The 57,671-nt window shown below is 61.1% G+C and carries 48 protein-coding genes and 4 pseudogenes (2 of these 52 cut by a window edge); 14 read left to right on the top strand and 38 right to left on the bottom strand.

What is annotated here, in order from left to right; translation table 11 throughout:
- The 3 genes in view from DEQ67_RS16540 to DEQ67_RS16530 are tightly spaced (at most 12 nt apart) and all read right to left on the bottom strand, a layout consistent with a single transcriptional unit that may run on beyond the window.
- A protein-coding gene (locus tag DEQ67_RS16540; protein WP_115891642.1) for an SAVED domain-containing protein crosses the window boundary here: on the bottom strand, positions 1-616 show its 5' portion. It extends 599 nt beyond the left edge of the window; 616 of the gene's 1,215 nt are visible here — the first part of the coding sequence; it begins with the start codon at positions 614-616; its stop codon lies beyond the left edge, outside the window.
- On the bottom strand, positions 609-2,957 hold the full coding sequence (locus tag DEQ67_RS16535; RefSeq protein ID WP_115891643.1) for a ThiF family adenylyltransferase: 2,349 nt from the start codon (positions 2,955-2,957) through the stop codon (positions 609-611). Before DEQ67_RS16535 ends, DEQ67_RS16540 begins: the two co-directional genes overlap by 8 nt.
- 12 nt (positions 2,958-2,969) lie before the next feature.
- Complete coding sequence (locus DEQ67_RS16530) at positions 2,970-4,088, bottom strand: SMODS domain-containing nucleotidyltransferase (protein WP_115891644.1); 1,119 nt, start codon at positions 4,086-4,088, stop codon at positions 2,970-2,972.
- Between the two features lie 513 nt (positions 4,089-4,601).
- Between DEQ67_RS16530 and DEQ67_RS16525 the strand changes: the two genes are divergently transcribed.
- Together DEQ67_RS16525 and DEQ67_RS16520 are read left to right on the top strand one after the other, a co-directional pair.
- A complete protein-coding gene (locus tag DEQ67_RS16525) occupies positions 4,602-5,294 on the top strand; it encodes a nucleotidyltransferase domain-containing protein (RefSeq protein ID WP_115891645.1) in 693 nt (230 codons plus the stop codon).
- Positions 5,287-5,808, top strand: coding sequence for a DNA-binding protein (locus tag DEQ67_RS16520; RefSeq protein ID WP_115805996.1), 522 nt, complete (start codon positions 5,287-5,289; stop codon positions 5,806-5,808). Before DEQ67_RS16525 ends, DEQ67_RS16520 begins: the two co-directional genes overlap by 8 nt.
- 144 nt (positions 5,809-5,952) lie before the next feature.
- On the opposite strand, the pseudogene DEQ67_RS16515 reads toward DEQ67_RS16520, so the two are convergent.
- Positions 5,953-6,384, bottom strand: a pseudogene (locus DEQ67_RS16515) (nucleotidyltransferase domain-containing protein).
- A 208-nt stretch (positions 6,385-6,592) separates the two neighbouring features.
- Here DEQ67_RS16515 and DEQ67_RS16510 point away from each other — a divergent pair.
- Positions 6,593-7,951 (top strand): restriction endonuclease, encoded by a 1,359-nt coding sequence (locus DEQ67_RS16510; RefSeq protein ID WP_115862134.1) that lies wholly within the window; start codon positions 6,593-6,595, stop codon positions 7,949-7,951.
- 105 nt (positions 7,952-8,056) lie between these two features.
- On the opposite strand, the gene DEQ67_RS16505 is transcribed toward DEQ67_RS16510, so the two are convergent.
- Complete coding sequence (locus tag DEQ67_RS16505) at positions 8,057-8,503, bottom strand: hypothetical protein (RefSeq protein WP_115891646.1); 447 nt, start codon at positions 8,501-8,503, stop codon at positions 8,057-8,059.
- Complete coding sequence (locus DEQ67_RS16500) at positions 8,500-9,075, bottom strand: DUF7342 family protein (RefSeq protein ID WP_115803509.1); 576 nt, start codon at positions 9,073-9,075, stop codon at positions 8,500-8,502. The genes DEQ67_RS16505 and DEQ67_RS16500 overlap by 4 nt, the downstream gene beginning before the upstream one ends.
- Before the next feature lie 929 nt (positions 9,076-10,004).
- On the opposite strand from DEQ67_RS16500, the gene DEQ67_RS16495 reads away from it, so the two are divergent.
- Both DEQ67_RS16495 and DEQ67_RS16490 read left to right on the top strand, forming a co-directional pair.
- Complete coding sequence (locus DEQ67_RS16495) at positions 10,005-10,880, top strand: ParA family protein (RefSeq protein ID WP_004967663.1); 876 nt, start codon at positions 10,005-10,007, stop codon at positions 10,878-10,880.
- Positions 10,877-11,287: a hypothetical protein gene (locus tag DEQ67_RS16490; protein ID WP_115883608.1), complete on the top strand. Its 411-nt coding sequence runs from the start codon at positions 10,877-10,879 to the stop codon at positions 11,285-11,287. Before DEQ67_RS16495 ends, DEQ67_RS16490 begins: the two co-directional genes overlap by 4 nt.
- Positions 11,288-11,768: 481 nt before the next feature.
- Here the strand turns inward: DEQ67_RS16490 and DEQ67_RS16485 are convergent.
- The 3 genes and pseudogenes from DEQ67_RS16485 to DEQ67_RS16475 form a co-directional block, all read right to left on the bottom strand.
- Positions 11,769-12,109, bottom strand: a pseudogene (locus DEQ67_RS16485) (transposase); the annotation flags it as partial.
- A 522-nt stretch (positions 12,110-12,631) separates the two neighbouring features.
- Complete coding sequence (locus tag DEQ67_RS16480; RefSeq protein WP_115803508.1) at positions 12,632-13,165, bottom strand: Lrp/AsnC family transcriptional regulator; 534 nt, start codon at positions 13,163-13,165, stop codon at positions 12,632-12,634.
- Between the two features lie 48 nt (positions 13,166-13,213).
- On the bottom strand, positions 13,214-14,551 hold the full coding sequence (locus DEQ67_RS16475; RefSeq protein WP_115891647.1) for an aspartate aminotransferase family protein: 1,338 nt from the start codon (positions 14,549-14,551) through the stop codon (positions 13,214-13,216).
- Between the two features lie 171 nt (positions 14,552-14,722).
- On the opposite strand from DEQ67_RS16475, the gene DEQ67_RS16470 reads away from it, so the two are divergent.
- Entirely contained in the window at positions 14,723-16,192 is a 1,470-nt protein-coding gene (locus DEQ67_RS16470) for a CoA-acylating methylmalonate-semialdehyde dehydrogenase (RefSeq protein ID WP_115803506.1), read from the top strand.
- An 89-nt stretch (positions 16,193-16,281) separates the two neighbouring features.
- Here the strand turns inward: DEQ67_RS16470 and DEQ67_RS16465 are convergent, their stop codons facing one another.
- Together DEQ67_RS16465 and DEQ67_RS16460 are read right to left on the bottom strand one after the other, a co-directional pair.
- Positions 16,282-18,054 carry a TCP-1/cpn60 chaperonin family protein gene (locus DEQ67_RS16465; RefSeq protein ID WP_115891648.1) on the bottom strand — a complete coding sequence of 591 codons (1,773 nt, stop codon included), beginning with the start codon at positions 18,052-18,054 and terminating at the stop codon, positions 16,282-16,284.
- Positions 18,055-18,105: 51 nt separating this feature from the next.
- Positions 18,106-19,485, bottom strand: a complete 1,380-nt coding sequence (locus DEQ67_RS16460) for a dihydroorotase (protein ID WP_115803504.1) — start codon at positions 19,483-19,485, stop codon at positions 18,106-18,108.
- Positions 19,486-19,817: 332 nt separating this feature from the next.
- On the opposite strand from DEQ67_RS16460, the gene DEQ67_RS16455 reads away from it, so the two are divergent.
- Positions 19,818-20,792 (top strand): asparaginase, encoded by a 975-nt coding sequence (locus tag DEQ67_RS16455; RefSeq protein ID WP_115803503.1) that lies wholly within the window; start codon positions 19,818-19,820, stop codon positions 20,790-20,792.
- A 107-nt stretch (positions 20,793-20,899) separates the two neighbouring features.
- On the opposite strand, the gene DEQ67_RS16450 is transcribed toward DEQ67_RS16455, so the two are convergent.
- The 3 genes from DEQ67_RS16450 to DEQ67_RS16440 all read right to left on the bottom strand — a co-directional run bounded on the left by DEQ67_RS16450 (position 20,900) and on the right by DEQ67_RS16440 (position 24,260).
- Positions 20,900-21,799, bottom strand: coding sequence for a polysaccharide deacetylase family protein (locus DEQ67_RS16450; RefSeq protein WP_049914847.1), 900 nt, complete (start codon positions 21,797-21,799; stop codon positions 20,900-20,902).
- Between the two features lie 97 nt (positions 21,800-21,896).
- Complete coding sequence (locus DEQ67_RS16445; protein ID WP_115803501.1) at positions 21,897-22,793, bottom strand: ABC transporter permease; 897 nt, start codon at positions 22,791-22,793, stop codon at positions 21,897-21,899.
- A 57-nt stretch (positions 22,794-22,850) separates the two neighbouring features.
- On the bottom strand, positions 22,851-24,260 hold the full coding sequence (locus DEQ67_RS16440) for an extracellular solute-binding protein (RefSeq protein WP_115803500.1): 1,410 nt from the start codon (positions 24,258-24,260) through the stop codon (positions 22,851-22,853).
- A gap of 184 nt (positions 24,261-24,444) precedes the next feature.
- Here DEQ67_RS16440 and DEQ67_RS16435 point away from each other — a divergent pair, with 184 nt between their 5' ends.
- Positions 24,445-25,209 (top strand): SDR family NAD(P)-dependent oxidoreductase, encoded by a 765-nt coding sequence (locus tag DEQ67_RS16435; protein ID WP_115803499.1) that lies wholly within the window; start codon positions 24,445-24,447, stop codon positions 25,207-25,209.
- Between the two features lie 69 nt (positions 25,210-25,278).
- Here DEQ67_RS16435 and DEQ67_RS16430 read toward each other — a convergent pair whose 3' ends face one another.
- From DEQ67_RS16430 to DEQ67_RS16405, 6 genes are all read right to left on the bottom strand, one after another.
- Positions 25,279-26,130: an ABC transporter permease gene (locus tag DEQ67_RS16430; RefSeq protein WP_004043213.1), complete on the bottom strand. Its 852-nt coding sequence runs from the start codon at positions 26,128-26,130 to the stop codon at positions 25,279-25,281.
- Positions 26,131-26,190: 60 nt separating this feature from the next.
- Positions 26,191-26,946 (bottom strand): SDR family NAD(P)-dependent oxidoreductase, encoded by a 756-nt coding sequence (locus DEQ67_RS16425; RefSeq protein WP_115803498.1) that lies wholly within the window; start codon positions 26,944-26,946, stop codon positions 26,191-26,193.
- Positions 26,947-27,043: 97 nt separating this feature from the next.
- Positions 27,044-28,093 carry an LLM class flavin-dependent oxidoreductase gene (locus DEQ67_RS16420; protein WP_115803497.1) on the bottom strand — a complete coding sequence of 350 codons (1,050 nt, stop codon included), beginning with the start codon at positions 28,091-28,093 and terminating at the stop codon, positions 27,044-27,046.
- A 2-nt stretch (positions 28,094-28,095) separates the two neighbouring features.
- Positions 28,096-29,328 carry a Zn-dependent hydrolase gene (locus tag DEQ67_RS16415; protein ID WP_115891649.1) on the bottom strand — a complete coding sequence of 411 codons (1,233 nt, stop codon included), beginning with the start codon at positions 29,326-29,328 and terminating at the stop codon, positions 28,096-28,098.
- 161 nt (positions 29,329-29,489) lie between these two features.
- Positions 29,490-30,656, bottom strand: a complete 1,167-nt coding sequence (locus DEQ67_RS16410; RefSeq protein ID WP_004043209.1) for an ABC transporter ATP-binding protein — start codon at positions 30,654-30,656, stop codon at positions 29,490-29,492.
- A gap of 1 nt (position 30,657) precedes the next feature.
- Entirely contained in the window at positions 30,658-31,680 is a 1,023-nt protein-coding gene (locus DEQ67_RS16405; protein ID WP_424020184.1) for an ABC transporter ATP-binding protein, read from the bottom strand.
- A 598-nt stretch (positions 31,681-32,278) separates the two neighbouring features.
- Between DEQ67_RS16405 and DEQ67_RS16400 the strand changes: the two genes are divergently transcribed.
- Complete coding sequence (locus tag DEQ67_RS16400) at positions 32,279-33,631, top strand: APC family permease (RefSeq protein ID WP_115803495.1); 1,353 nt, start codon at positions 32,279-32,281, stop codon at positions 33,629-33,631.
- A 745-nt stretch (positions 33,632-34,376) separates the two neighbouring features.
- Here DEQ67_RS16400 and DEQ67_RS16395 read toward each other — a convergent pair.
- Both DEQ67_RS16395 and DEQ67_RS16390 read right to left on the bottom strand, forming a co-directional pair.
- Entirely contained in the window at positions 34,377-35,363 is a 987-nt protein-coding gene (locus DEQ67_RS16395) for a hypothetical protein (RefSeq protein ID WP_233509329.1), read from the bottom strand.
- 71 nt (positions 35,364-35,434) lie between these two features.
- Positions 35,435-35,566, bottom strand: a pseudogene (locus DEQ67_RS16390) (sugar kinase); the annotation flags it as partial.
- A gap of 138 nt (positions 35,567-35,704) precedes the next feature.
- Between DEQ67_RS16390 and DEQ67_RS16385 the strand changes: the two are divergent.
- Entirely contained in the window at positions 35,705-36,352 is a 648-nt protein-coding gene (locus tag DEQ67_RS16385) for a bifunctional 4-hydroxy-2-oxoglutarate aldolase/2-dehydro-3-deoxy-phosphogluconate aldolase (protein WP_115803493.1), read from the top strand.
- A 200-nt stretch (positions 36,353-36,552) separates the two neighbouring features.
- On the opposite strand, the gene DEQ67_RS16380 is transcribed toward DEQ67_RS16385, so the two are convergent.
- The 9 genes from DEQ67_RS16380 to DEQ67_RS16340 form a co-directional block, all read right to left on the bottom strand.
- Positions 36,553-36,927: a RidA family protein gene (locus DEQ67_RS16380; protein WP_004043204.1), complete on the bottom strand. Its 375-nt coding sequence runs from the start codon at positions 36,925-36,927 to the stop codon at positions 36,553-36,555.
- 11 nt (positions 36,928-36,938) lie between these two features.
- Complete coding sequence (locus DEQ67_RS16375) at positions 36,939-37,781, bottom strand: SDR family NAD(P)-dependent oxidoreductase (RefSeq protein WP_115803492.1); 843 nt, start codon at positions 37,779-37,781, stop codon at positions 36,939-36,941.
- 51 nt (positions 37,782-37,832) lie between these two features.
- Entirely contained in the window at positions 37,833-38,999 is a 1,167-nt protein-coding gene (locus DEQ67_RS16370) for a mandelate racemase/muconate lactonizing enzyme family protein (RefSeq protein WP_004043202.1), read from the bottom strand.
- A 41-nt stretch (positions 39,000-39,040) separates the two neighbouring features.
- Positions 39,041-40,189 (bottom strand): hypothetical protein, encoded by a 1,149-nt coding sequence (locus tag DEQ67_RS16365; protein WP_115803491.1) that lies wholly within the window; start codon positions 40,187-40,189, stop codon positions 39,041-39,043.
- Between the two features lie 44 nt (positions 40,190-40,233).
- A complete protein-coding gene (locus DEQ67_RS16360) occupies positions 40,234-41,079 on the bottom strand; it encodes a carbohydrate ABC transporter permease (protein WP_013035053.1) in 846 nt (281 codons plus the stop codon).
- A complete protein-coding gene (locus DEQ67_RS16355; protein ID WP_115803490.1) occupies positions 41,076-42,014 on the bottom strand; it encodes a carbohydrate ABC transporter permease in 939 nt (312 codons plus the stop codon). The genes DEQ67_RS16360 and DEQ67_RS16355 overlap by 4 nt, the downstream gene beginning before the upstream one ends.
- Before the next feature lie 9 nt (positions 42,015-42,023).
- On the bottom strand, positions 42,024-43,295 hold the full coding sequence (locus DEQ67_RS16350; RefSeq protein WP_115891650.1) for an ABC transporter substrate-binding protein: 1,272 nt from the start codon (positions 43,293-43,295) through the stop codon (positions 42,024-42,026).
- A 154-nt stretch (positions 43,296-43,449) separates the two neighbouring features.
- Positions 43,450-44,250 (bottom strand): creatininase family protein, encoded by an 801-nt coding sequence (locus tag DEQ67_RS16345; RefSeq protein ID WP_013035219.1) that lies wholly within the window; start codon positions 44,248-44,250, stop codon positions 43,450-43,452.
- 1 nt (position 44,251) lies between these two features.
- The gene (locus DEQ67_RS16340) at positions 44,252-45,349 is read right to left on the bottom strand and encodes an ABC transporter ATP-binding protein (RefSeq protein ID WP_013035128.1); all 1,098 of its coding nucleotides are present in this window, start codon (positions 45,347-45,349) and stop codon (positions 44,252-44,254) included.
- Positions 45,350-45,854: 505 nt separating this feature from the next.
- Here DEQ67_RS16340 and DEQ67_RS16335 point away from each other — a divergent pair.
- Together DEQ67_RS16335 and DEQ67_RS16330 are read left to right on the top strand one after the other, a co-directional pair.
- Entirely contained in the window at positions 45,855-46,637 is a 783-nt protein-coding gene (locus DEQ67_RS16335; protein ID WP_004043195.1) for an IclR family transcriptional regulator, read from the top strand.
- Between the two features lie 717 nt (positions 46,638-47,354).
- Entirely contained in the window at positions 47,355-47,672 is a 318-nt protein-coding gene (locus DEQ67_RS16330; RefSeq protein ID WP_115803488.1) for an RPA12/RPB9/RPC11 RNA polymerase family protein, read from the top strand.
- Between the two features lie 200 nt (positions 47,673-47,872).
- On the opposite strand, the gene sfsA is transcribed toward DEQ67_RS16330, so the two are convergent.
- Entirely contained in the window at positions 47,873-48,586 is a 714-nt protein-coding gene (gene sfsA / locus DEQ67_RS16325) for a DNA/RNA nuclease SfsA (protein ID WP_115803487.1), read from the bottom strand.
- Between the two features lie 98 nt (positions 48,587-48,684).
- A pseudogene (locus DEQ67_RS16320) lies at positions 48,685-49,262 on the bottom strand (ribonuclease H).
- Positions 49,263-49,799: 537 nt separating this feature from the next.
- Between DEQ67_RS16320 and DEQ67_RS16315 the strand changes: the two are divergent.
- Both DEQ67_RS16315 and DEQ67_RS16310 read left to right on the top strand, forming a co-directional pair.
- Positions 49,800-51,392, top strand: coding sequence for an FGGY-family carbohydrate kinase (locus DEQ67_RS16315; protein ID WP_115803486.1), 1,593 nt, complete (start codon positions 49,800-49,802; stop codon positions 51,390-51,392).
- Positions 51,385-52,464, top strand: coding sequence for a hypothetical protein (locus tag DEQ67_RS16310; protein WP_115803485.1), 1,080 nt, complete (start codon positions 51,385-51,387; stop codon positions 52,462-52,464). The genes DEQ67_RS16315 and DEQ67_RS16310 overlap by 8 nt, the downstream gene beginning before the upstream one ends.
- A 134-nt stretch (positions 52,465-52,598) precedes the next feature.
- Here DEQ67_RS16310 and DEQ67_RS16305 read toward each other — a convergent pair whose 3' ends face one another.
- From DEQ67_RS16305 to glpB, 5 genes are all read right to left on the bottom strand, one after another.
- A complete protein-coding gene (locus DEQ67_RS16305) occupies positions 52,599-53,402 on the bottom strand; it encodes an inositol monophosphatase family protein (RefSeq protein ID WP_115803484.1) in 804 nt (267 codons plus the stop codon).
- A gap of 137 nt (positions 53,403-53,539) precedes the next feature.
- Positions 53,540-54,253: a ThuA domain-containing protein gene (locus DEQ67_RS16300; protein ID WP_115803483.1), complete on the bottom strand. Its 714-nt coding sequence runs from the start codon at positions 54,251-54,253 to the stop codon at positions 53,540-53,542.
- Positions 54,254-54,493: 240 nt separating this feature from the next.
- Positions 54,494-54,937, bottom strand: coding sequence for a GlcG/HbpS family heme-binding protein (locus DEQ67_RS16295; protein ID WP_013035085.1), 444 nt, complete (start codon positions 54,935-54,937; stop codon positions 54,494-54,496).
- A gap of 67 nt (positions 54,938-55,004) precedes the next feature.
- On the bottom strand, positions 55,005-56,441 hold the full coding sequence (locus tag DEQ67_RS16290) for an anaerobic glycerol-3-phosphate dehydrogenase subunit C (protein WP_115803482.1): 1,437 nt from the start codon (positions 56,439-56,441) through the stop codon (positions 55,005-55,007).
- Positions 56,442-56,503: 62 nt separating this feature from the next.
- On the bottom strand, positions 56,504-57,671 hold the 3' portion of the coding sequence (gene glpB, locus DEQ67_RS16285; RefSeq protein ID WP_004043185.1) for a glycerol-3-phosphate dehydrogenase subunit GlpB. 191 nt of this gene lie beyond the right edge of the window; only the last 1,168 of its 1,359 coding nucleotides appear in the window; the start codon falls outside the window, past its right edge — the gene reads right to left on this strand; it ends in the stop codon at positions 56,504-56,506.

Here is a 57,671-nt window from a genome sequence, read left to right as displayed (position 1 = left end):
TCCTGTGATTCCACGTTTTTTCTCCTGGAAGACGATTGTCTTCGAAGTGGTTGGATAGGTCGGCGTGAAACCATAGTTCGTCGGTCGGATTTGGCGACTGGTACGAATTAATCGAACATCGGATAGTGTCCGAATCGTTTCCGCTGTTTACAAGAGCATCTAGCCGTCTCTGAATCACCTCATCTACAACTCGATTGTAATTTGGTGAGTCCTCCTCACTCAGTTCGAGAGCGTGAAAGAACCACTCGGAGAAGTCGTTGACAGTATCAATATTACTTAGAATTTCGTTTGCCTTGCCAGCGGAAAGACCAGGGCATCGGAGTACAAAGGTGAAGAACGTGTCTTTGTTTGTGTAACGAGAATGTATTTGGGGGATTTCTACGTTTAGGATTGTTGGCGAATCGAGGATATCTTCGCTGAGTAAGAGTATTGCGCCAGAGATCTCTTCGCTCTGCAATACAGATTCGATTTGACTCTCTAACGGGCCTGGTCCGACTTTTCGTTCATCTCGCCACACTGGAACGCCATGTTCTCTTAGACGACGGTCTAATTCGACTGCCAGATTTTTTTGCTCGTGGTTATACGAGAGAAATACCTCTCCAGTGGGGTTAGTCATGGGTAGAGTCACCTGGGCTGTACCTGACAGAATTTGCAGAGCTATTTAAGTCTAAGTCATCGGTTCGAGGCTCTTTGATTAGTGTGAGTTCCTCAAAACTGTCGTTCCGGTGGAAAATGTATGGCTTGATGTTGAATCCGGTTTGCTTGTTACCGCCGATAACGATGAGGAACGGATGGGGGCACTCGTAGGATTCGTTGTCCGCGATTGATTGCATCTCTTGTTTGTCTTCGTGGCTCAGGTTCGGTGCCGTGTTTGGGTGGGTGTGCCATTCGCCAAGATAGTATAGCCCGTATCGTTCTTGTGATTCTTTCAGAGCTTCATCGACTTTTTCGGTGCCTCTGAGAAACGTTCTCGGCGTCTGGATGGAATCTGGTGGTGGGTCGGACGCGCGAATGATCTGCCCGCTCGATTCATCGGTGTATCTCCCTGTTAAGATGCCGCCAGTTTCGTCTGGTGCATCCCTTTCAAAGTACTCAACCATTTCGTTGAGACAAACTCGTGGAAGTTCGAGTATCTGCCCGCCTTCGGACTTCCATTGAATCGAATCTGGAAACGGTTCATCACGGCGTTTAACAGAGGTTGAGCCTTGACTACGTGATGCTTCCATGACGGTGAAGGAGGAGTGACCTTTCGCCAGCCCAGTAGACTCTTCAATTAGGTTCGGCACGATGCCTCCCCACGTAGTAATCGTATTCATTGTGATTACGGAAGCGGGGTGCCAGCAACCGACGCGTTCTGGGATGAGATCCTCATCGGGATGGTGTTCGGACAAGTCTTGGAGAGTCCAAGGACCGATTTGGGCTTCGAAATCCTGAAAGTTGAAAGACTGGGTGAAGATGGAGTACGTGTAGAGGCGTTTTCCTTGTGGGCCAAGTGCTGTGGTGATGACCAGTTTGGCAGAGTCCCACCGTTCCTGGGCAAGAGCATACAACACTTGGTCGTTCCCGGTACAATCAAGAATGATGTCCGGGTCGGGCACTGCTTCTTGATCAATCTCGGACAGTGGATACCGTGAGGTTACGTCGTGTATCGTAGCATGTGGCGAGAGGTCACGTAACCGATTCGCTACTGCCGTTGCCTTGTACTGGTTAAGCGCGTTGAGGGAGAGCGTGTGGCGGGCAAGATTTCCAATCTCGAATTTCTCCCCGTCAACGATGGTGAGATTCGTACAGCCATCTCGAAGTAGGTTTTCGGCGACTGTACTACCGAGTGCGCCCGCACCGATGAGCATAATATTACTTTCTCGGACCCTTCCATCGAGTTTTCCCCGGCGCAATAGTTGGTCCTGCGCCCAGTTATCCGACTCTAGCCATCTGATTGATTCAGATTTGAAAGACATCTGGGCGAGGCGCACACGGTTACTAGTAAGATCCCGAAGTCCACTGAAGCCGGACGTGTCTGGAATGTCGTCTATTTTGATTGCTTGCCAATGGATATACGCGTTGTCGCTCCCGATGGATTCCGGTATTGGGAATCCAAGGAGAAAATATGAAAACGTTGCATGTGGGTATGCTTCACGCGTTTCCCCAAGGACTTCGAATACGTTTTCTTCAACATCACTCAGCAGGTCATCCAGCTCTCCCCAATCCTCTGGGACCTCCCACGGTGGTTTGATCGGCGGTTCTTCAAGAAGCAACCACACACCAGGAATCACTTCGTCTGTTTCTACCGAATCTCCCCACTCTGGTGTGTAGACAGAGTCTCCTTCTACATCTAAGTAATCAACAACGACCCGACCGGGTGTCTCGTTTAGTATTGACAGGGCCGCAAATCCGTACGTTTCTGTTTGTTCTGACCACGTTTGAAATGATGATTTCGTTTCGTTGTACGCGAGTTGTGGTTGATTGGCTGATTGTGAGAAAGCAGGAAGTTCGTACGGTTCCCCGTCTTGTCTAAGTTCACCGGTAGAGGCGAGTTCCAACCATCTAACTGCACGAAGGAGATACCACCGTAATCGTTCCTGCGCGTCGAATGGTTCTTCGAACCCGCCAGTTCGACCGATGGAGTTTGTATATCGGTCAACACAGATGTTCCCGTTTCGCCACGGGCGGTCGACGTTCCCCGATGTGTTCAGTGTTTGATGTGGGTGTGTTTGCGTAATCCCATTTTCTTTGGCGGGATAAATCCCGATATTGCCGCCCGGGTAGGACTCATCAATACGGACGTACCAGTCTGTTTCCTCGGGTATGCTTGACTGCGTATTGATATTCTCTGGGGTGAGCCGGATTTTCACTGTCCATCTCGAATCCCCGTCCCGCTGATTCAACTCTTCCAAGATTTGGAGTTCGGGGATGTCTTCTATCTCATCGACAGCTTCGGTAATGGCGTTTGGTGGCATACTGAAGTTGAATTACCCGAACCGTTGTGAAGAAACGTTAGCTGTGTTATTCGGGGGGGTGAATGTGGCCGTACTCTCGTCGTCCGTATCATCATCGTCACTGTCACCGATTAACGGGAACTCTTCACCGAACATCTCTCGCCAATACAGAGCCGATTGTTCCTTGTCTTCTTCCTCATAAGCTCGTTGAGCCACCTCAGAAGCGTCTGTCACTCGACCGTAAAATGCGGCGAAATCTCTCCCCTCAAGACGGGCGAGTACGTTGTTCTCAGGGATACCGTGTTGTCCAAGTACCGGCGTATCCTCGTGCTCGGCATTTGATTCGTACTTTTCGATGAAGACGTCGAATGCACGCACCACGCCTTCTGCGACGCTTGAAATGTAGTCCGGACAGCACTCTCCGATAAGCCGCTCTAACGGGTAGCTTTTCGGCCGTTCGGGAAAGTCAACCTGCGTCCGTCGCCACCACTTGAGGGCCTTGACGACATTGATGTAGTGACCGTTGGTTCGGTCGTTCTTGTTTTGCGTCCAGTCCAGTGTTGCAAGGGGATGGGTTTGATCCCAAGAGTCCAGTTCTCGATCAGGGATGTCTAACGGTTCATCTTGCCAATTTTTCTCGGCACCCTCAAACGTGTTATCTATTGATTTGGCGATGATTCCCATGTCTTGCTGATCAGCAATATTGGCGATGTTCGCTTTCCCAATAGAACCAGGCGCAGACAATTCGTTTATCACCGCTTCACTCGGTGCAGCAGTGAGAACGAGATCCATCTCGACTTTGTTCAGTTCGATTTTGTAGGACCGTTGATTTGGTTCCCACTGGCCTGGATAGTACCGATTAAGAAACGGCTCACAGAGCTCCATTGCATCGCTGGCCGTATATTCAGATTTCGGCAGGTTTGTCACGAAGACTATATCGACGTCAGATTTCTCGTCACCGATTGGCTTGACTGCTGTTCGACGAGCGTAGCTGCCTTGGAGGAAATCAGAGACGTGAATTTCGGATAGGTCACCATCGTTTGAGAGTCGCTCACGGAGTTGTTCGTGGCCGTCAACGTAATCACTTATTTGTTTGTCAGTCGGTCGAATGTTTGAGAGGAATTCCTCAAACTTCGACGGTAACTCAGTCATTGGTTATCCTTTCTTGCCAACCATTATGAATCCGATGTGGCCTCGGTGAAAGTGAAACAAGAAGTGGATTACAGATGAATAGTAGGGCACAGTTCGGACTGATGGTGGTGACAGTTACCATCTAGAGACAGCAAAGCGTTCCAAAAGCGATTCAGGTCCATCACTGATTTTCGGTCTTACCTTCATTGGGGTTGGATTCCTGATTGGTTCGCAATATGGTAGCAGTGAGGCGATTCTATGTTCCCTAGTTGGATTTCCAATCCTGAGTATACCCAAGAACAAATAACCACTATCCAAATCCGAAGGGAGTCTTGAATCGGAATGAGGGCGGGGACGTCAAGCTGAAAGGTAGTCCTCTGATCGTGGAACAGCCTCGAATTAGTTGCAAAAAAATATACTAGCACTTTTCCACCTAAGCGAGGCTACCCGGACAAGTTCAACTAAGCATACTACTTGAACAGATACCCTATTTTTATATAAAGTATAAGTAAGTAGACGAGCTTACTCTTTAGTATGCAAAGTAGCACGAATACTCCCCATAGAGAGGGGACAAGTATATCACTCGATATTCCAGCACAAGACGCGAATTTATTCAAAAGCCAAGCAGTCCACGAAGTGCTTCTATTTTTATCTCGTTATCACTCTGACTCGTTTTCTATCACTGAATTAGCTGACGCTGTAGATTACTCCCAGCCAAGTATTTCCAAGGCGGTGGACGTATTGACTGCAAACAACCTTGTAATCGACCGCCGTGAAGGGAACACGCGGCTTGTACACGTCAACCGAGCCCGGTTGTCACGACCGGACGACTTGTTTCTTCAGATCCCCCAATCAGAATTCCAGCCACCTGTCCGCACTGCAACCAACGAATTAGTCGAGAATCTCGACGGTGTCATTGGCATCCTCCTCTACGGGAGTGTCGCACGAGGAAACGCAGACCGGCTAAGTGATATTGACCTATGGGTACTCGTTGAGGAAGATCGAATGGCGAACCAGCGAACGGCAAACCGTGTACGACAGGATCTCGAAGAGCGGCAATTCGAAACAGGCCGGTACGCATACGATATCGACGTCGAGTCCTTGCCTGCGATTCCGAACTATACTGAGGAACTGCGAGAGGTACTTCGTGGTGGGCTTGTTGTCTACGACTCCGAGAAGTTTGAAACAGTCCGAAAGATGGTCTTCCACGGTGAGCTCGATGAGTGAAAGATCCGATCCACGAGCCATAACCGACGCACTCAACGCGGCAACTGACGCGTTCAACGAGGAGGGGTTTGGTGTCCCAGCACGCGAAGACGGGATCGACCCGGACGACGATTGGAAAACACAGCTCACGAAGGCCTGCCGATTGCTTGCAGCTGTTGATCAAATCGCTGATCAAGGGTTCTACACTGCGACGATTGAGTTGTGTTTCGGTGCAACCGAACGGTCTATCGAAGCGTTTGCATTAGCCGAAGGAACGAGCGAGCTCAATGACTTCCACGACCATACCACCTGCTACGATCGTGCATCTGATCTAGGGCTTCTGTCTCGGGACACAACACGCGACCTTCGGCACTTGTACGATACTAATCGAACTGACAGTTACTACGGCGGACGTCGCCCAACGCAGCGACAAGCAGAAGCGATGCAACAACTTGCCAAGAGTGTCCACAAACACGTCACCAACCAGATAAGAGTAGGCGGCGTTTGCACGTGCGAGACCGGAACTAATCCATAAGAGATAGTCGTTCGACGAGAGAGATGCATCGAAACCTAAGGTTCGAGGCCGTTCTGAATTCAAGTCGCATCACGACTTCACCACGTGCCTCATATTCGATGCAGTAGTTAATACAGGTACATCCAAATTGAGACAGCTCGCTCGTCAGTCACGGAGTCCCTCCTCCGCAATGCGATCGATTACCGCGCGCCGCTGACGCCGAAGGTCGTCCCGCTGTTCGGCGAACTGTGCTTCAGTCTCTGTCTTGAACTGTTCGAATGCCTGCTCATCACCGCAGACGAACGAACCGCTGACTGCATCGTGTGCAACAGCTAGTGGGAGCGTCTCAATATCCGAGACATCAACGAACGGCGCATCCTCCCACTGAAGATCACCCGATAAGAAACACTACTTCTCAAATCGGTCACGAGCAGAAAGACTGTCCGCAAACTTGACTGCGATGTCGAGATCAGACGCCATCGTCGCCCCGCCCGTAATCTGTGAGCCGAGTGTGACCACGAATTTAATATCCGAGTCAGAACGGACTGCCTCTCTGAGGGCAGAAAGCGCCTCTGAACGTCCATCGCTCGGTTCCATGTCTAAATCCATGGTGTATCGTCACAATAGAATTCCGTCGGACTGAGACAAGTTATGGAGTGTGTCACAGAAAGACACCTGGCTTGAACTCTGTCGAGGGTGGAGTAGACGGCTCACCGCTTACACATTGACGGGCGTTACAGCACCTAGTGACAGGGAGGCAATTAATTAATAGTTACAGTACGTCTGGTTGTCAAGTGAAATTCTCATGCCACTCTTAGACGATTTCTCCGGATTCGAATTTGAAGACCTGATGGAGGATGTTTTTCGGAATCTCGGGTACGAAAACGTCCATCAGGCACGCAAAACCGCCGACGAAGGACGAGATATCCTCATGGAGGAGGTCGTCGACGGGACACGCCGTGGAGTTGTCGTCGAGTGCAAACACACAGGCTCTGTCGGACGGCCTGTCGTCCAGAAACTCCACTCAGCCATCGCGACGTACGACTACGACGGCCCAAAGCGTGGTATCGTCGTCACGACAGGGCAATTTTCTGCACCCGCCGAAGAGTACGCTACTCGCCTTAGACAGAACGGCGATCCATATCCGATTGAGCTCATCGACGGAACCGACCTGAGAGATATCGCCGATGAAGTCGGCTTGGATCTCTACAACGGCCGCATCGAGATTCTCTGTAACGAAACGCTCCGGCCATTCGACCCTGCAAGCGGTGTTTACGCACCAGTACGTGAAGCAGCCCGTGACATCCAAAACCTCGACGCAGACGCACTCCCAGAACCACACAAGCTCGTTGACTTCCAGCCGTATCTCACCATTAGTGCACGAACAGACGCTGTCTTCGAAACCTCAGTCGGTGTCATCCACCGTGTCAACGAATCAAACCGCTTCGTCGTCCATGCGATACGAGGAGAACCCAGCATCGCAGACAGCCAGCTTGCAGACCTCATCGCGAACAACAGCCAGCAAGCAGTCGAACTCGATTCCGACCGCTTCAGCACGATGTTCGACGACATCGACGTCACTCGCTACGGGCAGACAGAAACCGACTACAAAGAGTGGGCAGTCTCTCGTCTCCAGCAACATCACACGACGACTGTCAGCTACACAGGTGGCAACAATGTCACCTACGAGAAGACGTGTAAACCGAAGCAGTCAGACATCTCTATCCAGGCGATTTCACCGCTCTACGTCCCACGGGTTCGACAGACACTGCAACTCCAGCAGTACACCTATCCGTACTCGTACTACGCTGCGGGGCCCTCCCGAGTCGCGATCGAAGATGGAATCCATCGCTGCGTCCACTGTGAGAAAGAAACAGCGAAATCGTACACGTACTGTGCAAATTGTGGGAGCATCAACTGTGACTCGCACATCAAAACAGAACGGCTCGAGGGGACACCAGTATGTACAGGCTGTGCAGTTACCGAGCGATTTGTGCTGAAAACGAAGTACTTCTACGACGAATCAAACCTCGAAGAGTTCCGCTCAGAGTACGAACAGATGGCCCTCCACGAGAAAGCAATGGAGAATACACCACTCGTCGGTGGCCTTCTCATCAGTATCGTACTCTTACTTGGGTTCATTCTCACGTCCGGGGTCGTCTAGTACTTTGGAGGTGCCTCACCCGACGAAAGTGATTGCTATTTTGAGAGTACGATGACCTCGATGAAGCGTACAACAGGCAGTAAAGTGAACACCATAGCGGGTGGGTCAGCCTTCCCAGAATGCACGCTGACGAGCCTCAATCTCGACAAGAGCCATTGAGAGGACGTCACGCCAATCGCTGGGATGCGGTGAATCATCTCCAGGTGTCGGTGCATCTGGACCGGGATGGATGTGGTCGCGAGCGTTATGATCCGACGGGTGGCGGTCCCATCGATGATCGAACGTTCCTTGCTCGTAGTCTTCGTGGTAATGGAGCGAGAAGTCACCGTTCTCGAACCAGACAATCTCTACCCGGGCACTGTGAACACTCGATAGGTAAAACTGTGTATCGTACACACAGACCAACCGGTCAGGGGCGAATTCAGGTTGGTCGACTATCTGCGTGAACCGCTCGTCGGAAGCAAATCGATCTCGGATGACGTCCAAGCGGTCGAAATCAATTGGAGCACCAGAAACTGAATGCGACCCACTACTCTCATCTTGTCCTGTCATACCGCCGTTTGCTGATCAGCAGCGTCGCCCGGCTCGGTTGCTAGTGCCCGTTCGAGGAGCTCAACCCGACGGCGAGCCGTCTTCCACGCAGACACAGCCTCCCAAACGTCCTCTATCGATTGGTCAGTAGCTGATGCGTGCTTTGAGAGAGAGACCGCTTCTGGCGACGCGACATCGAATTTCTCGGCCAACTCCTCGGCTCTCGCTGCCTCCGTTTTCAAGAACTCAAGCAACTCCGCTGACGAATACTCATCTTGGAGCATCTGGACCCGCCGCCAGTTCAAGTATGATTGGTTGCGTACATACGTGGCCGGCGACTCGGTAACCTGCTTCACGATACCCATCTGTTCGAACCACTCGAGGTACTCTCTCGCGGCGTCGACGCCGTGGCCTGCGAGGTCAGCAACTTCGCTGGCGGTCGCTGGTTTGCTGAGCCCAAGCACAGCGTCAAAAAAATCGTCTCGCGTCCGCTCTCCACGGACAAGTTCCTCTGGCGAGGTCAGGGCGTCGAAATCTGGCGCGTTAGTTCGCTCCTCGGCATCAGCCTGGAGTTCAGAGCGCGGTTCTTCCATACTCACACCACGTGAGTAACAGGAATAAATCTTGCTAGCACGGATTATTCCGACATGATTCGAGGGGCTACATTAACCAACAGATCGGCTATATACGCCCAATTGTTGGTTAACATAGTTGTCGATGTCTCATATCTGGTGTAGTGCTTTATTACAAGTACATCGAAAATGAGACATCTGGACGTTTAGATTGAGTAGCGTTAGTTCGCCACTCTGAACAGGATCTCGTCGCAGGAAGTAGGTTTGGGCCACGAACCATTTGGCACATTCAACGCGACGACTGACGTGTTCACCGAGGTCGAGATTGAAGACCCTCCCCCCGTCATCGATGTGTAAATCGAACATCTCCTGCAGCTCTCAACTGGAACTCTCCCAGACATATCGCACCCCTCACCATCGATGTGTGAAAGTCGATTCCTGCAACAAAGAGCAGGGGTCACTCTGGTCGAACGACGTCATCACACGAGTAGCATTCCGCGAACACGCCGGTTGTATCATCTGCTTCTTCAAACTCAATCAGCAATTGATGCGGCGCAAGCTCGTCACCACAGTCAGGACACCGACCAAGTATCGTTGAATCAGTTGTCATGGGGGAGTTGTGGAGACGTGTGTGACACAGATTGTCTCCAGTAGTAGCTACGTGGTGTCACAGCAAAGAGGTTTGTCCAAGCGGAGTACCCACCACATACATTCATGAATTGTGTTCATTAACCTTGTTCACTAAATCAGATTTCCCCGTAGACCGCTGTAATCATGGATGAGTATAGTCTCACCCAGCCATGGCGTTCATTGTGTTTGTTCATCAGATGTATTCAGCTTGTTTGTTCATTGTGTACATTCATTGCTGAACATAACGAATGGATATCTCTGTTGAACACAATGAGTGCATGCACAGAAGATTCAAGGTGATGGTTCATCATGAACACAGTATGCTCACATATTCGACCTACAGCGAGGCAGGCGGGGTCGGGAAGACGACCACCGCAGCAAACCTGGCGGTTGCGCACGCTCGGGCAGGGTTGAAACCGCTCGTCGTTCCACTTGACCCACAAGACGGCGATCTTTCACGTCTCTTCGGGGTTGACGACCAGCGGACGGATTCAGTCGATAACATTGTCCGGCATATGATTCGACGCCCCAACGGCGACTTTGAGGATCTCATTCGGACTGTCGAAGGTGTCGACATCGTTCCGGAGCATAATATGCTCTCAGATTTAGCCGATTTTCTCCAGCGAGAGAAAGACCAGGCGGAAGCCATGGGCGAAGCATTCGGGATGCACGCACAGTTACTCCGTGTACTCCGCGAGGCCGGCGTCCCGGAGGAGTACGATGTACTGATCTGTGACCCGCCAGCAACTGAAGGGCCACACCTCTACAACGCGATTCACGCGACGCGGTCGCTTGTCATCCCCGTCGAACCAAGCGCAAAGGGCCGTGCAGCAGTTGAGGGGCTTGAAGCCCTCGTCGCCGGGTTTGAAGACCAACTCGAGATTGACGTTGGTGTGCTCGCCGCCGTCCCAACCGGATTCAAAAACACACGTGACCAACGGCAGGTACTAGCTGAAATCGACTATCCGATCCCAGAGATCATCAGCGAGCGTGCCTCCCTGATGGAGGGGTGCTGGATGGAGCAATGTTCGGCGTTCAAATACGTCCGTGAACATCGTGATCGTCGCCGTGACTACGAAATTGAAACGCTTGCTCAGTTCGACCGCATCGCGAGACATCTCGAAGAACAGGTTGGTATCGAAGCGCCAAACCCCCCGGAACCGGGTGACGTCGATCACGAGGTGGTGACGGTATGACTGGCATGAAGAAAGGAGCTGGTGAAGATCCGTTTGCAGATGACTCGTCGACTGACTCGACGACCGATACAGAGACTCAGACGAAGGAAACAGAGCCTGAACAGGCCGAAGAAACGAATTCGAAACAGGCCGAGGGCGAAGACACCCAAGAGTCTCGCCAGCAGATCCAGATTCCATACAAATTCCGCCGTGATGGCGTCCAAGACGGTCGTGACCGCGTCCCGCTGTTCTTACAGAAGGAGACAAAAGTCGCAGAGCGAGACGCCCTCCGGGAGTTCGAAGACCGGTTCGAAGAAAACGTCTCACTCACCGACCTCCGTGAAGCGCTCATGAAGGTCGGCCTGCAGCACCTCGATGAAACAGAAGAGTGCCTCGAAGAGTGGGGCTACGGGATGACGTTCGACTAGCCAAGAAACGGCGCTTACAGCAGTATAGGTGCGAAAATCGACAGTTGGCAGTCGGTCACGGTCCGAAACTTGGACTCCGCTGGGTGGTTTGTTGACCAAGAGAACGAGCGTCGCTTCCCTGATATCTCATTCTAAGGACCGAGGAGTTCGGAGGTAGCGTAATAATAGCGTATTTCTTACATTCTCAATTACCTCATTGTCCCGCAGAGACAACGAGGATTAGCGATATATCGACCCGCTGCCGAAATTACTCAATGAATCATATATCGCTATACCAAATTTATTGGTCGGGATGGCCACTGTTTCGGAGGATGGCCAGCTTTCAGTTTTATTCAATGATGTATTAGTCAGAATTATCTATCCTGATCGACCTCTTCGGTCGATTATCGAATCGAACTCTGCAAATGTCGGATTTCCGTCCGAAACTCCTGCCTCGAGATAGTGTTTCCACTCACGAAGGGCGAACCGAATTGGGAGCTGCTTAGTCTGCTGGGATCAGTGCAGAAGAAACCCATTCCACACATTCACCAGCTGTCAGGACAGGCGCATAGTCCATATCGCCGCTACTCCTGCTTTCAGGAGAAAGTCGGTAAGCCGCCAGATATTGTGCAGTAACGCTGCGAACACGAAGTAGAAGAGCCTGACGCGGTAGTCTTTCGAGGAGGTTTTCGCTAAGAAGTCGTACTTGATCGACTTGTACGCGTTTTCGATTTGCCATCGGCGGCTGTATCGCTGACAGTACGCCTCGGCCTCGGCTGGCCCAATCCTGAGGTTCGTTGCAAACACTGCTGTTCCGTCTCCTTTCGTCGAGGGGACGTACAGGGGTAACGCGGATACCGGCCATGGAAACACTTATTCTTTTAGTGATGATTGGGTGAGACGATGGCCGATGGCTTCCGAGATCTACTTAATTCGCTCCACGAACGCGGATATAGTACGATTTCCCGGGACGAGGGTTACGATAAGGAGGCTAGTGGAGTAGTTCCACTTAATCAAGAGGACTGCCGTGAGAAACCCTCTGGTTGGCGTCGATTTCTTCCTCAGATATACGATGCTGGGGACATCGACCTTGTGCCGAGTGATATTCGGTACATCGTTGAAGCTCATGGATTCCGAGTTGAACCAGTTGGCCGCGACGCAGATTCATTGACAGTACTGATACAACCGGATCTCGATCAGTAAGCACGCGCTATTGAGCGGCTGATTCTTCCTTACGATGCTACAAATAACTCACACATCAAAATCATTCTCCGAGATTGTGGTCCGGTCCGCCGAGGTTGTGGGTCTTCCTGCGACTGTCGTGTTTTTTCTCGATGGCGGCCGCCAGCACCTGCTCGCCGGCCGTCAGCCGTCGGCGTCGCTCGACGGGTTGAGGACGGCGGCGCGGGCCTCCTCGCTGAGGTTCGAGACGTATCTGCGGTCGTTTTCGAACTCCTGCATCACGAACTTCGAGGAGGTCTCATTCACGCCATCGATAGCCACCATCCGGTCGATGAGCGCGTTCAGTTGTTCTCGGGATTGGACGCGACTGATGACGACGAAGTCGATGTCGCCCATCGTGTAGTACACCTGTTCGACGCCGACGAGGGCGTCGAGTTCCGCGCCGATTTCGTCGGAGTAACCCGTCTCGTGGGTGACGGAGACGTCGGTGATGGCGACCATCTCCAACCCGAGCGACCGCGGGTCCACGTCGGCCGTGACGCCGCGGATCACACCACTTTCTTTCAGCTTGTTGATCCGGTAGTGGACGGCCGATTTCGAGATGTCGAGTTCAACCGCCAGCGTCTCCAAACTCACGTCGAAGTCGGCTTCGACGCGCTCGAGGATGGCGAGGTCCGTCTCATCCAAATCCGCGACCGACCGGAGTCCGTTGGTCATACCGACGGCTATGCGCCGTCGGGAAAAAGCCGTGTCGGTCCGTCGGGGCTAGTCCATCGCCGCGTCGGACACCGCCAGCCCGGCATCAAGCGCGTCGATGGCGGTGTCGACTTCGTCTTTCGTGATGGTGAGCGGGGGCGCGATGATGAGCGTGTTTATCATGTTCGCGACGTACGCCCCGTTTTCCTTCGCGGTTGCGGCCACCTCGTCGACGACGGTGCTCCCCGAACTAATCTTGTCCGAGCGTGTACCGAAGGGGACGCGCTCGTCGGCGCGGCGCGACAGCTCGATGCCGCGGAACAGACCGACGCCGCGCGTCTCGCCGACGCTGGGATGGTCCGCCGCGAGCTCCTCGATGCGCTCGCCGACGTACCCGCCCATCTCGTTGGCGCGGTCGATGAGGTTCTCTTTTTGGTAGGTCTCGATGGTTGCAAGGCCGGCGGCGACGGCGGCCGGGTGGCCGGAGTACGTGTGACCGTGACAGAACATGTTCTCCTCGAAGTGCTCGGCGATTTCGGACGTGACGATGGTCGCCCCGAGCGGTTGGTACGCGCCGGTCAGCCCCTTCGCCATCGTCATGATGTCGGGTTCGACGTCGAACACGTCGCAGCCGAACCACTCGCCGGTCCGTCCGAACCCGGACATCACCTCGTCGCAAATGAGCAGCGCCCCGTGGTCGTGGGCGATTTCCTTCAGCCGCGGCAGGTACTCGTCCGGGGGGACGAGTATGCCGTTCGACCCGACGATTGGCTCAACCAGAATCGCCGCGACGGTGTCGCCTTCGAGTTCGAGCATCTCGTCGATGTACTCGACACTCTCCATCGGGTCAAGCGTCGAGCCGTAGGCGTACGGGTCGGGCGCTTTGATAGTCCCTGGAATCCCCGGTTCGGCGGGCAGCCGGCGGGGGTCGCCGGTGACGCTTATCGACCCGTACGTCGCGCCGTGGTACGAACGATAGCGCGAGACGATTTTCTGTTTCCCCGTGTAGAACCGGGCGATTTTGATTGCCGCCTCCACCGCTTCGGTTCCACTCGTGGAGAAGAACGTCTTCGAGAGATCCCCGGGTGTCACCTCCGCGAGCTTCTTTCCGAGCTTCGCCCGCGCATCGGTCGTGTAGCCCGGCGAGACGTACGCCGCCTTCCGCATCTGTTCTTCGACCGCGTCGATGACCGCGTCCGCGGAGTGACCGAGGTTCGAGCACATCAACTGGCTCGAAAAGTCGACGTACTGGCCACCGTCCGCAGTGGTGAACTGCGCTCCGTCGGCGTCAACGACCTGCGTCGGCGATACGTCCTTCTGGAACGACCACGTCCCGAACACGTGCTCTTTGTCGACCCGCTCCGTCTCGTTCAGTTCGGACCCGCCGCTTGGTTCTCGCTCCGGCATCGTTGTTGAACGACTACTACCCTGCTATTGATTAATCTTTGCACTAGATGCTTATTTCTAGAACAGCGTTCGAGACTCTTTGAAATTCAATGGACAAATTCTTTCTTTAGAGCTATATTTCGAAAATCGTAGGAAAGACTTAATTGGGAGCGAACTGCAGTCGAACGTACCATGCGAGAAGACGCTTCAGCGGGAGGCGAAGTACAGAACTACGTCGACGGGGAATGGCGTCCGGCGTCCGGCGACGACGGGCGGGACGTGGTCGACCCGGCGACGAGAGACACCGTCGCGTCGGTCACCTACAGCACCGCGGCGGACATCGACGACGCGGTGAGCGCGGGGAAGGCGGCGTTCGAGACGTGGCGGTCGACGCCCGTCGAAGAGCGCATCCAACCCCTGTTCGAGCTGAAGCGACTGCTCGAAGCGAACCAAGACGACATCGCCGAGGCGCTCGTCCGCGAGCACGGCAAGACGTTCGACGAGGCCAAAGGCGAACTGCGCCGAGGCATCGAGAACGTCGAGGTCGCCTGCGGCATCCCGTCGATGATGCAGGCGGGCCACCTTCCGAACGCCGCGCCCGGCATCGACGAAACGGCGGTCAGAAAGCCGCTCGGGGTGTTCGCGGCGGTCACGCCGTTTAACTTCCCGGGGATGATTCCGCTGTGGTTCCTGCCGTACGCGGTCGCCACCGGCAACGCGTTCGTGCTCAAGCCGAGCGAGAAGACGCCCGTGACCGCCCGGCTCATCTTCGAACTCGTCGACGAGGCCGGCTTCCCGGACGGCGTCGTCCAACTCGTCAACGGGGGCGCCGACACGGTGAACGCGCTCGTCGAACACGACGGCGTTGAGGGCATCTCCTTCGTCGGGAGCACGCCCGTCGCCAAGCACGTCTACAAGACGGCCGCCGCGCACGGCAAGCGCGTGCAGGCGCAGGGCGGCGCGAAAAATCATATCGTCGTCGCCGCCTCCGCGAACCTCGACTTCGCGGCCGAACAGACCATCGGATCCGCGTTCGCCAACACGGGCCAGCGCTGCCTCGCCAACCCCGTCGCGGTCGTCGAGGACGCGATTTACGACGAGTTCGCAGAGCGCGTCGTCGACATCGCGGCGGGGATGACGTTGGACAACGGTCTCTCCGAGGACGTCGACATGGGGCCGCTCATCTCCGGGGCGGCCCGCGACCGCGTCAAGGAGTACGTCGAAACCGGGGTCGAAGAGGGGGCGACGCTCCTGTACGACGGCCGCGACGCCGACGTGCCCGCCGAGGGGAGCTTCCTCGGGCCGACCGTCTTCGGCGACGTGTCGCCCGACGACACGATTGCTCGCGAGGAGATTTTCGGGCCGGTGTTGGCGCTCGTCCGCGCCGACGACTTCGACCACGCCGTCGAGGTCGTCAACCAAAGCGAGTTCGGCAACGCGTCCAGCCTGTTCACCGACCGCGGGGCCGACGCCAAGCGGTTCCGACACGAGGTGGAGGCGGGCAACCTCGCGGTGAACGCGGGCACCGCCGCGCCGATGGCGTTCTTCCACTTCGGCGGCTGGAAGGACTCCTTCTTCGGCGACCTCCACGCGCAGGGCGACGACGCGATTCGCTTCTACACCGATGAGGCCGTCTACATCGAGCGCTGGCCGGACGCCTGACGCGACCCGAATCGAACGGAACACGGTTGCTTCTTTTTCGAGGTCGGCAGCGACCACCCGTCGGCACCCACACGTCGACGCGCCGCGTCTCAGATATCCCAGCGCGTCCCGTCGGTGTGTTCGAGGTAGTCAGCGTGTTTTTCGGCCTCTTCGTCGTAGATTGCCTCGCCCGGTCCCGCCGGCTCCTCGGTGAAGTCGGCGTCCACGGCGTCGTCGACTCTGAGCACGAGATTCGCCACCTCCGAGGCGCGCAGCACGACCCGGCGCTTCGTCGCCGCGGCGTCGAAGACGCCGCACTCGGCGGCGTTTCCGACCTCGCCGTCCGGAAGGACGAACCCCGCGGCGTCGTCGCCCGCGGCGTGTGCCGCCTTCAGGTCGGCCAGCAGTTCGACGTGGTCTTCGCCCGCGTTGCGGACGAGCGTCGCCACGACGGCTTCGAGGGCGTCGGCGAACGCCGTCATCGCCAGTTGCGCCCGCGACGGCTCCGCGCGCGCGGCCTCGCGGACGGCGGCGGCCATGCGGAGTTCGATTGCGCCGCCGCCGGGGATGACACCACCCCGGTTCCCGCCGCGGCCGCGGGCCGCGCCGACGGCCGCGGCGGCCTTCCGCACTTCGCTCGTCGCCTGCGCCGCGATTTGATCGGTCACACCGCGGAGGAGCACCGTCACCGAGTCGGGGTTCTCACAGCCCTCGAAGACGGTCATAAACCGGTTTTTCCGGCGGTGCCGGCGCGGTTCGCGCATCACTTCCTCGACGACGCCGGCGTGTCCGAGGTCGCCCGCGGAGACATCGGTCGGGTTGGTCACGACGCTTGCGCCCGTCGCCCGCGCCACCTGTTCGAGATGGAGCCGGTTCACTCGCCTGATGCCGACGATGCCGCGGTCGGCGAGGAGTCGCTGGTACTCGTCGTTGATGCCGAGGCGGGTGACGACGACGTCGACCCCGAGGTCGTCGATGCGGTCGACCACCCGCTCGCGCCGCTCCGTGTACACGTCTTCCATCGCCGCGGCGTCGTCGGGCGACGAGAGGTCAAGAGAGGCGCCCTCGGTCCACAGCTCTGGGTCCGACAGCGACCGCTTGAATCCGCCCAGCGCGAGCACGGTCGCGTCCTCGACGCGGACAGGCATCTCCTCCGAGACGCGGTGGTTCACGTCGAGCACCGCGCCGTCGACGAGCCGGGAGTCACTCATCGACCCCTTGCTCACGCACCGCACCGCAAGCGTCGCCTCGGTCGGGAAGCCGACGGCGTCGACGGCGTCGACGACGCCCTCGGCCAACCCGCCGACGACGCCGCCCACGTCGTTTCCGGTCATCGCGGTCCGCGCAATCGCGAGGTCCGTCGCTCGCCGGCCGTCGTGCGGCGTCGTCGCCGCGTCAAGTTCCGCGAGGGCGGCGTCCATCGCCCGGTGGTAACCGGCTCGGAGGTCGTACGGGTGGACACCTCGGTCGAACAGCTCGACCGCCTCGTCGAGCAGCTCCGACATGAGCACCACCGTCGCGGTGACGCCGTCGGGGATGTCCGCGCCCTCGACGGCCGTCTCGCCCGGCCGCTCCGGGCCGATAACCCGCGTCACGACCGGCGCGATGGGATGCGTGGTCGGAAGCGACTCCAGCAGGCTCGCCCCGTCGCTCGTGACGGTGATGTCGTCGGCTGTCATCTCGTTGGCCGCGTGGGGAACCTCGTTTTCGTCCGGCCCGTGGCTTCTGAGCGCGTTGACAATCATCTTGTCGCGCGACGCCGGCCCCAGCGCGGAGGCCAGCACGTCGGCGAAGGCGTTCACCGCGACCACGTTCGCGTGTGGAAACAGCGGTGCGCCGTCGCTGTCGGTCGGCACCGCTGGCTCCTGTGCTGCGTTACTCATTCACACGTCGAATGAGACCAGACGGTGAAAAGCCTGTCCCTCCCGGCGGTCTCAGGCGTCCCAGTCCGGCAGTTCCCGGTTGATGTACTCGCCGTGGCCCGGCTCGGAGACGATTTCGCCGTCGTCAGCGATGAGTTCGCCGCGGACGAACGTCTTTTTCACGCGACCGGTGACCTCTCGGCCCTCGTAGATGGAGAAGTCGGCGTTCGAGGCGTTGTCCTCGGCAGTAATCGTGTACGTCTCCTCGGGGTCGAACAGAATCACGTCCGCGTCCGTGCCAGGGTCCAGAGTGCCTTTGTCCGACATCCCGAAGATGCGCGCGGGGTTCCGGCTCATCACGCGGACGAGGAACGGGTACGAGAAGTCGCGCTCGTTGACCGCCTCGTCGTGGAACACCGGCACGGACACCTGAAGGGCGTTCGCGCCGAACGTCGAGTCCCACCAGTTGTCTACCTCCTTGGACTCGCGTTTGTAGCCGCAGTGGTCCGTCGAAACCACGTCGAGCGTGCCGTCGGCGAGATGTTCGAACATCGCCTCTACGTCATCCTGTTTGCGGATTGGCGGCGCTATCATGGGAAGGTTACCCTGCGTCTCGAACACGTCGTCGGTGAGCGTCGTGTAGTGGGTGCAGGTCTCTGCGCGGACCGCCGAGCCGTCGTCGCGGAACTGCGACAGCACCTCCGCGGACTTGCGGCAGGAGGTGTGGATGCCGTAGTACTTCGCCCCCGTCTCTTGGGCCATCCGCACGGCATCCTCGGCGGCCATCGCCTCGGCGTAGTCCGGCCGCGACTGCGGGTAATCGGTCGGGTCGCCGCGACCCTCCGCTTTGAACCGCGCTGTGAGCGCGTCGATGAGCGAGGCGTCCTCGGTGTGGTAGACGCCGACGGCGTCGATGTCGGCTATCTCCTCCATCACGGTGTGCATGAACCCGTTCGAGAGGCCGTGTTCGTAGGTGGTGAACATCTTGAACGAGGAGACCCCTGCGTCGACGGCGTCTGCGAGCTCCGACAGCACCGCCGGGTCCTCGCGGGTGATAGCCCCGTGGAAGGCGTAGTCGACGTGGGCGTTCGCGGCCTTCTCGCGCTTGCGCTCGATACCCTCTAACAGCGTCCCGCCTTCCTCGAAGATGGACAACTCGCCCGTCCACGCCTGCCAGGCGAAGTCGACGTAGGAGGTGACGCCCCCGAGGGCCGCCGCCGCCGACGCCGTCTCGTGGGTGTCTATCGAGAACATGTCGTCGATGTGGACGTGCGGGTCAATCATGCCGGGCATCACGAGCAGTCCCTCGGCGTCAATCGTCTCCGTCGCGTCCGGCATCGACGACGCGTCGCCGACGGCGACGATTTCCTCGCCGTCTATCGCTACGTCGGCGTCGAACGTGTCCGTCGCGGTGACGACCGTACCACCAGTAATCAGTGTGTCGACTGGCATACCATCGATAATTCCGGCCCGATAGTAAAAAGGTTCACCCGATCGCCGCTGAACCGAGTCGTTCGTCAGATTCGTTTCGTCCGTCACCAGGCGGTGCAACCGGAGTCACCGCCCTCCAAATTACAGAGCTATAATCGTAATAGTTCCATTGATTCTTAATATTGTTTGGCAGACTGCTGCATTGTTCCCTCGACCGACACGTTCGCCGTTGAGGTGTGTCGGCGGTCGTCGGCGGGTCAACGTCGCCGGCCGTGGTCGCGGGGTCTCACCGGGCCGCCGCTCGCGTTTGCGTGGACGAAAGAGCTAATCCGCGGAGCCCCAACAGCACTCATATGCCTCCACAGGTCACGGTTCTCAGCACCGGCGGCACTATCGCAAGCACCGACGGCGAAGGCGGCGCGACGCCGAGCAAGCGCGGCGCGGCGCTCGTTGACGCCGTTCCCGAACTCGGTGAGTACGCCGAAGTCGAGGTACGGGACGTGGCGCTCCGTCCGAGCTTCGACATGGACTTCGAGACGGTCGCGGCGACCGCTCACGCGGCGCGCGACGCCGCCGTGGACGGTGCCGACGGTGTCGTCGTCACCCACGGAACGGACACGATGGAAGAGTCCGCGTACTACCTTGACCTCGCGTTGGACCTCGACGTGCCGGTGGTGTTCACCGGCGCGCAGCGCCGCCCGAACGAGGTAAGCGCCGACGGCCCGAGCAACCTCCTCACGGCCGTCCGCGCGGCCGTCGACGAGTCGTTCACGGGGCGCGGCGGCGTCTACGTCGCTTTCGACGAGCAACTCCACGCCGCCCGCGACGCGACCAAGATACACACCAGCGACCTCGATGCGTTCGCCTCGCCGGACGCGTCCCCAGTCGCTCGGTTCACCCGCGAGGGTACGCGCCTTCTCCGCGAACCCGGGAGTCGGTCCGCGTCGGTGGACGCCATCGAGTCTTCGAAAGACGTGGCCGTCGTCCAGAGCTACATCGGGGCCGACGACCGACAGCTCCGGTCCGTCGTCGAGGCGGAGGCCGACGGCGTCGTCCTCGAAGGGACCGGATTGGGGAATGCGACGAACGCGCTGGGCGAGGCCGCCGGCTCGCTGGCCGAAGACGGCTACCCCGTCGTCGTCACGACGCGGTGTCAGGGCGGGGCGGTCGCGCCGGTGTACGGGTCACCCGGTGGCGGAGAGACGCTCCGTGACCGCCGCGTCATCGACGGGTCGGACCTCCCGGCACACAAGGCGCGCATCAAGCTCATGCTCGTGTTGGAATCGGTCGGCGACGACTTGGCGGCTATCCGCGCAGCGTTCGAGTAACCGGCCGGCCGCGGACGCTCGCGGCGCTGGTTCGTCGCGGTCGAAACGTCGAAAAAGTCGGTTCGGAGACGGTCGTCGCACTGACGGTCCGGTCGCTGACAGTCTGGTCAGACGTAGCCGCTTTCGCTCTCGTAGACGCTCGGGTCGTCTTTGTACTTCCGGGCGACCGCTTCGAGCGTCTTGAACTCGGCGTTCTCGTGGCTCTTCACGTACTGAATGAAGTCTTCGAGGAACGGAATCATGTGTGGCAGGCCGTGCAGGTCGGGGTGGATGGTGAACGTGTAGACGCCCGCCCCGCGGCGGTTGTACAGGTACTCGAACTGCTTTTTGTAGTACTGCTCGTACATCATGTTCGGGTCCTTGTACCCCGAGTGGTAGAGGGGCTGTTTGATGAACAGCATCGGCGGAATGTCGTCACGATACCAGCTAATAGGTATCTCCACCACGTCGGTCTCAGCGCCGTACTCGTACGGCGACATCCACGTCTCGGCGTCCTGTTCGTACTGAATCTTCGTCCAGCTGTCGCCTTTCCGCATGTAGCCCGGCTCGAACTCTCGTTCCATCAGGCTGCTGTCGTACAGGAAGCCGTGTTTCTCGACCAGTTCCGGCGTGTTCTCGCTGAACTCCCACCAGCTCGCGCGGTGACCCACCGGCGGGTCGCCCGTCACATCCTCAATGAGCTCGATAGATTTCTCGATGATGGCATCTTCCTGTTCCCGCGAGAGGTCCGTCGGGTTCTCGTGTGAGTACCCGTGGACTCCGATTTCGTGGCCGCCCGCGGCGACCGCCTCCACCTCGTCGCGGAACGTCTCGATGGTGTGGCCGGGAATGTACCACGTCGTGTCGATACCCTCGTCTTCGAACAGCTGGACCATTCTCGGAATTCCCTCGTTGCCCGCCGAGAGGCCCCGAGAGAGGTCCGCCGGCGAGTCGGCCCCGCCGTACGACCCGAGCCAGCCAGCTACACAGTCGGCGTCTACACCGATAGCTACGTCAATGTCTCCCATGCTAAGCATTAGTACGCTTTCGCGGAGAGAATATAACTGAGCGCGTTGTCGCAAAAATAGCCGGTAGTCGGGCGCTACGCCGGCGGCCATGCCATCCTCACCCTTGCGTAATCTCGCTGATGTCGACGATGCGCGTCATCGCGTAGACGACGACGAAGATAACGAGTAGGAGCACGATAGAGAGCGCGGCCGCGTTGGGGTAGTTCAGCCCGTTGTTCACCGCGAGATAGATGAGTGTGGTGATGGTCGACTCGCCGCCCGAGAGGAACTGCGGGACCATGAAGTCGCCGATAGAGAGGACGAACACGAAGATGGCACCGATGGTCACCCCGGGCAGGCTCAATGGGAGCGTGATGTGTCTGAACGTCGCCACCGGCCCGCCGCGGAGCGTCTCGGAGGCGTCGAGCAGGTCTTCGTCTATCTGCGACAGCGAGACAAAGATGGGCGCGGCCATGAACACCACGTACGCGGCGACGTATCCCACCATCTGCGAGAATGGGGAGAATAACAGCCAACTGAGCGGCTCCTCGACGACGCCGACCCAGAGGAGCAGTCTGTTGATGACGCCCGTCCGTCCGAGAATTGGGTTCCACCCGATGGTGCGGATGAGCGCCGATGTCCAGAAGGGGATAACGAGGAACAAAAGCAGTAGCGTGCCGCCGCTCTCGCTCGTGTAAAACCGCAGGTAGTACGCGATGGGGTAGCCGAACAGCAGACACAGCGCCGTCACGCCAACGCCGACGACGAGCGTCCTGACGAACGTGGAGTAGACTGTCTGGTCGAACACGGACTCCCAGGCGGTCAGCGAGAACTCCCAGACGACACTGAAGCTCTCGTAGGTGAGGAAGCTGTACACGGCGATAATCGCAAGCGGCGCGAGCAGGAACGCGGAGAACCAAAGCACCGTCGGTGTCACGAGCGCCTGCACTTCGCCGAACCGAAGCCGCTCGCCGAGGCTCGGCGTGGTCGTGTCTTCGGACGTTTCTAATGCCATGTGTTGGCAAGTCACGAGGACGGTACAAATAAATTTCGCACCGCGGTGGGCGTCGGTTCAGGCGCTGGTAAAGTCCGACCACCGCGAGAGCATATACTCGGAGTTGTCGGGCCAGATTTGGAAGAAGCCGATGCGGTCGATGCGCTCCTCGATTGGGCCGGAGTCGCGGGCAATGCCGTCGCTGGCGGAGTCGCCTTCCTCCATCGACCACTCGTACTCCATGGGGTCGAACAGCGCCTCGGACTCGAACTGCGTCTCCGAGATGGGGGTGTAGGTGCTCTCGCCCTCGTAGGCCCAGTCGTAGTACTCCGGACCCATCCCCTCGCCGGACTCGTCAGAACCGGTTCGGACGAGTTCCTGGTTCGGGTAGTGCGGGACCGAGTATCCCCAGTTCTGGATGTATCCCGGGAACCACGCGCCGTAGTGGACATCGTTGATGAGCGAGTACACCTCGTTGAGGTTGTTCCGGTCGCGCGCGCCGGGACGTAACGGCGCGATGCCACCGTACCAGTAGCGGTAGCCCTGCACGCCCTCGGACATCGTGGCGTAGGTACACGGCGTGCCGCTCCGGCGGACGTCCATCGCCGCCGGCTGCCAGAGGTCGCCGAGGATGGCCTCTTCGGACGCCATCAGGTTCACTGAGGTTCCGTAGGCGGTCCACGTCGAGCGGAACTGTCCCGCCTGCTTCTCGCTGACGAGGAAGTCGACCGCCTGGTCCATCTGCTCTTCGGTCGGGTTGTTGAGCTGGCCGATGTCGGCGTCTATCATGTCGTTGTCCAGGAGATGCATCAGCGTCTCCGGAATCGCAATAGACGACACCGCGCCCATCGCCACCTGCCCCGAGTACTGGTCGTCGAACAGCGCCGACCACGTGCTCACGTCGTCCACCTGCGTCGGGTTGTAGCCGATGGCATCGAAGTTGTACACGTGCGGCGGCAGCAGCATCTCGGTCTGCTCGTCGTCGGCCCACAGCAGGTCGAGCACCGTCTCGGTCTGTTCTCCCAGGTGGCTCAGCCGTTCGGTGGGGTTGGTAAACAGGTCCGACACCAGGTCGGGGTTCCAGTTGTCGAGTTCGTCGACCGGGACGGGAATACTCGCGTCATTGTCCTGGACGATAGCGCCCGCGCCGGGCGAGTCCGACGAGACCATGTCCATGTTCGCCTGCCCGCCGCTGAGCACCTGCTGTTGGGTCGTCGGGATGTCGGCCGTGGTGACGTTAACCGAGATATCGGTCATCTCGGTGAACTTGTCAGCCTGTCCGTCGCGAACCGCCCACGCGGGACCGATCCACTCCAGCGGCCGAGACCCGTCGGTGGTTCCGCCGCCGGAACTGCTCGACGTCGTGTCACCTTCACCGGAGCCGCTCGTCGTCCCCGATCCGCCGTCGCCGCCGTTCCCGGCGCATCCGGCGAGGGCGGCCCCGGCGGCCGCTCCGCTCGCAAACTTTACAAAGTTTCGCCTATTCATGCTATCAGGCATGGAATAGGAGTCTATAACGACACTACTTAGTCTTTTGCGTCTTTTTCGGATATTTGTGTGACCGATTGGGTTTCACCCGCCCGCCCGACGGAGCGGACCGAAACGGACGTTTCGCTCCCGTGGTTGCTCCCCCGTCGCTAACTACTTGTACCGCGATATGAATTGACACCACGTGTCACGATTAGACGATTCGGTCGCGTTAGTCACTGGTGCATCGAGCGGTATCGGCAACGCAATCGCGGCGGCGTTCGGCCGCGAGGGGGCGACGGTGGTCGTCGCCGACGTGCGCCGGGAGCCGAAACTGGACGACGAGCGGTCAGTGTTCGAGAAATTAGACGACACCGGCGCGGAGTACTCCTTCGTCGAGTGCGACGTGTCCGACCCGGCGGCGGCGGAGGCGGCCGTCGAACACGCGGTCGACTCCTACGGTCAGTTAGACGTGCTGGTGAACAACGCGGGCATCTACTACCAGTATGAGGCCGAAGCGACGCCCGTCGAGGACTGGGACGCCATCGTAGACGTGAACGCCCGCGGGACGTTCCTCTGTTCGAAGTACGCCCTGCCGCACCTCCGCGAGAGCGCCGGCAAGGTCGTCAACCTCGCGTCCATCTTCGGACTGGTCGGCGGCGGCCGGAGCGCCGCCTACTGCGCTTCGAAAGGGGCCGTCGCCAACCTCACCCGCCAGATGGCGCTGGACTACGCGCCCGACGAGGTGAACATCAACGCCTTGGCTCCCGGTATCATCGAGACGGCGCAGAACGTCGAGTGGCGCGAGAACGCCCCCGAGATAATCGCCGAATGGGAGGCCGCGACGCCGTGGCCGACGTTCGGGTCGCCCGAAGACGTGGCCGACGCCGCGCTGTTTCTCGCCTCCGACGAGAGCGACTTCGTCACCGGAGCGGTGCTCTCAGTCGATGGCGGGTGGACCAGCCACTGACCGTCACGCGACGTCTCTGAACGGTCCAAGAATATCGCAGACCGCCGACCCGGTCCGAGTCACCGACCCTCAGGACCGGCGGTTGTACACGATGAGCAGTCCCGCGGCGGCTAAGAGGAGCGTCGAGAAGACGGTGGTGAGGCTCCCGAGCGCGAACAGGTAGGGCTGGACGCGCGTGCCGGCGGCGATGGCGAATACCTCGAGCGGCATCGTGTTCTGATTCCCCACGAGCAGGAGACTCCGCGTCGCCTCGTTGTACGACAGCGTGAATGCGAATACGGCCGCACCGAGGAGTGTCGGCGCTATCTGCGGGAGTATCACGTTTCGGAACCGCGAGAGTGGCCCCGCGCCCAGCACGCGTGCGGCCTCCTCGTTTTCCTTGAGCGCCGGCGGGAACCCCGCGAGGAGGACGATGACCGCGAAGGGAAGCGCCCAGACGACGTGGACAGGAACCGCGAGCCACAGGTTCTTCGTCAGCCCGAGCACCTCGTTGAGAAGCAGCGTCGCGCCGACGCCGTACGTGATGCCGGGCGTGATGATGCCCAGGATGAGGAGAAACAGCAGGCCGCGCTGTCCCCAGAAGTCGTAGCGGTACGCCAGCGCCGTCGCCGTCGCAAGCACCGTCGTGATGACGGTCACGACGAGCGCCAGCGTGACCGACCGCCGGACGGCCTCGATGAGTCCCTCGTTGGCAAGCAACTCTCCGTACCACTCGAAGGTGAACTCGACGAATGGAAACGTCAGCCCACCCGAATTGAACGAAAACGCAATGACCGAAAAGATGGGCAAATAGATGTACGCCGCGGCAAGCAGGAAGTACGCCAGAAGTACTCGCTTGACGCTGACGGCCTCGATGACCCCCGTGATCGGGGACTGACCCGACGCTACAGTCTCCTCGGAACGTTCGGTTTGTGTCGACATCTACAGAGAGCCATTCGGAGCCACCAATATAAGTCCACGGTATGCTGTGACACGGACGGCTCAGTGCATGGCGTCGCCGCCGTCCGGCGAGAGCGTCTGCCCCGTGTAGTAGCTGCTCTCGTCGCTGGCGAGAAACACCGCCGTCGGTGCCACGTCCTCGACGCGGCCGGCCCGCTCCATCGGGAGTTCGGCCGCCTTCTCGCGCCGCCACTGCTCGGAGATGTCGCTGAGAAGGGGCGTCTCGACCGGCCCGGGCGCGATGGCGTTCACGCGCACGTCGGGGGCGACTTCGCGCGCCAGCGCGCGAGTGAACGCGATGACGCCGCCCTTGGCGGCGCAGTAGTGGGTGAACCCCGCCGCACCCTTGAAGCCCAACTGCGACGCCACGTTGACGACGCTCCCCGACCCGCGGTCGATCATCCCCGGGACGACGCGGCGGGTCACAAGGAACACCCCGCGGAGGTCGACGTCCAACACCTCGTCCCACTCCGCAACGCTCATCTCGTCGAGACGGGACCGTCTGAGGATGCCGGCGTTGTTGACGAGCACGTCCGGCGTCCCGTACGTCGCCTCGAACCCGTCGACGAGTTCGTCGACGCTCGCCGCGTCGCTCACGTCGCCGGGAAAGGCTGCCGCCTCGCCGCCGGCCGCCTCGATTTCGGCGACCACCTCGGCCGCCCGCGTTCGCTCCTCGTCGCTCGGATAGTGATTCACCCCGACCGTCGCTCCCGCCTCCGCGAGTGTGACGGCGACGCCGCGGCCGATGCCGCTGGACGCGCCGGTGACCAACGCCGTCTTGTTCGCTACTCGGCTCATGATCCGATGTCGGCGGCGGCCGCGATAAAGCTGTGGCCGGGGTTCGGTCCGGTCAGCTCTCCGCTTCGCTCCGCTCGTTTCCTCGACGACTCCGCTGCTACGCCTCTGCTTTGGCTTCGGCCAGCGCGTCGATGACCGCCTCCATGTTGTCCGTCAGGGGGTAGACGACCGGCTCGGTACAGCCGGCGGCACAGTAGTCGCGGACCCGGTCGATAACGTCGTCGCGGGTGCCCGCAGCGACGATGTTCGTCACCACGTCGTCGTCGACGTACTGCGAGGCGCGCTCGATGTCCTCGGCGGAGGCCGGCCACCCGCCCATCTCGGCTTGAACTTTCTCCGCCAGTTCGGGATCGATGCCCGACGCCTTCCTGATGTGCGGCTGCTGGCCGATGTACTGTGTGGCGAGACCGCGCGCCTGGTCGATGGCCACGTCCGCGTCCTCGTCCATTGCGACGGCGATGAGCTGCGGGCGGTCGGCGTCTTCCAGCGTCCCGTCCTGCTTTTCGACGCCCTCTTTCAGCTTTTCGAGGCCTTTCAGGTTGTGCTCGGGCGGGATAAGGTAGTTCATGAAGATGCCGCCGGCGATGCCTTTCCCGACCAGTTCGCCGGTCAGCTTGTGCATCGTCTCGCCCGTCGCGCCGACGTAGATGGGCACGTCACGGGGCTGTGCGTCCGAGCGAACGAGATCGAGTTCGATGTCGTCGACGGAGAGCGTCTGCCCCTCGTACGTTACGTTTTCGAGGTCCAGCAGGCGCTTGGTGACGGTACAGTACTCCCACATCCGACGGAGCGGGTGCTCCCGTTCGATGCCGACTTTCGACGCCAGCGGGTCCCACCACGCGCCGATGCCCAGTTTCATCCGCCCGCCCGAGAGCTCGTGGAGCGTCGAGAACGTCTGTGCCATCACCGCCACGTTCCGCGTGTAGCAGTTCGTCACACCGGGCGCGATATCTATCTCGTCTGTGACCTGCGTGTACGCGCCCATGACGGTCATGGCGTCGCGGACCAGCCGCGACTCCCCCTGCCAGACCGAGTCCAGCCCGGCCTCCTCGGCGTACTGCGCGTACCGAATCTCGTCTTCGATGTGCGGTTTCTCCCAGTTCCAGATGCCTGCGCGAGTGAACTCGCGGTCGAAATTTGCCTTCATAATTACTCCGTGGCCAGTTCGTACGCGGCGTTCGCCAGCGTGTTGGCCGCCTTGTAGCAGTCGTCCCAGCTCGTGTATTCGTCCTCGCTGTGGCTCTTGCCGTCCTCGGAGACCGAAAACACCATCCCCGTGTCCATCACCTTGTGGGTGTGAGTCGCGTCGTGTCCCGCACCGCTGAAGATACGCATACCGTCGTAGCCCAGTTCCTCGGTCGCCAGTTCGACGGCGTCGACGCAGCCGTCCGCGAACCGAACCGGGTCGGTCCACATCCGGTCTTCGTACTCCCAGTTGACGCCCTCGCGCTCGGCGGTCGCCTCCGCCTCCTCGAGGACGCGCGCCCTAGCCTCCTCGATGACCGCCTCGTCGGGATCGCGGAATCCCCACGTGAACGTCACCTCCTCGGGGATGATGTTGATGGAGTTGGGCTTCGCGTCGATGTAGCCGGTCGTGCCGACGGTCCGCTCGCCCAGCGTGTCGGGGATGCGCCGAATCTGCGTGATGACGTCCGCCGCGGCAACGAGGGCGTCGCTCCGGTAGTGCATCGGCGTCGGCCCCGAGTGGTCGGCCTCGCCGTGGAAGGTAATCGCGCCCCAGGTGAAGCCGACGATGCCCGTGACGATTCCCACGTCGGCGTCGTTCTCTTCGAGGTACGGTCCCTGCTCGATGTGGAGTTCGAGGTACGAGTCGTAGTCGCGCTGCGGTTCGGCGGGCACGTCGCCCTTGTAGCCGATGCGCTCCAGTTCCTCCTCGAAGACCTCGCCGTCGGCGTCCGTCTTGGCGTACTCCGTCTCAATGTCGTGTTCGCCCGCCCAGACGCCGGAGCCCTGCATGGCCGGCTGGAACCGCGAGCCCTCCTCGTTCGTCCAGTTGACGATTTCGATGGGGTGTCTCGTCTCGATTCCCTCGTCGTTCAGCGCGCGGACCAACTCGAGCGCGGCGACGACGCCCATCGCGCCGTCGTAGATGCCACCGTACGGCTGGGAGTCCAAATGCGACCCCACGAGGATGGTCCCGGCGTCGGGGTCGGTCCCCTCGCGGTAGCCGAACATATTGCCGAACTCGTCGACGGTGAGTTCGAGCCCCGCCTCCGACACTTGGTCTGCGAACCACGCCCGAATCTCGGCGTCCTCGTCGGAGAGCGCGAGGCGGTGCAGCCCGCCTCCGTCCGTGCCGCCGATTTCGGCTTGCTCTTTCATCGTCTCGACGAACCGCGTCTCGTCTACCTCGATAGCCATGTATCCGTACCCATTGTGGAGAATGTATAAAAATTTTCGCAGACAGTGACTCGATGTCCACAGACAGAAGACAACAATGGACGAATCTACGCACAGCTCAGTGCCAGGGGAACGTGTCCCCCGCGGCGTGTCGCTGCCGCATTCGGCAGCCCCGGGCTCCGCTACTCGCCGAGGATGTCCTCTTGGAGGTCCACGTCGCCGGCCACGCTCGTCCGTTCGAGGAGGATGGCATCGTCCGCGTTCCAGCCGACCGTCACCGCGTCGGCGGCCGGTTCGACCCGGTCGTCGGACTTCGCCTGTATCTGCTTCGTCCCCTCGCTCCCGCGCGCGGTCATTACTATTTGCGTCCCCTCGCCGGAGCGGTGGATGACGTCGTCAACGTCGCAGTCGAGGCCGTTCTCGCCGTCTTCGAGGCGAACGAACTGCGGGCGGACGGCGAACACCACCGACCGGTCGACGAGGTTCTCGGGCTTCGAGTCGGCGTTCGCGGTCGAGACGCGGAACGCGCCGAAGTCGGTGTCGACGACGGCGACGGCTCCCCCGGCGTCCACGTCGGTCACCGTCCCCGAAAACAGGTTCGAGTCCCCGACGAACGCGGCAGTAAAGGCCGTCCGCGGCCGGTTGTACACCTCCCTGACGGGCCCGGAGTGTTCGATTTGCCCGTCGTTCATCACGACCATCTGGTCGGCGAGCCGCATCGCCTGCGTCTGGTCGTGGGTCACGTAGACGAACGTCGTCTCCAGTTCGCGGTGGAGTCGGAGCAGCTCCCGCTCCATCCGCTTTTGGAGCTTGTAGTCCATGTCGCCGAGCGGTTCGTCGAGGAGGAGCAGTTTCGGTTCGAGCACCAGCGAGCGGGCCAACGCGACGCGCTGTTGCTGGCCGGCGGAGAGTTCGGCGGGGTCGCGGTCAAGCATCCCCTCCAACTGCATCATCTCGGCCATCGACGCCACGTGGTCGTCGGCTTCCGCGGCGGACACGTCCATCCGTTCGAGCCCGTATCGGATGTTCTCCTCGACCGTGAGATGCGGGAACAGCTGGAAGTCCTGAAAGACCAGTCCGATGTCGCGGCGATAGGTCGGCGCGTCCGTGATGTCGCGTCCGTCGAGCGTCACAGTCCCTTTGGTCGGCGGCACGTTACCGACGAGTGAGTGGAGCGTCGTGGACTTGCCGCAGCCGGAGGGACCAATGATAACGCAGAAGTCTCCCGCGTCGATGCTGAAGCTGATATCGTCGACCGCGAGCGTGCCGTCGGGGTATATCTTCGTCAGGCCGTCGACCGAGAGTCCCGCGCTGGCTTCGTCCGCGTGGGTGTGGTCGCTCGTCGCCATCTCACACCTCCATCAGGTCGTCGACAGTCACCGAGTCGGACGCGCTCAGCCGGTCGTAGCAGACGCCCTCGGGGGCGTCCCAGCCGATTCGAATCTCGTCGCCCTCCTCGAATCGGCGGACATCGCCCGAGCGACGGACCTGGAACTCGCGGGTCACGTTTGGAAACGAGACGGCGAACTCGGTATACTCGCCGGTGTACGTCAGGTCTTCGACGGTCCCCGTCGAGCCGTTGTCGCACGCGTCGGCGTCGTCCCCGAGGGCGACGTCCTCCGGCCGGAGGAGCACCATCGTCTCCTCGCCCACCGACGGCGGCTGTTCCCGCGACTCGGCGACGACGCTCCCAAGGTCGGTGTCGATGACGACCCGGTCGCCGTCGTGTTCGGTCACCGTCCCGAGAAGCGGGTTGTTGTCGCCGATGAACCGGCCGACGAACGCCGTCTCGGGGGCGTCGTACACCTCCTCGGGCGTGCCGACCTGTTCGATGACGCCGTCGTTCATCACGACGAGTTTGTCGGCCAGTTTCAGCGCCTGGTCTTGGTTGTGAGTCACGTAGACGAACGTGCTTCCGAACTCCTCGTGGATTCGCCGTATCTCCAGCACCATCCGCTTTTGCAGCTTGTAGTCTAAGTCCGCAAGCGGGTCGTCCAACAACATCACGTCGCACTCGCGGACGAGTTGCCGCGCCAGTTCCACCCGCTGTTGCTGGCCGCCCGAGAGCTCCGAGGGCAGACTCGTCTTTGTCTCTGAGATAGACAGCAGTTGGAGGGTCTCGTCCACCCGCCGGGATATCTCCTCGGCGTCGTACGTCCCGGCCTCACGCAGGCCGAAAGCGACGTTCTCCTCGACGGTCATGTGGGGAAACAGCCGGTCTTCGAAGTCCTGAAACACGAATCCGATGTCCCGCGCTTCGACCGAGCGGTTCGTCACGTCTTCGCCGTCGACGAAGACCGCGCCCCGTTCGAACGAGAGCAATCCCGAGATGCATTTCAGCAGCGTCGACTTCCCGCTCCCGCTGGACCCCACGACGACGCAGAATTCTCCCTCGTCGATTAATAGGTCTATTCCACGCAGTACTGGCTCTCCGGCGAACGATTTCCGGAGTCCGTCGATGGATATGGCCGTTTCTCGTTCGACTGTCACGCTCATATTCATCATATGTTACATGCGTGCATTTAGTGTTTGTCTTTGTCACACAGACTCGCACGCTACGCGCGGGTGAGAACTCATACGACCCGACTCCACCGCCGCTGATACTCCGGTCGGACCGACTCACCGGGGCGGCCGAGCAGACGAGGTTCAGATGTTACAATTATAACGCTGTAATTTGGTATTTTGCCGGACAAATTGTGTATAGTAGGCCAATTAGCTGGATATTGTTTTATCTATATCGGTTTCTAATCTATTTCTGACCACTAGCTACTCGTTTATGTGGAATTTTTCCTAATCCGTTCAGACTGGGAATGGGTGTCCGTACGTGTTGGCAGGAGACCGCGGCGCTCGGCTCGAATCAAGCGTACGCGCTCGGCGAGAAGCGTCCGACACGTGGTCGGGTACCGCGTGATCCGCGGAGAACGCTCGTAAGAGCGCAATAGTTAAGATGCGAACTTTCGGAACGAAAGGCATGACAGCCGTTACCGAGAGCGACGGTCCTCGTACGGTCGGACTCTGGGACCTCCTACTGTTGAGCGTCGGCGGCATGATGGGTTCGTCGATATTCTTCTTTCCGGCGTTCACTGGTCAGTTAGTCGGCCCGGCCGCGGTTCTCGCGTGGCTGGTCGCGGGGGTCGGGATGGTCAGTATCGCACTTTGTTACACTGAACTCGCAACCGCGTTTCCCGAGTCGGGCGGCCCGGCTATCTTTCCCGTGAAGACCCTTGGGAGAAGCAGGGCCGTCCGCCGGTTCGCCTCGTACATGGAGGGCACGTCGTACGCGCTGGGGTGGGTGTTCGGCGTCGCCGTCTCGGCGTGGTACGTAGCGAACTACCTCGGCGCGATTCCCGAACTCGCAAGCGTCCAGGGTCAGACGGTGCCGCTGGGGCTGCTTGCGATTGTTGCCAGCCTCGGCGTCACGCTCGCCGGCATCGACGTCACCAAGCGGACGAACCTCGTCTTCACCGCGTTCCTCCTCGCGGTGCTCACCGTCGTCGGCGGCGTCGGCCTCGCCAACGGCGACGCGTCGAACGCCACGCCGTTCGTCACCGGAAGCGGGACGGAATTCCTCGCGGCCGTCGGCCTCGCTATCACAGGCTACGGGGCCTGGACAGTCGTCCCCGCGGCCGCCGGCGAAGTAAAGCGGCCGAACGAGACGATACCCCGCGCAATCGTCGGGAGCCTCCTTCTCACGACTGCGTTCTACACCGCTATCGTCCTCGCGCTCCATCTCACGGTCGCGCCGAGCGCCTTCCGGAACGGAAACCTCGTGATGGTCGCGCCGCTCTCGGCCGTCCTCGGCGACGCCGGACTTCCGGTGTTCGCGCAGTACCTCCTCCCGGTTGCCGCGCTCATCGCCATCTTCACGACGATGCTCGTCGGCCTGACCAGTTCCGCGCGCGTCCTCTCGGCGCTCGCCGACCGGAGCCTCCTCCCGAGCGCGTTCGCTGCCACCAGCGAGCAGACGAACTCGCCGTACGTCGCGCTCTGCACCGTCGCCATCGGCGCCGGCGCTGTCGTCATCGGGAGGCAGGTCGTCGGTGGAATCGTCCTCGCCGCGCTCGTCGGGACGGTCCTCCCGTACGCCATCAACATCGCGTCCTTCGTCGGGCTACGCGTCTATCGCGGTGACGTTGCCGCGCCGTTCCGCGCGCCCGGCGGTCTCTTGACGGCCGCAATCGCCTGCTGCTTCCTCGCGCTTCTCGCCGTGGGGCTCTCCGTCGAGCATCCCGTCGCGGCGCTCGTCACCGTCGCCGCGCTGCTCGCTGGCTACCTGCTTCAGTATCTGTTCGGTGACGCGCCGGCTACCGAGCCCGACGCGTGACCGTGACCGTTGCGACCCGCGGACGCTTCGGCAGCCGTCGACACCACTCTCGCGTACTCCGTGCGGTGGCGGCCAATTGCCGGAATCCACAGAGCGTGCCGTGATGCGGACGCTCGTCGCTCGTCGGTCTCGGGTACTCGACCGGTGGCCCGTCGAGGTCGATAGGTGATGCATAATGGAAAAACCCCATTTACACAGATAATACTAAATTTTGATAAGTTATGTCGATGGCTGCCGGCCGTCCGTTTTACGGTCGAATACAGAATAGGCGTTTAGACGGCTTTCTGCTACTAACTCGGATTACGTCGTGTGTGTCCGGGGCGAAGACCATTTATAGCCATTTGTCTAAATAATACCCACTACCCCCACCTATTTTGTGATTTCTATACACATATAGAAATAATTTTTAATAAATCTTCTTTATTGCTGAAAAATACGAGATTATTGAACTCAAAATACTTGCATCAATTTAGAAACTAATAGAGTAACAAGACAGTATTCAATAATATATTCTGAAGCGTCCCCGACGAAACCCGGCTTCGGGTGTTCGCCATCGTACGGCAGTCGCTCCGCTGGACGCGTCACCGAAAACTGGACGAACGTCGGTTCACGACCGTGGTTTTGTGATGCCGTGTCGTCTCTCCCGCTCCGTACTTTCGCCTCCCTCGGCGGCGACGCGACGCTCCGACTGCCGCACGTCTGGGGTTGTACCCTCCGTTCGACTCGAATCGAGAGTACGGGCGAATTACTCGGATGCGAAGTCGAGTCTATACGTGAAGTAGCGCTCGTCGTACAGGAGGAACCGACGCAACCCCGCCTCGACGCCCGCGTCGTTCTCGATGTCGCCGTCGAGGTACGCCCAGTGGTCGAGTTTCGTCAGGAGCGACGTGAACGCCTCGGAGTACGGATGCGACTCGCGGTAGGTGTCGGCCGCCGCTTGCCGGAGAATCTCCCGCTCCGCCTGCGAGAGTGCCTCCCGGGTCGCCCGCGCGTCGAGGAGCGACGCCCGAAGTATCGTCTCCATCTCGGCCGTCGAGTCGGCGACCGGGTCGGCGTCGGCCCGGTAGACGGATTCGTGAAACGTCTCGCGGGCGATTTCGACTTCGTAGATGGTATCCCGGAATTCGACGTGGGACGCCCCCGATTCTTCGAGGAGGTCGCTCGCCTCCGCCGCGTCGTCGGTCCGATACACGTAGCCGCCGCGTTGGACGAGGCCGCGCGGAGCGCCGCCGGTGTTCCCTCGCGCCCGAGCGGCGAAGTACGCGACTTGCACCGCCTGTTGGTCGCCCTCGGGAAGCGACGAGTGCGTGACGTGGTCCGGGGCGGTGTCGAGTTCGTCGGCGCGGCCGACCTCGAACAGTCGGAGCACCGGATGGCTGACGGTCTCCTCGCCGACAACGAGCGAGTCGAGGTGGTAGTACGTCCCGTTTCGACGCGCGTAGGTGGGTGTCTCGCTCCCGCGAGCGAGGAACGGCGTGTGGTGTCGCGTCGTGTATGCCGTGCCGTTGAGCGTGGCGTTGAACGCAGCTTCGTCCCACGGCGGCTGCGTCTCGGTCAGGTCGACGACGTACCGTTCGGCAAGCGAGCCATCGAGGGAGAACAACGAGAGCACGAGACTCCGCGTGTCTGTCTCTGACTCAGGGAGAACCTGTGAACAGCCACCGAGCACCGCTGTCAGTAACGCGCCGCCGGTCGCTAGGAGTCGTCGCCGCGTCGTGATTTCGGAGGGCACGAATAGGACTCCGCCCGAACTGTCAAAATACTTTTCCCACACCGTCGGCGTCGTCCCGGTTACGACCCCAACGCCGCGATTGCGACGTTCGACTCCGCCCCGGCGGTGCTGAACCGCAGCGTGTCACTCGTCTCTAAGCGGCCTCCCCTCGGAGATAACAGGCGAACCATCGTCTCGCCGGGGGTCACCAATTCAGGCGTCACAGTATCCACTCCGTCGGGGTGGGTTTTGCATACTCGAACGTCGCGGAGTCGCGTGATAAGGACTCCTCTCTGGACGAAGTTTGCACCCCGGCAGTCGCGGACCCCGAAGGTTAAGCCGTGGGTCATCCTGCTACGGGTATGGTCGCTTCCACCGCCCAGCGAATCGCAGAGTCGGGTATCGTCGCAATCATCCGAGGGACCGACCCCGAGACGGCAATCGAGACGGTTGACGCGCTCCGCCGCGGCGGGGTTTCGACGGTCGAGATAACCGCGAACACCGAAAGCGTCCTCAACATGATTCGAGACGTGTCTGAGTCGTTCGCGGCCGACGAGGTGACCATCGGCGCGGGGACCGTCCTCGACGCGGAGACGGCGCGGGCGACGACTCTCGCCGGTGCGGAGTTCATCGTCACGCCGTCGTTCGATGAGGGCGTCGTCGAAACCGCGAATCGTTACGGTGTACCCTCGCTCGTCGGTATCGCCACGCCGACCGAAGCCGTGAATGCCTTCGAAGCCGGCGCGGACATGGTGAAAGTGTTCCCCGCCGACACGCTCGGACCGAGATTTATCTCGGCGCTCGGTGGCCCACTCGGACACATTCCGACCGTCCCGACCGGCGGGGTCGGACTGGACAACGTGGACGAGTTCTTCGATGCGGGCGCGACGGCCGTCGGCGTTGGGAGCTCCATCGTCGACACCGAAGCTATCGCTTGCGGCGAGTTCGACGTTATCGAAGCGAACGCTCGCGTGTTCAGAGAGGCTGTCGAGGCCGCACGGTCGGAGTAGGAGTTCGACTGGCTCCGACGGCCGCGACAACCGAGGAGTCACCCGTTCTGAACTACACAAAACGAAAGCGGAACCCGACAGTCTGTGTCGCTTCGGGACCGTGGGAAGGTAGCGTCGTCACTCCCGACGCGGTGTTGCGCCGTCGGCTTCCGCTCTCACCTACGATCGGGACGTGCTCTCGGAGTCGTTGACTCGGCGCGTTACCGCTCGGCGACGACCTCGATCTCCACGTCGATGTCGACGGGGAGTTTCACGACCTCGACGGCGCTCCGTGCCGGATACGGTGCCGACATATACTCGCCGTAAACCTCGTTCACCTCGTCGTAGTAGCGCATGTCCTTGAGGAAGACGGTGGCTTTCACCACGTCTGCGAGCGACGATCCGCCGGCCTCCAGAATCGCCTCGACGTTCTCGAGGGTTCGCATCGTCTGTTCCGCCGGCGTCCCGTCGACGACTTCACCCGTTTCGGGGTCGACAGGTCCCTGTCCAGAGACGTAGAGTTTGTCGCCCGAGACGACACCCTGCGAGTACGGTCCGATGCTGTCCGGTGCGTCCGCTGTGGTTAGTTCTTTCATCGTTGATGTGGTTACCGTCGTGATGGTACTTCGTCCGCGTCGTACACTTCATTGATGAACGACGTCGAGAGACTCGTTGTGAGGCCGCCGTCGAGGACGACGTTCTCGCCGGTGATGAAACTGGACAGCTCCGATGCGAGGAACAGCGAGGTGTCCGCGACCTCACGCGGTGTCCCGAAGCGACCGAGCGGGTACTGGTCGAGCCAGCCTTCGCGCGCGTTCGAATCGCCCGTTCGGCCCTCTGTGTTCTCCATCTCCTCGCGCCTGCTCGCGGTTTCTATCGTCCCTGCGGAGATGACGTTCGAGCGAACACCGTGTTGGCCGTAGTGGGCCGCGATGTTTCGCGACATCGCGAGGAGACCGCTTTTCGCCTCCGAGTAGCCGGATAAACCGATGCCGAAGAGCCCGTTGACCGAGCCCATGTGGATCATCGAACCTCCGCCGGCGGCGACCATGGCCGGGAGGACCTCCTTGCTCAGGAGGAACTGGCTCTTGAGGTTCAGGTCGACCATCCGCTCGAACGTCTCCTCGTCGCAGCGGTGCGCCACGTTCGCGGACTCGTCTGACCCGCCCGCGTTGTTCACCAGAACCTTGACCTCGCCGAACTCGTCGAGTACGGTATCGACGAGGCTTCGAACCTCGTCGCGGTCGGTTACGTCGCATTCGACCGGAACGACCCGGCCGTCGTGTGCGGCGGTGAGCTCCTCTGCGACCGGTCTCACGTCGTCCAACGAGCGCGAGCAGATGGCGACATCTCCGCCAGCCTCCGCGAATCGCGCCGCGATTTCGCGACCGATACCTCGAGAGGCACCGGTTACGATTGCCGGACGGTCTCGTAGTGATAACTCAACCATAGCGTGCGCACCGATGTGGTCGGAGCTATTCAACCTTGCTATGGTGTTGCACTATATTCGATACGCTTCGACGGCGTCTCGGTCGACCGAGATGCCGAGTCCGGGCCCGAGCGGCGCGGGGAGACAGCCGTCTTCAACTTCGAACGGTTCCGAGATGACATCGCCCTCCCACGCGTAGTACGTCGAGTCCGGGGGGAGTGAAAAGCCCGGAATCCCGCTCACGGCGTGGAGAATTGCCGCGGTTCGAATCCCGAGGTCGAATGCACAGTGGTGGGTAAACGGCACGCCGGCGTCTTCGAGTATCGCGGCCTGTTGCCGGATCCCGCTGATGCCGCCAGCCGGGGTGAGGTCGATGACGCCCACGTCCATCGCGCCGGCCTCGACGAGCGAAGAGATGTTGTGTGGCACGTAGGTGTCCTCATTCGGGGCGATGGGCTGCCGAAGGCGCTGTCGCAACCGTGCGAGCGACACGTGGGAGTCCACCCGAATCGGCTGTTCGAGGTACTGCAGGTAGATTCCCTCGTCTTCGAGCATCGCGCCGACGCGAACTGCCTGATCAAGTGTCCAGCCCTGGTTCGGGTCGAGTCGGAACTCCAGTTGTCCGTCCGTCTCGTCGTGCATCGCCTTGATCCGCGCAACGTCCTGTCGCCAGTCCCTCCCCGCTTTCGTCTTGAGCACGTCGAACCCCGCGTCTAGTGCCTCTCGGGCTTTCACGCGAGACTCCTCGGGCGGCAGGATTCCGAGGCAGAACGCGACCGGGACTGGACCGGGGTTCCGGGTGCCGTCGGCCACGTGGGACCTGTGCTGGAGCGTGCTCTGGGTCGGCGCGGTCCAGCCGCCGAGCAGTTCGTACACGGGTCGGTCGAGCGCTTTCCCTACGATGTCCCAACAGGCCGTTTCGACGGCGGAAAAGAACATATCCACGTTCGTGTACTCGACGAACACCTGTCGGCGAAGGCGTTCGATTTCGAACGGCGACTGACCGACGACCATCGGTCCGATACCGTCTTCGATGAGCGACTCGGTCGCCGTCGGCGAGAGAAACACGCGCATCTCCCCCCAGCCTTCGATACCCTCGTCGGTATCGACGCGGACGAGCACGCGCTCCATCGATTCGAGTTCGCCGTGATTCGTGGTGTACGGGGCGATTCCGAGATGCTCGTCGGTACTCGTCAGCGGAACGTCGACAGTAACCGCTGTCACGTCGGTTATCTCCATACAAACGCTTGTAGGGGGCGACAGTATGAAAGTATCGTTTGTTACAGACTCTCGTTCGTGGCCTCCCGAATCCACGACAGCGACCGCTCGGGCAGCAGTCCGTAGTTGTAGAACGAGACCCGCGGCACGTCGACGGCCCGGAGTGAGTCGACGATGTCGACGAGCGTGTCGCCGTCGTGTATCGCCGGGTGGCCCGGGAGGAGGCCGACGTGTAACGGTACGTCATCGGTCACCGCATCGACGCTTCGATAGGCGTTCATCACCGCCTCACGTGAGGACTCGTACGCCGGCAGACAGAAGTAGTCGACGTGCTCGGACAGCTGGTCGAGGTCGGCCCCGACCATCCACTCGCGGCCGGGTTCGGGCGCGCCGACGTAGTATCCGAGCGGTGTCGACCTGCTCGCCGCGGACAGGTCCGCGTAGAGCGTCGCCAGCGTTTCTTCGCGTACGTCGACGTAGTCGGCGACCGCGTCGTGCTCGCGGAGCCATAGCTCGGGCGAGAGGCCGTGCGGAACGGTTCCATCGACGATTTCGTCGAGCGTCTGTGCGACGGTCTCTCGAGCTGATTCGACGTTGATGCCCGCATCCGACGCGGTCCCCCGACAGTGGTCGCAGAAGCACAGTCCGAAGAGGAACTCACCGAGCGTTCCCAGCTGAGCGTGAATTTTCTGGTGGTGCCAACCGAACCCCGTCCCGTAGAAGTAGTCGAAGGTCTCGAGTTCGATTCGGTCGAAGTGCGCCGAGTCGGTCAGGTCGCGGACGAGTCCGGTGAGGTACTCCTGTACGTCGGGGTTCGACGGGCAGAGGCCGAATACGAGGTCGTCGCCGTGCGCGGAGGTCAGCGTCACGTCTCGATGGCGCATCCCGAGCCGCGAGTTGTGGCAGCCGACCGTCCACGAGTTCAACCGGACGTTCTCGAGACCGTCGGCGATTCCAGCGACCCAATCACCAGTCATTCCTTCGTACGGAATCGGTTCGAGGCGGCCGTAGCCGCCGTCAGGGCGGAAGTACGAACTCGCGCGTGCGAAGAAGGTCCGCCGCTTCGGGTTGTGCGGCGCGAACGCCTGTACGGCGTGATAGTTCGTCGCGAGGGTCACCTCGTCGACGCCCAGTTCGGCGATGCGAGCGCCCGTCTCTCGTGGTCCCGCGTCGAGCACGTCCCACGGGTACGCCCAGATAGCGAACTCCATAGCAGGTCGTCACGCGGGTCGATAATAAATATACAGGAGGGTCGTTACTCCTTGACTGCGCCGGCGGTCATCCCCGCCACGATGTACTGTTCAAGGAACGCGAACAGAACGAGGAGTGGGATGATACCGATGACCGAGACGGTGAGCATCATCCGCCAGTCAGTCTGAAGCGCGCCGACCATCGAGAAGACCCCGCGCGGGATGTTGTACTTCCCGCTGTCGGTGAGGAACGTCAGCACGAACAGGAGCCGGTTCCACGCGTACAGGAACGTGTAGGTGATGCTGGCGACGAGCGCGGGTTTGGTCAACGGAAGAACAATCTTCGTGAGTACCTGTAACTGGCTGGCACCGTCGATGCGGGCGGACTCTTCCAGTTCGACGGGAACGGTCTTGAAGTAGCCGTAGAGCATCCAGATGTTGAACGGGAGGGTGAACGCCGCTGCGGGGACGATAACGGCTAGGTACGTGTTGAACAGTCCGAGCCGGCTGATGACGTCGAACAGTCCCACGATGAGAACCACGGGGGCGAACATCTGGACGACGAGGACGGCGAGCAGGAACGTCCGCTTGCCCACGAAGTCATTCCGCGCGCAGGAGTACGCCGCGGGGATCGCGAGCAGAAGCGTCAGGACGACGGTTCCGAGCGAGATGACGAAACTGTTGGCGATCCAGAGGAGCACGTCAGTCTGCGTCCAGACGTCCACGTACGCCCCGAGAGACAGCTGGGACGGCACGAGCGTCGCCGGTGCGGAGAATATCTCCGACTCCGGTTTGAACGTACTGGAGAACATCGCGTAGAACGGGAACATCATTATCCCGAGTAGGGCGATGAGCATGCCGTAGACTCTGACTCGGCGCAGTCCGCCCTCGTCGTGGCCTGCCATCGTCACAGCTCCTCACCTCCGCGGGTGTAGACTCTGAGATACACGATAGCGAACAGGAGCAACAGCAGGAACCCGATGACGCTGTAGGCGGCACCGAGCCCGAGATGCCCGTTCTGCAGGCCGACCTGGTAGATGTGAATCACCAGCGTCGCGGTCGTGCTAATCGGACCGCCGCCCGTCATCGTCCAGATAGTGTCGAAACTGACGAAGGTCCAAATCGTCGAGAGGAGCGTCGCCATCAGGATGACGCTCTTGAGTTGTGGGAGCGTAATGTATCGGAACTGGTGCCACCGCTCAGCCCCGTCGATGGCCGCGGCCTCGTAGAGATCCTGCGGAATCGACTGCAGACCCGCAAGGAAGATGATCGCCATAAACGGCGTGCCGATCCAGATATCCGCCACGACGACGCCTAACCACGCGATGTCGGGGTTCCCGAGAATTCCGATACCCTGCTCTATCACGCCGAGTTTGAGCAGAATGGCGTTGAGATAGCCGAACTGTGGATGTTCTATCCACCGGAAGACGACCGCAGAGATGGCGTACGGAATTCCCCACGGGATGAGGAACGCCGTTCGGAAGAACTTCCGACCCCGAATGTCGCCCTTGAGGTGAACTGCGATGAGCAGACCGAGTAACGTCTTACCGGCGACGCCGACCGCGACCCACCGCCCCGTTTGCCAGAGGAGACGGTAGAAGATGTCGCTGTTGAGGATGTCGACGTAGTGTTGCAACCCGACGAACGTCTCGATAGTCGAATCGGCGGGAGAGCGATACAGCGACAGGCGGAACGTCTCCAGTATCGGGTACCCTACGACGGCGACGAGAAATAACGCAGCAGGCGCTATCAAAAGGTATGCGCGGCGGTTCCGCTTGACGTGCGCGGCGGACTGTGATAGCCGCGAATCGTCGCCTGTCTGGGTATGTTCTTCAGCGAGGCTCATATCGTTGCATTAGTTCATCGCGTCTTCGAGGTCACTCTGGGCGTCGTTCAAGGCCTTCTGCGGGCTCTTTTGGTCGGCGAGCGCTTCCTGTATCGCTTGGACCATCCGGTCGTTGAACTGGCTGAAATTGCTGAGTTTCGGCCGAGCACGGGCGTACTGTCCCGCCTCGACGAACGGCCCCCAGTTCTTCGACTCGGAGAAGTACTCCCGTTCGCCGACCGCCTCGACGACCGGGAGGAAGCCCTTTTGTTTCGAGTACTGGAAGCGGCGCTCCTCGTCGAAGTAGAAGCGAATCAGGTCTCGCGCGACGTCCTTATGTTCGCTCTGGCTGAAGATGCCCAGCGTGTCGATAGTGAACAGGCTGTACCGGCCCGCAGGGCCCTTCGGGACCTGGACGATACCGTAATCGAAGTCAACCTCACCGTTCTCCTGTGACTCGGTTATGTTGAGCCCCGTGTAAACGTGCCCGATGACCATCCCGAGGTCGCCGTTCTCGAACAGTTGACGGATGTCCTGTCGGGTCGACGAAAGCGGTGAAGACTGCGTCACGCCGTGTTCGAGATGGAGGTCGGTGTAGAACGAAAGCGCCTCAACGGCGCCGTCGGAGTTGACGACGGGCATCCCCTCGTCGTCGACCAAGTCGGCACCGTGCGACCAGTGGTAGTGGTAGTACTGCGACCCCGTCTCGATGGCGTCAGCGCCGGCGAGGCCGAGTGCCGGGACGCTCACCTCGTCGCTCTCGGTGAGGGCCTTCGCCGCCGAGAGCATGTCTTCCCACGTGTCCAGCGCCGGATTTTCCGGGTCGAGACCGGCGGCCTCGAACGCGTCTTTGTTGTAGTAGAGACACTTGTTCGATGCGGCCCACGGAACGCCGTAGTGCGAGCCGTTGTACATCGTGCCGTTGGCGACTCCCTCGGCAAACTTCTCGCCGAACTTGCCGTCCATTAGATCGTCGACCGGTTCGAGCGCGTCCTTCCCGACGAGTTGCGGAATCCACCGAGCGGGCCAACGGCTCACGTCCGGGGCCTGTCCGCCGTCGACTCGGTTGTTCACAGTTTGCCGTGCGTTGTCCCAAGTTACACTCGTGAACTCGACGTCAACGTCGTACTCTGACTCGAAGGCGGCGTTGTTCTCCTCGAAGAACTGCTTGATGTTGTCACCGACACCCATTGTGAGGAGTTGGACGCTCTGGGTGTCTCCCCCACCCTCACCGCTGCCCTCGCCGTCGGAGCCGCTTTCGCTTCCGTCCCCGCCGCCGGTACAGCCGGCGATGGCGATCATGCCACCAGCGCCGAGCGCTTGAAGGAGCCGCCGACGGTCCAGAGTCTGTCCGCTAGCTTCCTCTGTGGTATTTTCTCGCATCATCGCTACCAATTTGCCCCACATATATAATTGTTTTTATCCATATTTTATTGTCATTATCGTTATCGGTGTCTCACGCGTTCTGTTCGTGAACCGCATCGAGCAGCGAGGCGAGTTCCTCGGCGATAATCGACCGAATCCGCTCTCCCTTCTCGGCGCTCGCTTCCTCGGGGAGCCCGATGGCACCCGTCTCGGAGTACGTGTCGAACGACCGGTAGACACTCACTGAGCCCCCGTCGAGGAGGTCCTGTCCGCTCCAACGGTATGACTCGTTTAGTGGTTCACCGTTCCGGGTGGAGGAATCGCCGACGAGGTCGGGTCGGACCGCGAGCATGAGCGACGTTTCGAACTCGCCACCGTGAGCCATCCCGCCGGTTTCGGTATCCCGAAGCGCCTCGATTCGGTCAGTCGCCAGCTCGAAGTAGGTTGTTCCGAGCACCTCGGCGTCGGTCTCGACGCCGACCGTGCTGACGACGGACCCAATGAGAGGGCCGTTGCCGCCGTGGCCGTTGACGAACAACACGGCGTCGAAGTCGTTTTGAAGCCCCGTGTGCGCGATGTCCTCGAGCGTCGCGCGAATCGTTTCGAAGTCTAGCGACAGCGTCCCGCCGAAGGTGAGATGGTGCGGTGAGAACCCGCTCCACACGGTCGGCGAGACGACGACGGGGAGACCGTCAGTCTGCTCAACCGCCGAATCGACCATCGCCTCAACCAAGAGCGAGTCGGTCACGACCGGTAGATGTTCGCCGTGCTGTTCGATGCTCCCCACCGGAATCACCAGAATCGACCCCGGTTTCGCTCCCACCTCTCGGACCTCAGCCGCGGTCAATCCTGCCCACTCGTGCTCGCGTCGTCCGATTGAATCATACATCATGTCAGGCGGAGTCCGTCAGTCGTGTCTCACTCACCGCGACGCGCGCGCCGTCGCTACCAAAGAGATGCATGTCGTCCACGTCGAACCCGAGCGTTATCTCGTCCCCGACAGCCGGCCGGAGCTCGCTTTCGACCCGCGCGACGACCTCGGACGAGCCGTGGGTCGTCTGCAGGTAGAGGAAGTTGTCCGAACCGACCGGTTCGACGACATCAACGACTGTTTCGACGTAGCCTCCCTCGCAGTCCGGCGTGAAATCTTCCGGTCGGACACCAAGCGTGTACTCACCAGAGGGAACGTCGACATCCAGTGTGAACTCGAAGCTCGGGGATTCGAAGCGAACGCCGCCGTCGTCGTCTGTTGCGGTCACCTCGAAGAAGTTCATTGAGGGCGACCCGATAAATCCGGCGACGAACTCGTTGTTGGGTTCGTCGTAACAGCGCTCCGGGGGGTCAACCTGCTGGAGTTTGCCGTCGTTGAGGATGACGATACGGTCGGCCATCGTCATCGCCTCTGTCTGGTCGTGAGTGACGTACACCGTCGTGACGCCGAGGTCCTCCTGAATCCGCTGTATCTCCGTCCGCATCTGCGTCCGGAGTTTGGCGTCCAAGTTCGAAAGCGGCTCGTCCATCAGGAACACGTCCGGGTCGCGCACGATAGCTCTCCCCAGCGCGACCCGCTGTTGCTGACCGCCCGAGAGCTGTTTCGGGAGGTCGTCTAACAGCTCCGAAATCTCCAGCATCTCGGCGGCGTCCTCAACGCGGTCTCGGACCTCGTCGTCGTCTTCCCCGGCGAGACGCAACCCGAAGGACATGTTCTCGCGGACGGTCATGTGGGGGTACAGCGCGTACGACTGGAACACCATCGCGATGTTCCGGTCCTGCGGCCGCACGTCGTTGACGACGTGCTCGCCGATGGCGATCTCACCGCCGGTGACGGTCTCGAGCCCAGCCACCATCCTGAGCGTCGTCGACTTCCCGCAACCGGACGGCCCGACGACGACAACGAACTCCCCGTCGTCGACGGTGAGATCCAACCCCTCTACGGCGAGGATACCCCCATCGTACTCCTTACTCACGTTCGATAGTCTTACCTGGCTCATGTCGGCTGAAGACTACTCCTCAATCCCGCATAATAAATGTTGGTAATGGAGGTGAACGACGCGCTCCCAACCGTGTTGAATCGCATCCGGGGCCGCTGCGATCTTCTCGACACCCCAGACGTCGGGTAAAGCGCCTGTCCAGTCATCGGTTCTCGACTTCCCTTGCGTCTAACCGAGGGACACGGTGGTAATCCCCCGCAAGGTCACCACTGTCGGTACCTCGTATTCAACACGGTCAAAAATGCAGAATATCGACGTACGCTTATACTACCGTTAACATTCATCGAACAGGGCTTCTCAACCGGTATCTCGGCCTATTCACGGGACGTGGTTTCGCTCCCGGATTCGACGCGCTCGGAAAATACGTGTCAACACGAGGTAAAAATAGCGTGTTACTCGATGTACTTTTTTCTGTGGTAAACACTCGAAGTTTTCTTTTCGAGAGAGTTGAATGGCAGTTGAACAGGGGGAAAATACTTTCACCGAGTGTGGAAAAGACCGTAGCATGTCCGATGGCGACGTCAAAACAATACGCGCGGTCGAAACGACGTTCGAGATTCTCGATGCCCTCAGCGGCGTCGAACCGGCCGGCCTCTCGGAACTCGCGTCGACGGTCGACATTCCGGCAAGCACGATTTACGTCCACCTCAACACGCTCATTGAGCGGGGCTTCGTCGTCAAAGACGCTGGAGAGTACCGTCGCTCGTTTCGCTTTCTCGAGGTTGGCGGAGATATCCGGCAGCGGATCGATATCGCTCGACTGCTCAGAAATAAGGTCGAAGAGCTCAGCCGAGTGACGGGCGAGATAGTCGGCGCTGCGGTCGAAGAAAACGGGAAACGGGTCATTCTATATCGAAGCACCGGGAAGAAAGCCGCGGCGGACGAGATTCCGATCGGGAATCGCACGGAGATGCATTGGACTTCGCTCGGAAAGGCGATTTTAGCGTACCTCCCCGAGGCTCGCCGGGCGGAAATCGTCGAACGACACGGTCTCCCGTCGGGAACGAACAGGACCGTTAGCTCGCTGGCGGAACTCGAAGACTCGCTCGGGCGGGTCCGTGAACGAGGGTACGCCATCGATGACGAGGAACATCTCCGCGGTATTCGAGGCATCGCCGTTCCGCTTCTCGATAAGAACGGGGATGTCAAGGCGTCTATCGGCGTGACCGGCCCCCGAGACCGGTTCACACCCACCTACATGTCGGAGCTACTGAACGTACTGCAGTACAGCAAAAACGAACTCGAGGTTCGTAACCAATACTCCGAGTACACGACCATAGACGGGTGATGACCCGCGCTCGTCGTGAGAATAGATTACGGAACTATGTCTGTAATTTCTCACGGCGTGCTGCTACGGATATCACTCGTCATGGAGTTTTCACCGACTTTCCGAGCGGGCGAACAGATAAAACGACTATACTCAAGATGGACACTTCCACAACAAGTATTGTGAATATTATAGATATATGCAGAGATAACTATCTCAGGGTCGCTGCTAGATCGACTGTCTGGTAGACGGTTCGGTACATAGCCATCCTCACATCCAGTGCTTCCTGTTCTAAGTTGCCCCTCAAAGTCGGATATGAACCTATTTTTCTACACATATCTGCATATAAATACAACCCGCGACTACTTACAGCTCACGGGGCTCCCTCATCAGCATGACTTGCCAAGTTTCGAGTATTCATAGACGGTGGTTAGAAAATTAAAGATTGAACAATACACACAAGATAAGGGATTCCGAGATAAGTGTGATTTCACTCACCAAACCACTGGTAGAGCGCACCGGGTTCCGCTCGCCATCGACGTTCCAACTCCGGGGCAATTCGATCGCTCGGATATCGTTGCTGCTCTCAAGAGTGAAACTATCCATAACGCGACGACGAACTCCTCAATGGGCGGGCATCGAGACTCGGCCGAAACAGCCACCACAAACAGCTGCCTGAGAGCCACGACGAAGCGGAAATTAAAACATATATCCGTCACCCCCTGTATTCTCTCCAATATGCAATTCTGTGACGAATGCGGGTCGATAATGCACACGGAAGGTGAGACATGGGTGTGTCGCTCTTGTGAGCACAAAGAGCCACGGGACTCGCAAGCGGAAGCAGCAATGTCGATTCAAGATGGACAGCAAAACAACGGCACACCCACCGTGGCCGACGCAACCCAAGACACCTCCGAGACTATGCAGGAGTCCTGTCCGGCCGAGGACTGCGACAGTGACCGGGCCCAGTACCAGATGATGCCCAAACCGGGAGGTTCCTACGAGGTTCGGCTGTTCACATGTGTCGAGTGCGGCCACAAGTGGCGCGAGTCTTGAGCAGTGGTTCTGGCTCTGTTGAAATCCTCTGGGCCGGACATATGTAGCGTGCTGAATATAGAGGGGGAGTTCAGCAAGACTCAGATATTCATTTCACGCGACCAGTGACAAAAATACACCCAAACAAGGGCCTTCTGTAATACAGAACTCAGGATATAGGTACAAAATGAACACTGTTCGAGCACCGAGCGTACCGCTCGTCATCCCATGTCGACTGGCAGGTTGTCGTTCCGAAGTGAGTAGTGAGGCGGGTCGAACGAGGTCGTAATCGCGTGTACGCCCACCCCGATCTCCTGTACACGGGCGAGTAAGTCGACGAACTCCGGGTCGACAGCTCGGTAGGGGCGGAAACGTTCGACATCAGGTCGCTGCACGACGAACACGACGTGTGTCTCGTGGCCGTCTTCAGAGAGCGCTTCGAGGCTCCGGAGGTGGCGCCGACCGCGCTCGGTTTGGCGGTCGGGAAACATGGCGACGCCGTCCTCGACGTGCGTGCAAGATTTGATTTCGACGAAGGCGGTCTCGTCGGCCGGCGTCTCGACGAGAAAATCTGTCCGGCCGTGCTCCGGTAGTACAGGCTCGCGTTTCAGGCAACTGTACCCGGCGAACGCGGGGATTGCATCGCGGGCGAGCACGCGCTCGAAGAGGTCGTTCGCAAACGCCGGGCGGACGCTCACGTACACGCCGTCGACGCGGACGGTGATGGCGTCGTAGTCCGTCGCACGCTCCGGGTCGTCAACCGGCGAACAGAGAATCTCGTTTCCCGGCTCGACCGTGCCTTCGAGGGCACCGGGGTCTCCGAGAAAGACGCGCTCAGGGGCGTCCTCGAACCGAACACGGACGACGAACCGATTCGGTCGGTCGACGATAGTTCCGGTGAGTAACTCGCCGTCGATTGTGAGTAGTGGGTCCATGTGTTGTGGATACGATGCGGCCGAGGGGATACCAATCGTTCGCTTCGAGTCTGTGAAAGCTCTCGGGTCGTCGGGGCGTGTCTCTCTTCCGGCCCTTATCAGGCTCCGAGATTTGCGATATCGGACCCGACCGTCGCCAGCGCATCGGCAGGTTCGGGTCGCTGTCAGCCAGATGCTCGTACCAGTGGTTCGGAACACGAGCCAGCGCCGTGGCGGTGGCCTTGCCGTACGTCTCGACGCCGGGCTCTGCCGAGTCGTTACTATCCCAGACATCGCGGATGACGGTCATCGACTCGATTCAAACCGCTACGTTCTGTGGCTCGTAGCGAGCTATAGTTTGAAGAGGCCAAGTTGGAGAGCGACGTACTCCGTGGTGTTGTTCCCCGCCCGAGATCCGACGGGGCGATCGAGACGAGCCACCAACGTACAGGACGAACGAGCGGTCGGTCGGCTCCGGGACGGATAGACGGCTGCGATCTGAGGACAGGAGATCTTCGAGTGCCTGACGGAACTCCGCCGGGGTGGTTGCGGGGTCGAGGAGGCTGTCGTATCCGGGGACCGCGTCGTCGATGAGTTCGGTGGCAACTGCCATCTTGTATCCGACGCCTGCGAGCACCTCGTCGACGAGCGTGGCGAGCGGTGAGAGGTGTTCGGAGGGGAGCGGTTCTCCGCTCACGCCGGCACCACCTCGTTCCGGTCTCCGTTTCCGGGTCCCCCATCCTCGCTCCCGGGTGAGTTCGTCGGTTCGTTGAACACCTGCATACCTCACCTCTGTCGTCGAGTGGGATAATTCCCTCAGTGCTCCGTCGTGGGAGTGAGGTATCGATTGAGCCCCGCCTACCCGTCCCGACGATGCCCGACGCGAGCGAGTCGGAGCGGGAGCCCCGGTATCGGACAAAAGATTACGCGATTAGCTCTGTAATTCGCTCGCTCGCCATCGGTGCCGCTGGGCCGGTGCGTGTTTCTTCATACTGAAGCGCGTCGCTCGCTAACCGCTGGCTCTCCCCCGGTGGTTCCGAATCGCCGTGTCCGGGTTCGTCGCCGATACCCCCTACGTTGGGGTGTTTCGACCGGCTCCCACGGCTGATTCGGAAATAGTGAATGCTGTGTCGACGCCGAGTTCGACCGGGAAAAGACTAAACGCGGCGTCCGTCCGTCCACAATTCTACAGCAATCCAAACCTATATTAGAATGATAATGATAATGGTCTATTATGGCGCAAGTCATTATCGGCGTAGACGCCGGTACGACAGTAATTAAATCGGTCGCCTTCTCGCTCGACGGCGAGGAGCTACACAAGAGCAGCGTCGAAAACGCGGTCGACCGCCCCGAGTCCGGCTGGGCGGAACAGTCCATGGTGACGACGTGGAAGAAGACCGCACAGACGCTCAGCGAGGTCGAAGACCAGTTGGACGACGACGACGAGGTCCTCGCGCTCGGCGTCACCGGGCAGGGCGACGGCTGTTGGCTCGTCGACGAGGACGGTGACCCGGTCCGTCCCGCGATTCTCTGGTCCGACGGTCGTGCGAGTTCCGTCGTGCAGGCGTGGCAGCAGTCGGGCGTCTCCGAGCGGGTCTACGACATCTGCGGCGGCACCCAGTTCCCGGGGAGCAGCCTCGTCATCCTCCGGTGGCTCAAGGAGAACGAGCCCGAGCGCTACGAGGAGGCCGACACGGTCTTCTACTGCAAGGACTGGCTGAAGTACAAGCTCACCGACGAGCTCACTACGGACCCGAGCGACGCGTCGCTCCCGTACGTCGAATCGGAGTCCGCCGAGTACTCCGACGAGGTTCTGGACGTCGTCGGAATGCCGGAGGTCGGCGAGATGCGCCCCGACCTCGTCCCGGGCACCGACGTCGTCGGCGGCCTCACCCGGAACGCGGCGGTCGAGACGGGGCTCCCCGAGGGGACGCCCGTCGTTTCCGGCTTCATCGATATCGCCGCGTCAGCCTTCGGAAGCGGGGCCGCAAACCCGGGCGACGGCTCTTCTATCGTCGGGACGACATCAGTGAATCAGACAGTTCTCGACGAGGCCCCCGACGACGACGAGCAGACGGGTATCCTACTGACGCTCGGCGTCGAAGGCGGACTCTGGACAAAGTTCATGTCCTCGATGACCGGCACGCCGAATCTCGATTGGGCCATCGAGGAGATTATGGACAAGAGCAGTTTCAACCTCGTCGAAGAGGAGGTCGAGTCGATTCCCGTCGGCTCCGACGGCCTCATCTACCACCCGTTCCTCAGTTCTGCAGGCGAGCGTGCCCCCTTCCTCAACCCCAACGCGCGAGCGCAATTCATGGGGCTGAACCAAGAACACACGCAGGCACACCTCGTCCGCGCGGTCTACGAGGGCATCTCGCTTGCCATGCGTGACTGTTTCACGCACCTTCCACAGAACGCCGACGAGGTGTATCTCAGCGGCGGCGGCGCGAACTCGGACTTCTGGTGTCAGATGTTCGCCGACTGCCTGAACGCGACCATCATCATCCCGGAGGGAACCGAGTTCGGCGCGAAGGGAGCCGCGCTCCTCGCCGGCGTCGGCACGGGTGCCTACGACGACCTCCCCAGCGCCGCGTCCACCACGTCGTCCGTCGCGCAGTCGTTCGAACCGCGGCCGAAGAAGGTCCAGCAGTACAGCCGCTGGTACGACGTGTACACCGATGCCTACGAGGCGACGTTCGCGGTCTGGGACGAGCGCGTCGAGGCGTTGGAGGACCTCCGCTACATGTCGCAGTCCGCGGGCGCGAGACCGAACAAGAAGACCGTCGTCGGCAAGGACACGGTGAAAGGGGGATACGATGATTGACCTGTCGTTCCTCTCTTTCGGTATGCTCGTCGCCGCCTTCGCCGGCGGCGCGTTCGGCGCCGCAATCGGCGGTCAACCCGCCTTCATCTTCACCGGCTTCCTCGTCATCGCGGGCGAGGCCGGCAACCTCGCGACCGAGGCCGTCGCCGCGGCCACGAACGCCGACCCGGCGCAACTGAGCGCGCTCGGCCTCACCGGGTCGGTCGCGTTCGGTCCCGTCTTCGGCCCGCACATCAGCTTCGCCGCGGGGGCCGCCGCCTCCGCCTACGCCGCCAAGCGAGGGTACATGGACGCGGAGTTCGATTACCACCCCGCGAAGAACATCAACTACGCGTTCGGCACGAAACCGGACGTGCTCCTCGTCGGCGGGCTGTTCGGTATCGCCGGCTACCTGATGGCGCAGGTCATGGTCGCGTTCGCCGCGCCGTGGGACCCCGTCGCGATGGCCGTCGTCCTCTCGGCGGCGCTCCACCGCGTCGCGTTCGGCTACGACCTCGTCGGTCAGTCGGCGGAGGGACGGCTCAACATGCGCCCGTTCGTCGAAGAGCGCTCCCGCGACGCGCCGCAGGCCACCACCGACGGCGGACAACCGCAGTCCGGGGCGGCGACCCGGTACCTCGTCGAGCCGTGGCTGCCGCAGCAGTACAAGTGGCTGAACGTCTCCCTGCTCGGACTCGCCGTCGGGGTGCTCGGGGCGTACCTCGGGTACGCGACGGGCAGCGTCTACCTCGGGTTCGGCATCAGCGCCGTCTCGCTCATCTTCCTGAGCATCGGCTTGGAGCACTTCCCTGTCACCCACCACATCACCCTCCCCGCGAGCACGGCGGTTTTCGCGATGGCCCCCGAGGGCGCGGCGGTGAGCTCGCTGCCGCTCGCCGAGGTAGTCCTCGTCGGTGCGGGTATGGGCCTCGTCTGCGCGCTGTTCGGCGAACTCTTCCAGCGCGTCTTCTACGCACACGGCGACACGCATTTCGACCCGCCGGCCGCGGCCATCGTCTTCGGGACGTTCCTCGTCGCGGTCCTCGGGGCACTCGGCGTCTTCCCGCACACCTCGTGGGTGCCGCCGCTGTGACTGACACTCACCCGCAGACCACGAGACTCGACTGAGACGACGACTTGACCGACCCCGACCGACAGGCACCGATAGACTACCGTTCCCAGTCCGTACACCGCGAACGGCTTCCCGCATAGACGACCGCTTCGACGTCAGTGAATCGCTTCGAACGCCGCCTGCGCCGTTTCGAGCACCTCTTCGTGGGCCTGACCGTTCGACGCGACCAGTCCGGGACGTCCCGGCAACCACTCGTTTCCGTGAATGTCCGTCACGACACCGCCAGCCCGCCGAACGTGGTGTACGCCGGCGACCGTGTCCCACGCGTTGGGGTGCTCGTCGAGGCCAACGACCGCATCTATCGAACCGTCAGCGACCCGCGAGAGCGTTAGTTGCGTGGTTCCGATGCGGCGGAGTTCTCCGAACCGGCCGAATATCTCGCCGGCGAGCGTCTCGACCGCGGGGCGGTCCTCAGGTCCGAACCGGAGCGTCGAGGCGACGATGAACGCCTCGATGTCGGGTTCGTCGTTCACGGTTATCGGCCGTCCGTTGCGCTCGATTTCCCCGCCGGTCGCGACGTACGTGTCGCCCGTCGCCGGCGCGACGTTGACCGCGGCCAGCGGTTCCATGTCCTCGACGATGGCGACGCTCGTCACCCACGCGTTCGTCCCGCGGGTGAAGTTCTGCGTCCCGTCGATGGGGTCGATGACCCACGCGTAGCCCGATTCCGGCACGGTCTTTCGCTCGTCTTCCTCCTCGCCGACGACGGCGTCGTCCGGGAACCGCTCCCGAATCGTCGAGATGACCCGACGCTGGGTCTCGCGGTCGATTTCGGTCACGAGGTCGGTCTTGTCGCCCTTCTGTTCGATATCGAAGTCCGTTCTGAAGTGTTCGAAGGCGTACTCCGCCCCGGTCTCTGCGGCCTCTACCGCGACTGCTTCGCGCGAGTGCTTCTCCATACTCGGCTATCCGTTCACGGCGAGAAAAAACCTCGGACGGCGGTCGTCCCTTCCCGAATTCGGTTCGTCCCGTTCCGTCTCGTTCCATCCTGTCTCGTCCCGTCCCGCAACGCCCCGAGCACCCTCGGCCGCGCCGCTCACTCGACCGGGTCGACCGCGCGGTTCGCCGTCGGAACCGCCTCGTCACCGCCCGCGGCCGCCCATCTGACCGCGTTGTCGAGCACCTCTTGCACGACGGGAACCTCGTACACCGGATAGGTCTCGTGGCCGGGGCGGAAGTAGAATATCCGACCGCTACCGCGCCGGTAGCAACAGCCGGAGCGGAACACCTCGCCGCCCTCGAACCACGAGGCGAACACTAGACGGTCGGGCTCGGGGACCGCGAACGGTTCGCCGTACATCTCCGTCTCCGGGACGACAAAAGACTCGTCGAGACCGTCGGCGATGGGGTGGCCGGGGTCGACCACCCACACTCGCTCTCGCTCGCCGGACTCGCGGTACCGGAGCGAACAGGGCGTGCCCATCAGTCGCTTGAACACCTTCGAGAAGTGCGCGGAGTGCAACGGGACGAACCCCATGCCGTCGTAGACGTGTTCGCAGACCCGCTCGACGACCGCGTCTTCGACCACCTCGTGGGCCTTGTGACCCCACCAGACCAACGCGTCGGTGTCGTCGAGCACCGCCTCGGTGAGGCCGTGGTCAGGTTCGTCGAACGTCGCGACACGCACGTCGTGACCCCGCGATTCGAGGGCCTCGGCGAGCACCGCGTGGATGCCGTCGGGGTAGACCGCGGCGACTTCCTCGTCCGTTCGCTCCTGTACGTACTCGTTCCATACGGTCACGGATGCCATACGTCCACAACGCGCGCACCCGGTCTAAAACTACCGAAATATCGACATGTGGGCGGTGACCGACGCCGCGGCGGTTGCGAAAAGCGAGGCGGGACAGACGCCCCGTGGGTGCCTGCGTGAGCGTTCTCGAACCGCGGTCACGGCTCGGACCGGTCGCGGTCTCGCCGCCGGCGTCGTCGACCTCCGAGTCCGGTCGCTCCCGCGGTCAGTCGTCAGTCGCTCGCGTTTCCTCGGAACGGCTCAGTCGTCGCTCGGAACCGCGTCCGCTTCGACGAGTTTGGTCCAGCGCTCGACACCGGCCTCGGCGACGTCGCGGTCCTGCGTGACAGCGCCGCCGGAGACGCCGATAGCGCCGACGACTTCGCCGTCGCGTTCGAGCGGGTAGCCGCCGCCGAAGACGACCATCCGGCCGTCGTCTCGCGTGTCCAGCCCGTACAGCGAGTTCCCCGGCTCGGACGCCTCGGCGAGTTCGTGCGTCGGCATGTCGAGAGCGGCGGACGTGTAGGCCTTGTTACGTGAGATGTTGACGGAGGCGAGCCACGCGCCGTCCATCCGGTGCTGCGCGATGAGGTTCCCCTCGCTATTGGCGACCGTGACGACCATGGGGTTCTCGATCTCGTCGGCCCGGGTCTCGGCCGCTTCGATCAACTGCGTTGCTACGTCTAGCGGGATTGCTTCCACCATGCATGCGTAATGCCCGTACGCGGACACATAAATCCGGTCATTTTTCGTCGGAGTTCTCCCCCGGCCGTCACTCGACGAGCGCGTCTTCGAGCAGTTCGAGCGGGTGGCGTATCTCGTAGCCCGTGCCGTGTTCCATCTGCATCGCGCAGGTGGGACACTCGGTGATGCCCGCGTCGCCCTCGGCGTGGCGCATGTGGTCGAACATCTCCTCGCCGATTTTCATCGACTTGTCGTACTTCTCTTCCTTCCAGCCGTAGGTCCCCGAGATGCCGGAACAGGAGTCACCCACGTCCTCTATTTCGACGCCGTCGACGTCGCGGAACAGTTCGACGACCTGCCGGTGGAGCCCCTGATTGCGAGCGTGGCACGGTCCGTGGTAGCCGAACGACTCCCCGTCGAGTTCGGCGTCGGCCAGCGCGCCCCGCAGGTCCTCGTGGATGCGGAGGTACTCCAGCGCCTCGAACGTGTTGTCCGAGACGTCCTCGATACCGTCGATGTCGAACAGCTCGGGATACTCCTGCCGGAGCGACAGCGAACAGGAGGTACACGAGGCGATGACGTCCGCGCCGTCCGCCAGCGCGGCCGTGAGGTGTTCGACGTTCGTCTCGGCGTGTCGTCGCGCGTCGTCGAGCATGCCGTTCGCGAACATCGGCGTCCCCGAGCACCCCTGCGGCGGGACGAGGACCTCGTAACCGAACTGCTCGAAGACGCGGACCATCGCCTTCGCCACCTCCGGCGTGTTGTAGTTGGCGTAACAGCCGTGGAAGTAGGCGACCCGCTTTTCGGGGTTCTCCACCCACGCCCCGCCGCGTTCGCGCCACCACTCCCGGAACGTCTGCGACGCGAACTCGGGGAAGTCGCGTTCGGCGGTGACGCCCAGCAGTTTCTCCATCGCCCAGCGCGCCGGGCCGAAGTTCATGGCGAAGTTCGCGAGTCGCGGAACCGCCGACGCGACCGCGGCCGAGGTCCGGTAGTTGGCGAGGATGCGGTTGCGGACGTACTCCCGCGAGAGCGTGCTCATCTGTTCACTCACGTACTCGCCGCGGGCCTCGTTGTGCATCTGGCTGAGCGGGACGCTCGACGGGCACGCCGAGTCACAGCGCATGCAGTTCGAACACGACATGACGGAGTCGTCGATGTCGGCGTCATCTTTGCGCTTGAGTCGCCACTGCTCCGGCCCTTGGAACTTCGGTCCGGGGAACTCCTCGTCCACCTCAGCGACCGGGCAGGACGTGTCGCAGGCAGTGCATTTGTAGCAGTCGTCCGCGCCCGCTCGGAGGTCGAGGTCGCCCTCCTCGAACACGTCGGTCAGTTCCGAGCCGGTATCGTACTCGGCACTCTCGGAGGCTGACGCGGCCGCGACCCCGCCGTCAGTGACTCGTCGTTCCCCGTCGGTTCGTCGCTGTTTTCCCCCGCTGGTCGTCCTGTCTCTCTCAATCGTCTGGTCGTGGCTGTTCGTCCGATTCGATTCGGTCGTTCGGTCTCTGTCGTCGCTCGCTGTCATAGTCTCGTGTGTGGGTCGTGTCTGTTGTCGTTCGGTCGTCCGTGTCGCCGGCCGTCTCGCCGTCAGTCTCCGAGTTCCTTCGCGGCGTTGCGTCCCGCGACAACACCCGTTGCGAGAGAGACGCCCGCAGCGGACTTCTCCCGGGCGGCGTCCGCGCCGCCGACCACCGCGCCGGCGGCGAAGAGGTTCTCGAACTCCGGTGTTCCGTCGGCGGCGAGCGGCCGCATCTTAGCGTCCGGTTCGACGCCGAAGCGAGCGTAGGGATGCGCCCCGAACGCGTCGTCAACGAACCAGTCGTAGCGGTCCGACGGTTGGGGGACGCGGCAGTCGAACACGGGCTCTCTGACCGCCGTCCGGTCGGAGTCGAGGCCCTTGCCGACGAGGCCGCCAGTCGCGAGGACGAACGAGTCGGCCGCGTACGGCACCTCTCGGCCTTTCCGGTCAACGAGCACCGCATCGACGTGCCCCGACTCGCCATCGGTCTCGTAGCCGACGACGGGGTTCCCGGTCTCGTACAGGACGCCCTCGGCGTCGAGCGCGTCGTAGAGACGGTCCTCCAGCCGGAGGCCGGGGAGGCTCGGCGGCCCCATCGGAATCTCGAACACGTCGACGCCGAGTCGCTCCGAGAGCGCCGCCCGAACCGCGTCGGCGCGGTCGTCGCCAAGCACGGCCGGAAAGCCCACGCGCTCCGCGCGGTCGACGTACGGCTTCACGGCGTCCACGAGCGCCCGCCTCACCGGAGTCCCGTCGAGGCGCTCGTCGTGGTCCAGCGCCTTCGCGATTCGCGTCACCGGTGCGTCCGCCCGGAACTCCTCGGCGAACTCGATTTCGACGCCGGCGACGGGAAATGGGACGCCCGCGGCCTCAAGCGAGTCCGCGAGCATGCGGGCGTCGAAGTCCGTGAACGACCGGAAGCCAACGACGAGCATCGGTCGGTCGTCGCTCGCCAGCCCTTCGGCCGCGGCGCGCGGGTATCGTGCGGTCGGCTTCACCGCGCCGCCGAACGTCGGCAGGAGCGCGTTACGGTCCGTGTGGCCGCCGTGATACGCGTCACCAGTGAGGTCGTCAAACAGCGCGAGGCCGTCCCGCAGGGCGGACTCGCCGACGAGCGAGTAGGGGTGGTCCGCCGGGAGGTCGTCGAATCCGTCGGTCGGTCTGACGAGCGGTCCCTGGTACGCGTCCCGGTTCGACCGCACCGCTCGGAAGTCTGCGCGCCCTTGGGTGACGTAA

Source organism: Haloferax sp. Atlit-48N (assembly GCF_003383015.2).
GTDB lineage: Archaea > Halobacteriota > Halobacteria > Halobacteriales > Haloferacaceae > Haloferax > Haloferax volcanii.
Note: the sequence above shows the minus strand (reverse complement) of the source record. Positions and strands in the feature narration are given on the sequence as shown.

Coding starts and splice junctions, on each gene's coding strand:
- DEQ67_RS16350 (WP_115891650.1), bottom strand. CDS start 43,295: ATGATCGCCATCGCCGGCTGTACCGGCGGCGGGGACGGAAGCGAAAGC.
- DEQ67_RS16430 (WP_004043213.1), bottom strand. CDS start 26,130: ATGTCGACACAAACCGAACGTTCCGAGGAGACTGTAGCGTCGGGTCAG.
- DEQ67_RS16355 (WP_115803490.1), bottom strand. CDS start 42,014: ATGAGCCTCGCTGAAGAACATACCCAGACAGGCGACGATTCGCGGCTA.
- DEQ67_RS16535 (WP_115891643.1), bottom strand. CDS start 2,957: ATGCCACCAAACGCCATTACCGAAGCTGTCGATGAGATAGAAGACATC.
- DEQ67_RS16440 (WP_115803500.1), bottom strand. CDS start 24,260: ATGAATAGGCGAAACTTTGTAAAGTTTGCGAGCGGAGCGGCCGCCGGG.
- DEQ67_RS16345 (WP_013035219.1), bottom strand. CDS start 44,250: ATGATGTATGATTCAATCGGACGACGCGAGCACGAGTGGGCAGGATTG.
- DEQ67_RS16310 (WP_115803485.1), top strand. CDS start 51,385: ATGATTGACCTGTCGTTCCTCTCTTTCGGTATGCTCGTCGCCGCCTTC.
- DEQ67_RS16385 (WP_115803493.1), top strand. CDS start 35,705: ATGGTCGCTTCCACCGCCCAGCGAATCGCAGAGTCGGGTATCGTCGCA.
- DEQ67_RS16530 (WP_115891644.1), bottom strand. CDS start 4,088: ATGACTGAGTTACCGTCGAAGTTTGAGGAATTCCTCTCAAACATTCGA.
- DEQ67_RS16415 (WP_115891649.1), bottom strand. CDS start 29,328: ATGGCTATCGAGGTAGACGAGACGCGGTTCGTCGAGACGATGAAAGAG.
- DEQ67_RS16305 (WP_115803484.1), bottom strand. CDS start 53,402: ATGGAGAAGCACTCGCGCGAAGCAGTCGCGGTAGAGGCCGCAGAGACC.
- DEQ67_RS16365 (WP_115803491.1), bottom strand. CDS start 40,189: ATGGAGTTCGCTATCTGGGCGTACCCGTGGGACGTGCTCGACGCGGGA.
- DEQ67_RS16450 (WP_049914847.1), bottom strand. CDS start 21,799: ATGGGAGACATTGACGTAGCTATCGGTGTAGACGCCGACTGTGTAGCT.
- DEQ67_RS16315 (WP_115803486.1), top strand. CDS start 49,800: ATGGCGCAAGTCATTATCGGCGTAGACGCCGGTACGACAGTAATTAAA.
- DEQ67_RS16455 (WP_115803503.1), top strand. CDS start 19,818: ATGCCTCCACAGGTCACGGTTCTCAGCACCGGCGGCACTATCGCAAGC.
- DEQ67_RS16480 (WP_115803508.1), bottom strand. CDS start 13,165: ATGACCAACGGACTCCGGTCGGTCGCGGATTTGGATGAGACGGACCTC.
- DEQ67_RS16495 (WP_004967663.1), top strand. CDS start 10,005: ATGCTCACATATTCGACCTACAGCGAGGCAGGCGGGGTCGGGAAGACG.
- DEQ67_RS16525 (WP_115891645.1), top strand. CDS start 4,602: ATGCAAAGTAGCACGAATACTCCCCATAGAGAGGGGACAAGTATATCA.
- sfsA (WP_115803487.1), bottom strand. CDS start 48,586: ATGGACCCACTACTCACAATCGACGGCGAGTTACTCACCGGAACTATC.
- DEQ67_RS16330 (WP_115803488.1), top strand. CDS start 47,355: ATGCAATTCTGTGACGAATGCGGGTCGATAATGCACACGGAAGGTGAG.
- DEQ67_RS16410 (WP_004043209.1), bottom strand. CDS start 30,656: ATGGCGACGAGCGACCACACCCACGCGGACGAAGCCAGCGCGGGACTC.
- DEQ67_RS16370 (WP_004043202.1), bottom strand. CDS start 38,999: ATGGAGATAACCGACGTGACAGCGGTTACTGTCGACGTTCCGCTGACG.
- DEQ67_RS16400 (WP_115803495.1), top strand. CDS start 32,279: ATGACAGCCGTTACCGAGAGCGACGGTCCTCGTACGGTCGGACTCTGG.
- DEQ67_RS16290 (WP_115803482.1), bottom strand. CDS start 56,441: ATGACAGCGAGCGACGACAGAGACCGAACGACCGAATCGAATCGGACG.
- DEQ67_RS16460 (WP_115803504.1), bottom strand. CDS start 19,485: ATGCCAGTCGACACACTGATTACTGGTGGTACGGTCGTCACCGCGACG.
- DEQ67_RS16420 (WP_115803497.1), bottom strand. CDS start 28,093: ATGAAGGCAAATTTCGACCGCGAGTTCACTCGCGCAGGCATCTGGAAC.
- DEQ67_RS16300 (WP_115803483.1), bottom strand. CDS start 54,253: ATGGCATCCGTGACCGTATGGAACGAGTACGTACAGGAGCGAACGGAC.
- DEQ67_RS16465 (WP_115891648.1), bottom strand. CDS start 18,054: ATGAGTAACGCAGCACAGGAGCCAGCGGTGCCGACCGACAGCGACGGC.
- DEQ67_RS16520 (WP_115805996.1), top strand. CDS start 5,287: ATGAGTGAAAGATCCGATCCACGAGCCATAACCGACGCACTCAACGCG.
- DEQ67_RS16375 (WP_115803492.1), bottom strand. CDS start 37,781: ATGGTTGAGTTATCACTACGAGACCGTCCGGCAATCGTAACCGGTGCC.
- DEQ67_RS16500 (WP_115803509.1), bottom strand. CDS start 9,075: ATGGAAGAACCGCGCTCTGAACTCCAGGCTGATGCCGAGGAGCGAACT.
- DEQ67_RS16445 (WP_115803501.1), bottom strand. CDS start 22,793: ATGGCATTAGAAACGTCCGAAGACACGACCACGCCGAGCCTCGGCGAG.
- DEQ67_RS16380 (WP_004043204.1), bottom strand. CDS start 36,927: ATGAAAGAACTAACCACAGCGGACGCACCGGACAGCATCGGACCGTAC.
- DEQ67_RS16475 (WP_115891647.1), bottom strand. CDS start 14,551: ATGCCGGAGCGAGAACCAAGCGGCGGGTCCGAACTGAACGAGACGGAG.
- DEQ67_RS16335 (WP_004043195.1), top strand. CDS start 45,855: ATGTCCGATGGCGACGTCAAAACAATACGCGCGGTCGAAACGACGTTC.
- DEQ67_RS16425 (WP_115803498.1), bottom strand. CDS start 26,946: ATGAGCCGAGTAGCGAACAAGACGGCGTTGGTCACCGGCGCGTCCAGC.
- DEQ67_RS16505 (WP_115891646.1), bottom strand. CDS start 8,503: ATGACAGGACAAGATGAGAGTAGTGGGTCGCATTCAGTTTCTGGTGCT.
- DEQ67_RS16340 (WP_013035128.1), bottom strand. CDS start 45,349: ATGAGCCAGGTAAGACTATCGAACGTGAGTAAGGAGTACGATGGGGGT.
- DEQ67_RS16490 (WP_115883608.1), top strand. CDS start 10,877: ATGACTGGCATGAAGAAAGGAGCTGGTGAAGATCCGTTTGCAGATGAC.
- DEQ67_RS16295 (WP_013035085.1), bottom strand. CDS start 54,937: ATGGTGGAAGCAATCCCGCTAGACGTAGCAACGCAGTTGATCGAAGCG.
- DEQ67_RS16470 (WP_115803506.1), top strand. CDS start 14,723: ATGCGAGAAGACGCTTCAGCGGGAGGCGAAGTACAGAACTACGTCGAC.
- DEQ67_RS16510 (WP_115862134.1), top strand. CDS start 6,593: ATGCCACTCTTAGACGATTTCTCCGGATTCGAATTTGAAGACCTGATG.